Consider the following 57,671-nt stretch of genomic DNA (forward strand, 5'->3'; position numbering starts at 1 on the left):
GAAATCGATGCCTGGCGCAAACGGCAGCGTTGCCTCCCCAAATCCCCGATGGGAAAAGCTTTGGGGTACATGAACGACAATTGGGCGGGCTTAACCGCCTTTCTGGATGACCCCGATCTGCCGCTGGACAACAATCCAGCGGAGCGAGCGCTGCGCCAACTGGTGTTGGGCAGAAAAAACTTCATGTTCAATCGTTCGGTAGAGGGGGCGAGGGTGACGGCGATCTTGTATTCGATCTGCGTATCCTGCACTTTATGCGGTGTCGACCCGAAGAAGTATCTGTCGGAAACGATTATGCGAATCCGCAACGGCCGCGGCTTTCAGCTTCCCTATGCATTTGCCAATGAGCACGAGACCTTCAACCTAATCTAGCGTTGGCTCGTGGTTCTAGCTTAACCGAAGCGAGGGCGCGTTTTTGCCTGCTCGTTGGTAGGCTTACCTGATAATCGGGAAAATTCGACTTGGCGGTCTTGCTCAGTCGGGAAGACAAGGTCGTTTTCCTTGTACAGGTTCATAATTTCCGACGCGCCCATTCGTCTCGTTTGTTCGGTGTATTTCATTTCAAGATCCTTGTAACGTTCTTCCCAATTGACACTTGTCTCTGGTTTCTGAATTTCCATAGCTTGAACCTCCAAGTTCTTCGCCTTTTGGTTGGTCTCGATTGAACTGACTTGGGTGATTTTTGCGTCCTGGTCGGCACCTTCGCGACTCAGTAACCCAACACCGGTAAATTCCACGCCGTGAAGGACCTCGTAAACCGGTTTGCCCTGATATTCTTTACCTTTGAACCGGGCCAGGTGTAAGCAATACGCTTCCTTTTGTCGAAATCGTTTGTGACAGATTGAGCACTCACCTTCGCGGTAAGAACACTCCATTGACACCTGTTTGACGATGCCGACTTTCATCAGCTTGCGAACGCGGCGGGCAAGTGGAAATTCGTCGGTAAACAGTTCGCCGATGATTTCCACGCGTGGCCCGTCAGCGGCGGCGATGAATTCAGCATCGACGATGCCGCCGACAATGTCTTCAATCGCTTGCCCATGTTCGAGGTTCACTTTTTGGTTGATCGCGGTTCGGGCCGCCCTTGTCAGTTCCTCATAGGTGAAATGGTCGCCGTTGCGATTCGTTCCGGCATGGCACAGAACCGAACGGAATTGGGGCAAGGGCGCGCCGTTGTGGGTGAGTTTCGCTGTTGACTGTGGTTCGATGAGTTCAACGTTTCCGTCAATCTCAAACCGCGCGCGGCCAAGTGGTTCGCCGCTATCGGCGCGCGCCGTTGTTTCTTCCGCTGCTTGCGGGTCCTGGTCCAGGGTTGCCACGAATAGATGCTCCTTTGCGTTATTGGCGTCGGTCTTGTGTTTGTTGAATTTGCTATACACGTGCTTTTGGGTCCGAATCTTCAGAGCGCGGCCCGACTGTTCGAGGATGCTTTGAATCTGTCGCTTGGTGGGAATCGCCTTGTTCCGGTAGCTGAGCAACCAGGAGGGGATGTGACCGGCCGCGCCCAAGAACGCCTTAAAAAAGGCCGGTGCGGTCTGTTCGGTCAGCGTCTTGTGGTCGGTCTTGAACCGTTTCAACTTGCCGTCGTCCAGTTCCAAACCGGCCCAATTCGTCATGAGCCCTTCGACGAAGTGATAATGCGTCTCGTAGTTCCAGCGGCCGAACTGCGTCAGGTAAGGCGGATCGAAATAGGCAACGTCGGCCTGAACCTTGGGCAAGGCCGCGAGCACATCACCATGAATCACCTTGTTTTCAAGGCCGTTATCGAACACAAGCCCGTTGACCTTGCCGACGAACTTGCGGAATGCCTTGTCGAACTGTTCGCCGTTGGTGACCAAGCCGCGCGTGTCGGCGGCGGTGCTGGCAAAGGTCCCGTGATCGGTTGCCAGCAAGCACGCGCGCAACAAGGCAAACAAGGCGGTGTCTTTCTTGTAGCCGCGCAACGGGCTGATGTTGGCCCGAATCGTATCAATCCGTTCATGTACGCCGCTATGAAAGTACAGGCCGGAATAGTTGTCGCGCACGAACGAACCCGCCTTGGGGTTGGTCGCAAGCAACGCGTCAACGTCATCATCACTGAGCGTTTCCCGTTGGTTTTCGACAATGGCCCGCGCCATGTGGTAGCCGATCCGCAACCGGTCGTTGGTGATCACCTTCAAGCCTTTCGACTTGAACATGTACGCCACAGCCGCCGATCCGCTGAACGCGTCGAAAACCACTTTTGTTCCGGTTGGTGTTTGAGACCAAAGCCAGTCAATCAGCCGTTGCTTGCTGCCGATGTAATTGGTTCGGTACTTCGGCGGTTCGGGTGCTGGTTCCTCGGCCGCAATTTGCATGAGTTGTGCGTTACCCAAGGCGGCTTCGGTTTCGAGTAGAAACGCAACCTTGTTGGGTGCAAACACGTGGTTAGTCAAAAAAAGAGCCTCCAAAGTGCTTGTTTCAATGGTTTTGTTGAGGGTTTCCCAGGGAATTAAAATGAAGCGAATCAGGACTTGGCGCGGGTGCAAAACGGAGCGACAATAGGTTAGCGCCAATCACGTAACCTATTGAATTAGGACATGTTCTGCGCAAATTACACACTTTAAGAAGGTGCAAATCATGACCGTCTCCCAGCTTTCCGTTCGCAGTCACACCCAAACCCCTTTCACGTCGCGTTCGTCTCTCACCGTCCGCCCAGCGAGCGCGGCGCGGCAGTCTGAGCGCGACCCAATTCAAGCCTTTTCCGATCAACAGAAAGCCGACCGGAAAGCGGCCAAAACGATTTCCGCTTATGCCCGCGACCTTCGCTTGCTGGAACAAGCGATTTTCACGGTTGCGCCCACGTCGGGCTTGCTCACGGTGTCCAATCAAGCGCTAATCGCCGCGCTCACCTCGCCAACGATTCAGAACAAGCCCTGCGGCAAGCCGCGCGCGGCGGGTTCCATTGAACGGCTCAAGGCCGCCTCGCGGTCGTTCTTCAGTTGGGCGGTTGACGAAGGCTTGCGCGCCGACAATCCCGCGCAACGCGTCAAACTTCGCCGCGTGAGTCGCAAGGTTCCTGAATTCTTGTCGCAACGGGCCAAGACGTTGGTGTTGCGTGAGCTTCGTTCGCGAACTGGGTTCGCGGCTTTGCGTGATCGGGTCATGATTGAAACCTTCCTTTGTACGGGTTTGCGTCTACAAGAGTTGATCAACCTGAACGTGGCCGACGTCGACTTAGACAACAAGCGCCTGTTGATCGTCGGCAAGGGCGAGGTACCACAAGCCAAGTTCCTGAAAACCGACTTGCGCACGTTGTTTCGCCGTTACCTTCGTGAGCGCGCCAAGAAAGCACCGGCCGACGTCGACGCCCTGTTCTTTTCCAACCGACTCACCCGAATCTCGGCGGCCCAGGTCGACAACCGCGTTCGGTACTGGGTCGCCAAGGCCGGGATTGAGCAGCACGTTACGCCGCATACGTTGCGGCATACCTTCGCAACGCACCTGTACGAAAAGACCGGTGATTTGCTGGTTGTCAAAGAAGCGCTTGGCCATGCGGACATTTCCACCACGTTGATTTACACGCACTTGAGCAATCAAGCGCTTGCCGACGCGATAGAACAGCTTTGACCGCACGCGCCGAAACACGGCGAAAGAAGACCGGCAGCTTGGCGAAACCCGCTAGGTTGCCGGTCTTTTTCGTTTGGGGTTGGCGCGGTCGGCATGCGTACTGATAACTGGGAATAATATGTCTTATCCCCAGTTTTAGCCCTGCTGACCGCGCCCAAGCCCTTGATATCACTCAGTCATGAAACCAGCGGCCAAGGTCTTATCCCCAATTTTTTTCGTGTTTATACGGCGGCTTGCTGTTCCTGTTGGTTCATTTTCTTCAACACCGTGGTTGCCCATGTTTGAGTGGGCCGGGTTTCTGCGTCCGCGTCTGCGGCCTGGACCTTTGGCAACGCGTCAAGGTGGGAACACAACATGCGGTTGATGCGTTCGGCGTCGGCATAGTGGCCGCGTTCCAAAGCACCGATGAGCTTGACGGTGTTCGCGCCGATCAACAGCGAGCGCAGGCAGTCACTTGAGCGGTTGAGGCTGAAATCTTGCTCAAGCGCGGCAATGATAGACGTGAGCAAGGGTGCGTCATCGGGAGTCAACAGTCGGTCAAACAGCGTTTTAGACTGTTTCTTGGCGGCGGAATGACCCGCGCTGGCCTGGGGTTGGCTTTTCGATTCGCAAGCCTTTTGAAGGGATTCTGCGTTGTTTCCGGTGGGCCGCTGGTAGGTTTGAAAGGTTTCGGCCATGGATTTAATGAATGACTTGGGGGTATTGTCGAACAGATCTTTAAGGGTCGCGGTCGCCGAACCGCAAGTGTTGAAAAGGGTGTCGTTTGCATTAGCCATGTAGGGCACTCCTAAACGTCGTGGGTGATTTGCGTGGGGTCGCATTGAATTGTCAGAATTGTTTTGCCAAAAATTGAATTGCCGATAGGGAGACAAAAATCGCGCTCCTTCGATCTATACAGATGTATAGATTTGTTGTCTGCTTGATAGATCGAATCAGGCGAGCGCGCCCGTGAACCGAACGCGCCGCCCAATTCAGTGGAACCCGTTGTTAGCCCAAAGCGCTATTGGGTAAGATCTGGTGAAACACCTCTTCAAGGTCCGCAAATAGGCGTTTCCACATTTGATCCAAATGGTTGAGGTAGTTGCCTAGGATGCAAACGTCCTCTTTGGTCAATGCTTGCGCGAAGGGGTCCGGTTCATCGAAAAGGCAGTTCGCACGGATAACCACGTCCAAGGCCTCGTCAATGGCCAGGAATGAACGCTTGAAGTCCTCATAAACGGGGATCATGTCTTTTACCAAGATAATCCGACGAGAACGCCAGATTCGCTGGGCCAATTGTTCGCTCATAACCTGTTCCGCACTAAAGGCCAGCGCCACCATCGCGTTATAGGTCGTAATGCCCATTTGGTTGTTGCGCGCCAATGCTTCGTGGAACTCATTAAAGCGTTGGCTGTTTCCCTTAAGTTGCCAAAACAGGGCTTCCAATTCGTGCGGCGCCATGTCTGGTTCGACGCGGAACAGCTTGGGCGGCACGTACGAATGCTTAGATTGGCCGTAGCCTTGGATGACGTTGACAAGCTGCTCTTGGAACAAAGCCAACGATTCAAAGGCCGAACTGTGAGAAAACCCGCGCGCCGCGTCAGGGTCAGCGTGTGACGCCTCGCGGTTTGCGACTCTGTTCAGTAGCTTTTGGTGATGGTCCATTTGAAATATAGCCTCGTCAATAGAGGCCAGAACGCTTGTTAAACCCTTGAGTTCGGGCTTGGGAGGGAGTAGGGACAGGCTGGTCAAAAAAACCTCTCAGCTTTGAAGAATAGGTCGTGTTAACAACGGTTCGTGTGGAAGATTCGGACACTGGTGCCGGTTAGGATCCCGGCTTGAGGTCGCTCATCAACTCGAACCATTCGCGTTGCAGGTAGCGCACAAAATCAACCAAGATTTGCACATCCTCTTCGGTGACCGGTTCCGCGCATGGGTTGGTTTCTTGCTCGGAACCATTCGCATTGAAAAGGGTTTTGGTGGCTTCATCGACAGCCAAAAACAACTGTTTCGCATCTTCATAAAACAGTGTTCCGGCATAGACTTGACCGCTCTTTACCGGTTGAAAGGGATAGGGTTTTGTTTCCTTGATTAGCTCCAATTCAGTGCAGCGAACCAAATCAACCAAGCGGTTATAAGTCGTCATGCTCAGCAATCCATGTGTTGGCTTAAAGGCCTGGAAGCGCGGCCAATTTTGGGCGTGCTGAGCCATTTCCGAAAAGCTCCGCATCAACTCTTCAAGCGGGGTGTCAGGTTCAACTGTTGGCAGGCTGGGTGCTTGGTAGCCGGTTGCCGGGACATCGGCTGGCTGAACCATTTTGGCGAGCTTGGCAAGGCGTTGGTGGGTGCGCTCCAAGTTGCTCATTCCCGAGTTAACGAAATATCGCGCGATGTCGTCGGCGTAGAATTCCTCTTGGTGTTCGTTCGCCCTTTTAAGAAGGTTCCGATTCACGCTGAGGTCTTCAAGTGCCGTGAGGATCGAAGCAAGAACGCCGCTCAAGCCTTTGAATTCAGGGGTCAAGACATAAGAAGTGGTAGGGGTCAAATTATCCTCGCTTTGCTGGAAGTTGGGGGGATTCGTTGTCGGTTTTGATGTGATAACCGGGATGGGGTGTGTCAAATGTTGGCTCCTTTTAACCTCGTGCCTTGAGCACGGGGAGGTAATGCCAGTCGCGGGAAGCGTCGAACAAGCATTCTTGTGATGGTTAAAGTGGTAGTTAAGGTTGTAGTTAAGGTTAGAGTTAAGGTAAAGTTAAGGTGTTCCGGGCCTCCTACGTCACTCGGCGAAGAAAAAGGTTTTTTCATTCGCGGTTCGGATGAGAGCGCAGCTTCTTAGGAAGAATATGGCTCACGGGTTTGGTTCTAGTTGATGCGGCCATACCTGTTTGACAAAGCAATACAGAAATGGAAACGAAGACGTGTCGTTTTTGCCTGCTGGCGGTCGGTAAATCATCAGCAAGAACGGCGTTTAAACGCAAAAGTGGTGCAGGGGTTAGCGGTGTATGACTGTCGTCGGCACAACCTAACCCACGCTAAAGCTTTGCGCACCAGTGCTTTAATCGGAAAGAGTTAGGTGGTTACCTGCTGTTTCCGAAAAAGGCACCCCCCCTTTAGGGGATAGAAAACGCATTGCCTCTCACTTCTATGGGAACAGCCCCGCTTTATTCAGGGGTGTTTTTTCTTTTTTTACTTAACCTCCTAACAAAAAGATAAAGAAAACGAGCAGTACCAAGGCTTTAGGCCAAGTTAGAGAGGGGGTTAGAAGGGGGTTAGCTGTGTTGACTCCTCCACCGTTTTCCCAACCCGTCGACCCAGCACAAAGCTAGGTGCTATTTAACTAACGAAAGCTTCGGTTTACTCGTGTCTCCTGCGGTTTTCTCGGCGGTGTCATCATCTAACACAGCAATGGTGTACCTTAGTTTGTTTCCGCCAGCTTTACGCCGCGTGATTTTGAAACCGGCTTTTTCCACGACGCCTAGTTCATCCGCGAACCGTTGGGCAAACTGGTAGTTGCTGGTGTATGGGAAATTCAACCGATACGTCGAGGCCACCAACGCCAGTGTGCGGAACAGATCTTTGGTTAGTACGTCTTTTAGCTCGTTCGGCTGGTTCGGCCTGAGCAGAAACCGTTCTAAGTGGATCGCTTCCGCGCCTTTCCCCTTTTTGAGGGTGTCGGCTTCGAGGGCCGCACCGAACGACCGGAAGAACGCCGAGAGCGCCAACGCTATCGGGTGACCTTCCGTTGCAATCTCGGTGGTTTTGGTATCGAAGCCACGCAGTGACTCAACGAATTCAGGGGAAAGCTTGGTCAAGGCCGTTTCCTGATTTTCGGGTGTGTCGGCGCAATGGGTCATGAGGTACATCAAACTGAGGTAATCGTTGGCGCGATCCTGAAAGAATTCACCAAGCGAAGACCGAAGCAAGCTCATACACGTGCGGATCTGGCCGCGCTCGATCATCGCGAGAACGCGCGCGGTTTTGTGCATGATCGCCGAAATCAGATAGTCCCGTTGTTTGCGAATCTCAATGGTCATGTCGGTTTCGTTGAACTCTGTTGACATATGCTTTTTTGAGAATTTCACCGTGAACAGCCGCGACAAAATTTCGCCTAGTTGCTCACCAAGCGGTTCGATACCCGTTGTAACGATCAAGCATTTTGCCTGCTCTTGAACGGTGCCCGAGCTTGAATTCACATCACGCTTTTCGCGAATGATTTTGGTGGTTGCCGTCAGCAAGAACTGAATCATTTGCCGGTCGGCGTCTTCAACCTCGACGTTGTCAAGTGCCGTCAACGGGTTCGCGGCCGCGTCTGAATACCGCGCCGCACCGGTGTCAATTTTTTGCTGCGGCTCACCATAAAGTAGTGTCGTCAACAGCTTCACACCGTTGCTTTTCCCGCACTTGTAAGGCCCCTCAAACCGTGTCATCGGTCGGGTTCCTGCAAAGTCCAGCAAAAGAAAGCACTGTAGCCAGGCCGACAAGAAACGGCGGTCACCAGCCGAGCAGGCTAGGTTCTCATCCAAAAGTCGGGCAAGTATCTCGTCGGCTTGGCGAATGTCGACGTCGGGAACGTAGGTGATGGGGTCGATTTTTTCGGATCGCCGCAGGAAGATGCCGTCTTCGTTCGCGCCGTTGGGGATGATCTCAACCCCGGACGGTGTGATTTTGGCAATCTCGCCCGCGTCATTATTGAGGTTGAAAAAGACCGCGTACTCTTCAAGGACGGTGTGCAACCACGTGAACTCTTTGCACTTAACGCCATGTTCAAGCGCCATGTACTGAATTCGTTCGATGATCTCGCGGCCCCGAATGTCAACCCGCGTGAAACCGGTATGCGTGTGGAACGCGGTTTGAAAGGGTTTGTAGACGGCATTATCCTTATGGTTGATTTCGAGCAGTTCGTTTTCAAAGAACAGCGCCGCGCGCGGGCCGGGCAAGCTCACAAACTCACCGCCGTTTTCCTGGAACCATTCAAAGATAATTTCGGCGATTCGTTCGTTGGACGGTCGCCAGTAGGGCGGCCGCTTTGACTCGTATAGAAGAATGGCTTCGCGGCAACTGCCGGGCTTGGCCTTTTCCCATTCCTCTTCAAGCGCTTGGCTCACCTCTTGATAGTCCCGCTCCTCTTTGACGGCCTTTTTTGCTTCTTTCAGTTCCGACCGTAAGGTTTGATAGCTCATCGCCTTTTTGCCGTAATGGTTGCGAATCCGGTCCAAGCACTTTTTGATAAAGAACTCGGGTTGTCGTGCCACTTCGGTCAAGACTTCTTTTCGCTCCTGAAACATCAGTTCATCATCAACGGCAAGGCTCAGTTGATCAATCATGAGTTCGACGCGATGCCGCGCCGCGCCCAAGACTGAGCGGAATTGCGCGGGTGTGTTTCCCGCCGCAAAGTAGGCGTTTAGGTCGATTTTGGACTGACCGATTAACCGGTCAACCTCGGCGAGCCGTTCAGGTGTTGGATTGCTAACCCCGGCCTTGAGGTTCTTGGGGTCGGCGCTCGCGCTCACACCATAAGCTGTTGCCAACAGTTGGCGCGCGGCCTGCTGCGTCTCGCCAAGTGGTAGCGTGATAATCTTTGGTCGAATCCCGGATTCTTCAAGCGTTTTCGCGAGCTTGAGCGCGCCTTTTAGACCGACGCCGCTTAGTTCATTGTCCAAGCAGATGTAAACCATGGGTTTGTGCTTTAGCAGTTCGAGAAGGCGCGGAACGTCGCGGTCCCGAAACTGGACGGTCACCGGCGAAATGGCGGCAAACCCTTGTTGCATGGCTGCAATACAATCGGTTACCCCTTCGGTGATCAGTACTTCTTTGGGCTTGGCGCGCATACAGTCTTCATTATAGATGGCCCCGTTGTTGATAGACGGATCCACGTAAGCCCGGTTAAACGGATCATGAACCGGAAGCTTTTTGTATTTTGGCTGCTTGCCGGCGTCCTTGGCCCAGGGCAAAATCCGACCGATCATGAATGTGATTCGGCCCTCTTTCCAGTAGGGAAAGATGACGCGCCCGTTAAGCGTGGTCAAGGTCCCGTGGGTCTCGTCGAGCCTGAAAAGGCCGGTGCGAACGACGTCCCGCCGCTTGATTCCGTGCGTCTCTTCAAGCTGTTCAATGGTGGTGCGGCCGTACTGGGCAAGGCCGATCTTTAAGGTTTTGATCGTCTCAAGCGTGAGCCCGTAATTCTGGCGAACCCAAGCAAGCGCCTTTTCGTCGCTCAGTAGGGTTTTGTGGAAAAGGTCCGCCATAACCCGAAGCGCATCAAAGGTTCGCTCTCGGCTATGCGAAAATTTTTCGTAGTTCTGAATGGCTCGTTCGGAGGCGCGCGTTTGGCCCAAAGGCGGCAGACCCGCGCGCTCCGCAAGAAAGTCTCGCGCTTGCCGATGCGTGTCGGGCATTTCGCCGCGCTGTTTTACCGTTGTTACCCCAAATTTAAGGAATTCAACCAGCTGCAAAACATCGCCATAGGCATCACAGCCCCAGCAGCGCCAAAGCCCTTTGTCTAAAGAGATTTGGAGGCTGCGCTTAGAAACGCTCTCGTGATTGGGGCAGTCACATTCTAATTGGGTTGCTGTTTGGGCGGTGATTCTGGAGCCCAACAGTTCGCGGGCAATTTCGCCGATAGGAACGGCTGTAATTCGTTGGTAATAGTCGATTTTGGTAATGTCGGGAACTGGTTTTGTTTTGGTGCCTGAGTTGGTTTTGCCGGTAGACAATAGACAGTTTCTCCATTCCTGGAAATCAGAATCGCAAGGGCGAGGTTCTGAGCTGCTAGTGACCTGTTATGTTGAAGCATGCCAAAATAGAAATAGCGGTAGCCGTGGCGAACGTGAGCCGCTAGACTGGCGCCGGTAGGCTGTACCAAGTCGTTTTCCTGAATTGGCAGGCAGTGCCGAAACCCAGGGGTTTGCAGTTTTGTTTCGTCGGCTGGTTGTGCGATTTCCTCTTGGCAATCATCGGGTACTGAAGGGGGGAGGTTAACAAGTTGGAGGCTTGATCTTTTCGAACCGATCACAGCCGTTCAGAGAGAAAAATTCTTCCGTGCGAAGCGCTGGAATAATCGCCCTGTTTTGCTGTTTTTTGCTTTTGAATGTCGCTCAGTTTTCTTGCTATGTCTTGGAATTTTAGAGAAGTCTGTTTTTGATTTTTTTTCTAAGTGTGATTTTTTGTATAAAAAAGAAGTTGAGGGAAGACGCTGGAACTATTGACCTTAACTGTGTGCTGTGTGTTTCTCGAATCTCAAAGGCTGCTATTCTAGCCCGCCTGCAAATGGACCGTCAATAGGATTTTTGAATTTTTTTCAAATTGTCCCACATCTTCCGTTGTTCCGGCCAACGGCACTCGTTGAGCATCGGTCGAATCATGCGTTCTTTGATCGGGTCCGGGCCGCGCTCGACCAGGGGTAAAAACATGATTTCCTCGGCGATGTCAGGTGCCAATAGCAGCATCTTAAATAGGTGGCTCACGCGCATCTCGGAAACCTGGAAGCGGCGCGCAACCTCGGCTTGGTTGCTGTATTCCCCAGACTTTATCTTGTGGTCGAGTAGCACCGCGCAGTTCATTAAACGGCTAATTCTGGGAACGCGGCCTTTCTTCACCTTCTTTTCGAGTTCCCAAAGCCTTAGTTCATCTGGGGCCGTGTGTTCGCCAACGAGTCGCTTTTCACCAGGAACCAAACGTTCGCTTACGGTTGGCGGCAGTGGCTTAGAACCATTCGGCGACAGGAAGTGAGACAGACGAAAGAAAATGCGGAATGAGCCGTGTTTGCTTTTGGTGTTGTTGTAGTCGACGCGGCCGACCAAGGCATGCAGCGTGCGCAACCGGTCAGCGAGCGGCATCACGTCCCACAGCGGGCCAAACGGTTTCAACGTGGCGCGTACTTGCGCAAACGAAGGGTGCGGCGGCAACTGATCGATGACCAAGCGACCGTTTTCAATTTCCGCGTTGACCGTTTCCAGGCGTGCAAGGTCGCGTGCGCTTTCTTCGCCTGGCTTGCCGCAGTCGCGCAACAGCTTGACGCGTTCGGCTTTGAGCTGGTCAAGCTGTTGGGTTAGCGCTTGTTCTACCTTTTGCCGATCCGCTTGGAAACGTTCGACCAATTGCCGTAATTGGGGTTTGTCGATCGCCATGGCGCGCAACTCGGCGATAACTTCCTGCTCGATGCGGCTTTCTGCGATGCGGCTACCCTTACAGCGGCAGCGTCCAAGCTGGTGGTGTTCGCGACATACATAATAGAAGTACTTGCGACCAGCTTTCGCGGTATGGGTGAAGCCCATAGCCCGGCCTGAAAACTCGCAGGTAAGCAACTCGCGCAAGATGCTATCGCGTTGTGTTCGACTTGTTATTTTGTCAACGTGCTTCGTGCAGTTCAGCGTCGCTTGAACGCGCTCGAACAACTCAAGCGAAATGATGCCTTCCTGTTCCCCTTCGAATGTTTCGCCTTGATAGGCGATCTGACCACAATAAATCGGGTTCCGCAGCATCTTGATCAAGTACTTACGATTGACGGGTTGCCCACCGATGGTTTTGCCGGTTTTGGTAGTCCACTGTTTGGTGCGAAAGCCACGGGCTTGAAGTGTTTCGAGCAGCGCCGCAACCGATTTCAATTTAAGGTAACGTTCAAAGATGTCGCGCACGGCTTCCGCTTCCGCTTCGTTGATCACCAGCCCTTTTTTGTGGGGCGAAATGTCATAACCAAGGATCGGCGCGCCGCCGACGTATTTCCCTTTACGTCTGGCCGCGTCGATCTTATCGCGAACGCGTTCAACAATGGTTTCGCGCTCGAACTGGCCGAACGAACCCAAGATATTGAGCAGCAAGCGACCGATCGGCGTTGACGTGTCGAAGCTTTGTGACACGCTGACGAACTCAATGCCCAGTATTTGAAACTCTTCGACCAAGGAAACCAAGTCGCGCACGCTGCGGCTAATTCGGTCCACCTTGTAAACGGCAATCGCTTCGAACTTTCCCGCTTTGGCGTCGCCGAGTAGCTGTTGCAGAGCGGGCCGATCGGTATTCGCACCGGTGAAGCCGCCATCGTTATACTCGGTCGGCTCGACGGTCCAGCCGGATCCACGCTTGGACTTAACGAAATCAGTGCAGGCCTCGCGCTGGAACTGAAGTGTATTGTCTTGCTTGTCAAGTCCTTTAGCGGTTGATTTCCGCGTGTAGATTGCCACACGAAAGGGTTTGAATTCCACAGTTGCATTAGTGTGCTTTCTTGCTTTCGTCATTTCGTAATCCTTCATAAATTTAGACAGGCTGACGCCATGGCCCCTGGCAAAAGGAACCAAGGGCCAAAAGAGGCGATAGCAATCCTATGGTTAGGTAATCGCTGCGAGCGCGCCGCTACTTATTTTTAGGTTTGGGTCCCAGTTTAAAAAAGGCATAGGGTGAATAGCTTTTTCCAGTCGCGGTTTTGACGGCTTTCGAAAAGCTGGGGTAAACGATCCCATCCCACTCAAAGCCGTGAGGCTGGATCTTAATTGAGATCTTACGGCCTTGAAAGTCGCGCTCAAGCACGGTACCAGGTGCGGGAATACGTGGATCGCGTTGTTCGCGCTCGACTTGTGGCGCTGATTTTGTTGCGGGTTCCGGTTCGGTTTGTTTCGACTTGATCGAGCGCGGCGCGTGCATACGGATCTCGGAAAGGTCGGCATGCTTCAAGCCGTGCTCAATGAAGCGTTGTGACATGCCGCGTTCGCCTTTGGCCTGGATGCCCCACGCAACGCGACTTTTCAGCCACAAGCGGCGGTGCGAGTGCGGCCTTTCGTCGAAAACCTCGATATAGGCCGCTTTCAACTCGTTGGTGGTCATGGAATCCAGCAATTGCAATTGAAGTTCGATGGCTTGGTTCAAAGGTGCCCCCTGTTTGCACAAATTAGTGTAAACCGGACACTATCTCCGTTTTTCGATTTTGGCCAGAACTTTTTTGTTTAGGAAGCAAAAGACCGGGAACCCTTGTGTGACAGCGAAAAGATTGGCGCAAATCGCCGAAACCAGGTGCTTGATAAAAAAGTTCGACTGAGAAACCGATTACGACGGTTCAAGCTTTCGAACTTTGAGTTCGACAGAAAATACCCGATACAGTCTTTTTCGAACTTTTGGCCAAAAATGCCGATTCTGGTTTACAATTTGACTCGTAAACCAAATGGAAAAAGTTAGAACCTGAAAAGGATGAGCTTTTTTAATCGAACTTTTGGCCCGGCGTTCCTAAACCAAAAACAAAGATAAAACGGAAAAAATGGAGAAAAACCTGATATCAGGCGTTTGGCTGCCATTTTTGAAGGGTTGAATTTTGCTATTTCTTCTCCGGTTTTGGCGGCTGGACCGTGCGGCAAGAGCGCGCAATCAAAGTCAAAAACCATTAAAAACAAACAAGTTACACAACGCAAGCCCATAAACAACAAAAGCACCCATCTCGTAAACCACGAGGGGTGCTTGGTTCGAAAACCTGAAGGCGTAGTACGCCAGGAAGGATTCGAACCCTCGACCGACGGCTTAGAAGGCCGTTGCTCTATCCAACTGAGCTACTGGCGCTTAAAGTGGTCGGGGAGACAGGATTTGAACCTGCGACCCTCTGTTCCCAAAACAGATGCGCTACCAGGCTGCGCTACTCCCCGACACGAGTGGGAATATTAGCCTTTTCATTTTGGGTTGTCAAACGCAAAATTTGCTTTTTTTTGATTTCTCTCGGTTTTCTGTTTTTGAGCCTTGTTGTCGCTGTATGGGGCCTGCTCAAGCCCTTTGTTTGCTTGGGTTTGTAAGCGTGTGTTGTGCGGCTGGGCCGGCGTCCTCGACAGGGTGCCGATAAGCTTTTTGTCTGGGCTTGGTCTGGATTTTGGCCGCGGCGCCCGCCTTGTCCCGCTTTGTGGCGGGTTCCCAGGGCCTTGGCGGATGGGTTCGCTGCCCGCGGCGGTGGGTTTGTCTGTCGTCGTGGTTCGCGCATAACCTTGTACTGGGCCCCACGTATCATCCTGTGTTAGGTTTGGGGTTCACGGTGCTTCCGGCTTCGTAACCCAATACGAAACGACCATTTGCACGAGGGGTTGAGGATGAAGCGCATCTCCATTTTGCTGTTCTTAATCGGTGCCGCCATTTTGTTGGGGCTCGGTATTGCCAAAGTTACCGACTTCTCGCTGGCCCTCTCGGTCGGTATCTCCTCGGTCGGCTGCGTGCTTATTTTTCTCATGCTGGACGTGCGCCCCGAACAATCGTCCAAGGACACGATCTACCGCCTCACCCGCGGCAGCTGGTATCGCAAAAAGAAGTAGGAGCCGCTCATGACGGTTGAACAACAGATAAACGACAAATTGGTGCAGCACTTTCAGCCACAACACCTCGAGGTCATCAACGAAAGTTTTAAGCACAATGTGCCGCCCAACGCCGAAACCCATTTTCGCGTGGTGATGGTCGCCGAGCAATTTGACGCGCTGAAACCGGTCGCCCGTCATCGCCAGGTCAATCAATTACTGGCCGCTGAATTGGCCGGCGGTGTCCATGCGCTTTCGCTCAAGCTCTACAGCCCGCAACAATGGGTTGCCGCCGGCGGCGAAGCCTTGCCTTCACCGCCTTGTGCGAGCAAAAAAGGGTTTTAGCGGATTTAACCCACTTATTTACACGGTCATCGCGGTGGTGGCCGCCACGCCTTGTTCGCGCACCATGGTGCACACGGCTTCGACCCATTTGGGATGGTCGTTCAGGGACGGCACCATCTTCAGGGATTCGCCGCCGGCCTCGACGAAACTCTCGAGGCCGCGCATTTCGATCTCTTCCAGGGTCTCCAGGCAGTCGGCGGTAAAGGACGGGATCAGCACGCCCAGTTTTTTTACGCCTTTGGCGGGGAGTTCTTCCAAAACAATGTCGGTGTATGGCCGGATCCAGGGGGTGCGGCCCAGGCGGCTCTGGAAGGTCACGTAATAACGATCCTCGCTCAGGTTCAAGCGTTTGGCGATCTCGCGCGAGACGTGGAAACACTGGGCGCGGTAACAGTAGCGGTTGGCGGTCACGAAGCGGTCGCAACAGCTGTCGCTTTTTAAGCAGTGACCCGCGTTGCCGACCTCGCTTTTGGTGATATGACGCTCGGGAATGCCGTGGTAACTCATTAAAATGGCGTCGTATTGGTCCAAATCACCCAAGCTCTCGCGCGCGATCTCGGCCTGGCAGTCCAGGAAGGCGGGGTGGTCGTAAAACGGCGGCACGACGGCCAGGGACGGCGTGTTCCAGTCGGCACCGGCGATGCGGTAGAGCTCTTCCAAGCAGCTTCCGGTCGAGGAACTCGCGTATTGCGGGTATAGCGGCAGCGCGATGATGCGCTCGACGCCCGCGGCACGGAACTCGGCCATGGCGGCCTCCATCGACGGGTTCTGGTAACGCATGCCCAGCCGCACCATGTAATCGTCGCCCAAAAGGTCGGCGACGGCTTTGGTTAGGTTCTGGCTGAAAATGAGCAGCGGGGAACCTTCGTCGGTCCAAATCTCGCGGTAGGCCTCGGCCGATTGTTTGGGGCGAAAGGGGAGAATGGCCAGGTTGAGCAGCATCCAGCGGGCGATGGGGTTGATGTCGATCACGCGGGGATCGGACAAGAACTGGCGCAAGTAGCGCCGTACCTTGGGGACACTGGTATCGTCGGGCGTGCCGAGATTGATGAGGAATACGCCGGTTTTTTGCGTCATGGCTTACCTTTCCGGGAGATGTGGGGCCGGGTGGACCGGCGTGGGAACACCCCGCATCATAGCGTCAAAGCGGCGACGTGGGAACCGTCGCGTGGCGGCAAGCCTGGCAAGCGGGCTGAAACTCAGTGGAATATAGAGTTAACCCGTTTTAAGGGGTTGTCGGCTTCAAGGAAAGGGAAGGCCAGGTATCCTGGAACTTCGCCCGGCTCGCGGACGGGGAAACCCTCGTTCACGTGCATGCCGACCACGGTAATGTTGTCCTTGCCGCCCGCGGATTTGGCCTCGGTGACCAGGGTTTTGACGAAATCCTCGAGGCTGCCGTTACAAGAGGCGCGCACGCGTTCCTGGAGTTTTTCCGGGGTGAACTCGGAATACAAGCCGTCGCTGCACAGCACGATGATATCGCCTTTGCAGAGCGGGAGGTAGGAAACGTCGACCTTGAGGTTGTCCTGGGTGCCGAGCGCCTGCAGGATGACGTTGCGTTGCGGGTGGCGCAAGGCCTGAACCTCGGTAATGGTGCCCAGTTCGACGAGGTGCCCGACGAAGCTTTGGTCGCGGGTGATTTTGAGCAGGTTGCCGTCGCGGAAACAGTAGGCGCGGGAATCGCCGATTTGGCAGAGGTAGAGCACGGCGTCCTTGAGGAAGGCGGAGGTGAGGGTGGCGCCCATGGGTTTGCGGATATCCAGCTCACGCGCCTTGGCGAAAATGGCGCGGTTGGCCCAGTGGACGGAGGCCTCGATGATTTGGGCGATTTCCTCCGGGGCGGCCTCGTTGAGGTCGGCGCGGTGGTCGTCGATGTAATCGCGGATGGCGTGGAGGGTGGTTTCGCTGGCGACCTCGCCGGCGGCGGCCCCGCCCATCCCGTCGGAAACGGCGATGAACACACCGGTCTCGTTTTCGTACGTAAAGGTGCCGGACGGATTCAGCTCGGGACGAGCCTGGTTCGTCGTTTGAATCAAAAAACAGTCTTCGTTTCCGGAGCGAACACAACCTACATCGGTCAGGCCGTTAACCTGGACCACTCTGACTTGATTCATAGCGCGTACTCACGAAATTTTGGCCCAATTATACGGGAAGAACAGACCGGAGGGCAAGGTGGAGACGGCCGCGCCCGGCGTGACCGGGTTGCTTAAGCCGTTGGTCGTGCGGTGCGCTTCAATGTGAGCGTGGGACGGGAGTCACTGTCCCCCATCACTTTGAAACGCGGTCCGGCGGGCGCGGGCCTCTGGTTCTTAGTGACGGCGGCGGCGTCGGCGTTGTGAAAAAAGATGGATCAGGGGTGACTTTTTTCAGATGCTTTACGCTTCTTCGCTCTGGTAATGGGCCAGGTTGGCGAGCAAGTCCTCGCGCAAATCCTCGATCAGCACGGTGGGTTCGAGCACCTTGACGAAACGCCCGTAGCTCAATATCCAGGCTTTCAGTTCAAAGCTGACGGCGATATGGAGGGTCACGTGCAAGCTGCCGTCCCGTTTGAATTGGTTCTTTTGGCTGTGGTGCCAGCGGCGGCTCGCCACGTTTTGGGCGACCAGCTTATCGAACCGCAAGGTGATTTTTTCGGGTTCCTTCTCGGAGATTAACCCGAAGGAGGACTGGAAGCGTTCTTCCGGGCGGTAATCCTCGGGGTACCAGAAGCGTTCGTCCAGCAAGGTGACCTTGGCGATGCGCTCGACGGCGAAGGTCAGGTCGCGTTTGCGTTCGGGGCGGTCTGGGTCTGGGTCCAGGTCACGGCGGCCGACGAGGTAGAGCGCGCGTTTGTACATCAACATGGTGAGCGGCGACAGTTGGTGCGTTTTCTTGGGGCCGCGCGGTGATTGGTAGACGATTTCAATTTTTTTCTGGTGAACCAGAGCTTGGACCAGCTTTTCCAAGGCGGCGTTGTGGCTGCTGTAGTCCTTGGGTGCCTCGGTGAAATGAAAAAACTTTTTCTTAAAATCCTTCATCACCATCGAGACCTGGTGGCCCTGTGTCTTGTGAACGGCGGCGAGGATTTTGTCGAACACGTCCTGGGCGCCCTCGTGGATGAAGGTTCCGTCCAGGAAGGTCATGAAATCAAGGGCCATGTACAGGCTCATCAGCTCGTAGGCGGAGCCCTCCATGGTCACGTCGCGGCGGCGGAAGCGCAGCCGGGAGCTGTCCCCTTGGCGAACGACCTCGACGAGCGGGACGCCGTCGTGGTCGAGGAAGTTGGTGCGAATCTCTTTGAGGTACCGCGAAAGGGTGCGCTCGTGGATGCCGAGCCGTTCGGTTAAATCCTTGAGGCTGAGGCCGATGGGGTGTTCGTGTAGCCAGTGAATGATTTGGGCGACGCGCATGGCCGCGCCGTAGGTCGGTTTCCCGCTGGGTGGGGTCTCACTCATATGTCCAGGGTCCGCAAGGGCTCGTTCTGTTCGGCAAGGGTAAACGGGATCTTTTCCAGGCCGAGTCGGCGCAGGGCGCGTTTCATTTGCAGGGTCAACAGGCGGCGGTCGTTGTTGCTGTCGCTGAGGTGGGCCAGGACCAGGTGTTTGACATCGTCGTGGAGGATGTCGGGCAACATGTTGAGCATGCTCTCGTTGCTGAGGTGGCCGAGCCGGCCGGCGATGCGTTGCTTGAGCGACCAGGGGTAGGGGCCCTCTTTGAGCATTTCAAGGTCGTGGTTGGCCTCGATGAGCAAGGTGTCGCAGCCTTTGAGGCTTTCGGTGACGAGGCCGCTGGCGTACCCAAAATCGGTGATGTGGCCGAGGGTGCGCTCGCCGCATTCGATGCGGAACCCAATTGGGTCGACGGCGTCGTGGGGCAGCGAAATGGGGTGGACACACATGGTACCGAGCTGGACGGAGCGACCGGGAAAGAGCTCGTACCAATCGGCGAACTTCTTTTCGCGGAGCGCGACGTTAAAGGTGCCCTGGGTGCTGAAAATGGGGATGCCGAATTTGCGGCTCAGGGTGTGGACGGACTTAACGTGGTCGGAGTGTTCGTGGGTGACCAGGATCGCGGTGAGGTGGCTGGGATCGAAGCCGCGCGCCTCAAGCCGTTTACACGTCTCTTTACCGGAAAAACCGGCGTCAATCAGCAGGTGGGTGTCCTGGCTGGAAACGAGGCTGCAGTTGCCGGAACTGCCGCTGCCGAGGACGGTTAATCGAAAATCGAGGGAGACTTGCTGGGTGGCGGTTTCGCTGGGTGGAACCGCCTCGAGAACGTCGGACATGGGCTAACCTTAACCATTCGCGGGAAAATATTGGGTCCTCCGGCCGAGGGGCTACCATATCCTGTGGCGCGAACCTTTCGGCGGGACACAACTTTTTTTGGCATCCTATCACGATTCGGGGTGGGTGCGCGGGGTTTCTTGGGGCGGGGCCTCGGGACGCGGCGGACGCGGCGCCGGGTGGTCGGCCCCGGCCGGCTCGGTTTTCGGATGAGTGGCGGGCCGAGCCGTGTTAGGTTTTGTTCCTGAACTTCGTTTAAATGATTCCCTGGGAGGCTGGAGCCATGAAACCAATGAGACACCGTTACCGACGCAATCGCCGCAACGACGGGATTCGTCGTTTGGTGCGCGAGACAGAGCTTTCGGTGAACGACCTGATTTATCCGATGTTTGTGGTGGAAGGGAGCGGCATCAAAAAAGAGATCAGTACCATGCCCGGCAACTACCATCTTTCCATTGATTGTCTGGTCGAGGAAGGCCGTCGTTTGGTGGACCTGGGCATTCCGGCGGTGAACTTGTTCGGGTACTGCGAGGACAAAGACCTCAAGGGCACGGGCGCGTACAACCCGGACGGTTTGGTGCAGCGGGCCTTGCGCGCGCTCAAAGCGGATTGCCCGGCGCTGTACCTGCAAACGGATGTGGCCTTGGACCCCTACACCACGACGGGTCACGACGGGTTGGTGGTCGACGGGGAGATCGTCAACGACGAAACGGTTGATGTGCTGTGTAAACAGGCGGTTTCCCACGCGGAGGCGGGCGGCGACATGATTACCCCTTCCGACATGATGGACGGCCGTATCGGCGCGATTCGCGACGCCTTGGACGCGGCGGGCTACCAGGACACGGCGATCATGTCTTACGCGGCCAAATACGCGTCTTGTTTCTACGGTCCCTTCCGCGGCGCGCTCGACAGCGCCCCTCGCGAGGGCGACAAAAAAACCTACCAAATGGATCCGGCCAACCGACGCGAGGCGGTCAAGGAAGTGACCAAGGATGTGGAAGAAGGCGCGGATGTGGTGATGGTCAAACCGGCGCTGGCTTATTTGGACGTGATCGCGGAGGTGCGGCGCGCGGTGGATGTGCCGGTCGCGGCGTACCACGTAAGCGGCGAGTACGGCATGATTATGGCCGCGGCGGAAAAGGGCTGGCTCGATTTGGATCGCGCCATGGTGGAGGCGACCTTGGCGATCAAACGTGCGGGCGCCGACATGATCCTGACCTATTTCGCACCGAAATTGGCGGAAGCATTGGCCTAGGGTTTGTCATTGAGACGGGGCGGGGCAACGATCCGGCGCGTTGAAGGTACGCGCACACCGCGATGTGTGGACCACTTGGCCACATGGCGGTGCGGTGCGGGGTGTTGACCCGGCGCGTGCTGAAGGCACGCGCACACCGCGATGTGTGGACCACTTGGCCACAGGGCGGTGCGGTGCGGGGTGTTGACCCGGCGCGTGCTGAAGGCACGCGCACACCGCGATGTGTGGACCACCATTGATTTGAACGTTCGCCGAAGGCGGACTTCAACCCGCTGCCCTGAAAGGGCTCACTATGGCAGCCCAGGGTCGGGCCCTTTGAAAAAGGGGCCTACCCTGGGTCTCCGCGGTTCCCGAAAAGCAGGCGCTGAAAGTGCCGGCCCCCGTGTGTTTTTCGGGATTCGATCCTGGTGACATGGCTTAACATGCTCATTTGGAACCGTGTCGGCATTATGGCAAATGGGAAGGGGTGCCGGCGCCAGTCCCTTCAGGACTGGGGGGTCGGTATATCGTGGCGTCCTAGGGTGGCAGGCGCTCCGCGCCTTTACCCTAGGCTGTCATAGATAACCCCTTTGGGGTAGCTGGATGTGGCTCGGCTTCGCCTCACGTTTAAATGAAGAATGGTCCCCGCATGAGGGTGTGGGTATGCCTTCAGCACAGGCCGGATCAATCCCATCCCCGCATGAGGGTGTGGGTGTGCCTTCAGCACACGCCGGATCAATCCCATCCCCGCATGAGGGTGTGGGTGTGCCTTCAGCACACGCCGGATCAATCCCATCCCCGCATGAGGGTGTGGGTGTGCCTTCAGCACACAGCGGATCAATGCCTGTCCCCGCATGGCGGTGTGCGGGTGTGCAACCACCGGGCCGGGGCCCTAGTAATCCTCTTCGTAGTCGTTGAGGTCGTAGACGCATTCGGGCGGTACCGCGTCGGCCAACGCCTCCGAGTGGGTCGTGATGAAAAACTGGTTGTTCAGACCCAGCTTGGGTAGGTATTCCAGCATGGCGATTTGCAGCTCGGGGTGCAGGTGCTGCTCGAACTCGTCAATCAGGATCACCGAGTTGTGGATGTTCATGAAGGCAAAGTCGAAAATGAAGGGGAACACGGCACGCTCGCCCGACGACATTTCGGCGATTTCGTATTGGTTCTTGCCGTCGTAGAGGAAGAACCAGGGCACTTCCGAGCCGCTCTCGCGGGGGACGGCACCCTCGAAGCTGTGGTTGGGGAACAACGTCTTAAACGCCCGTTCCAAGTCGCTGTACAGGTCGCGTTGGCCGGGGCGCAATTGGTAACGGCCCTCGGTGACGCGCTGGTGGAAATACATCCAGTCGGCGAGGCGACGGCGCAGCATGTTCTCGTCGAAGTTGCCCTTGCGGTCGTCGTGCTCGTCGACGCTGAGCCCCGTCGAGCCGCGGAATTCGTTGTACCAAAACACGGAACCGACATTTTTAAAAAGGTCAAAACCCTCGGGCGCTTGGCGGACCAGCTTGCGCGCGTACTCGCGGCCGCGGAACTGGAAGTACTGACCGCGGCTGGGTGCGCTGACTTTCCCTTCAACCAAGGTCAGGGTGACGTCCTGTTCCTGGGAGGGCAGCAGCGCCTCGGGGTTCTCGGCGAAGTCGGGCACGCGGGAAAAATAATCACAAGCGGCGGCTAATTCGGCGGCCGAGAAGTTGATGCCCAGCAAAACCTCGTAGGGGAATTGCCAGGAGCGTGCCGCCAGTTCCAGGTAGAAACCGGGCCAATCGAGGTCGGAGGCGCGACGCAGGCGACCGGTGGCGACCCCAAGCGTGGAAGAGATCGCTTGGAGAATGGTCGATTTGCCGGTGGCGTTTCCACCGTAGAGGATGACCAAATCATTGACTTCCCCGGTCTCCTCGTTAACGAACGACAATTCGTGGTCGTGAAACTTTTTAAAATATTTCAGGGATAGAGATGCAACTTTCAAGCTAAGCCCCTTTTCGCCCGACGATTGCAATCTTCAGCCTTTTCGACGCGCAAACCAAACCTTCTAACATCTTGGGATGATTGAGGTCAAGATGTGACTGACGAAAGTGATGCATGGAAGCTGTCTGAAGATATAGGAGGGTGGAGGGCATAGGTTATCCGGCGATAGTTTTATGGTGAGCGAGATTAAATGCTCATAAGCTTGTAGGTATTGTGTATCTATGGTTGGGACGGAAACGTGGTTCGGTTGAGCGACCGCGTGGACGGCCGGTTCACGCCGGCGAAACACCGTCACCCGGGGGTGGCGGGCGCCGTGGAGCGCGTGCAACTGGTTCTCTTATCGGTCGATTTCAGCAAAGTTTACGCATTCATGTCCGAATTTTTAACGATAACGGCACCTTTTTTAATGAGCATTCCGTGAAAGTGGGGAAATCTTGCGCCGCGACAAAAGTCGCGTTGCCGCGCGACACCCTGGTGTTGCGAAACAAACCCTGGTGCTTCCCGTGTTTCGCCCGTGCGATGGCGTATTCGGAGGATCCCCCCTGGGGCCCGAAAAACGGTCAAGCGCCGGGTGAACCGGGACACGCCCGCGGGGCGTGGTCCTGGAACCTCGTGACATCGGCCCGGGAGTGGGTGTGGGGATCCATGCTCGAATCTTTATACAATAAGCATTCGGCGGCACGAACACGACGCCGCGCAAAGCGTCTCGTTCAGATCGTCACGTGAACAGATCCGCTCCAACTCATAGGTTTTAGCGATGAGGTTCGGTTCCGCTATAGCATAACGGAAAAATCAAAAATTAACGAATCTTAAAGTGTCGATTTTTGGAGTTGGCTGCGCTTTTTCAGCGGAGCGGCGGCGGGCGCCGGGGTGACACGGGTGTCGTGATTTTGGCGGTAAACGCACAAAACGCACAGGCGGTCCGGCGTAATTGCCGGAAGCGCTGTGCGATTTGTTGCCGGCCCGTGCCGCTTCGGTGAGAAATGCGGGTTAATCCGGCGAGATGCTGATGCGATACGCGTCCTCGCGCACGGCTTCGGTTTCGAAGCGGATGGGCAAGAAATGGCGGATCACGTCCATGTTGGTGTGGGTGTGCAGGGAGGGGGTGACGGTGTAGAACGAACCCGCGCCCGCGAGGGCGGCCGGGATCAAGAGTTGGTCGGCCAAATGCTCGCCGACCGGTACGCCCGCGGCCAAAAACGCTTTGATTTCCTTAAAAATCTCGGCGGCCAGGAAGCGGGAACGCACGTTGATGCGGCCGATTGCGGAAAAGGTTTCGTGGACCTGGTTCCCTTGAATCGCCACCTCAAAGCTGTTGCCGGGGGCCAAGCTGTCGCGAACCTCATGGACGAAACAGTGGGTTTTGGGGATTTCCAGCAATTGCTGCATCTTGCCCATTTGCTGGGTGCCGATCTTGGCCGGGAGCTGGGCGACCCAGGCCCGCGCGGTGCGTTCCACGGTTTCGTGGCCGTCCTTCAAATGCAGCGGTTGCCATTGTTGGATCGGTTGGGTTTCCAGCACAATGCGACCCCCGCCGGCGGGCACGTAGCCGCGTCGTTCCAAGCGGACCGAAATCTCGGCGCCCATGCGTTGCAACATGGGAACAAAGGTGCGCTGGATAAACTCAACGGTGGGTGCCTTGGGATTGTGGGTACCGCCCTCGATGACGGCGACACAAGGGCCGTCGGCCGCCAACAGCGGATACAGAATCGTTTGAAGCACCAGCGTGGTGCTGCCCGCGGTCCCGATGGGGAAATGGTAGCGCCCGGCTTTAACCCGGCCTGGCTGGAAGCGGAACCCATGGGAACCGAGCTGGACGTTGTCGATCTCGGCCCCGCATAGGGTGGCGGCGGCCCGTACCGCGGTCATGTGCTGTCGCATTAAGCCCGGCTTCTTGCGTTTGGCGCGCACGTTGTTGATCTGGATGGGTTTTTGGGTCAGTACGGACAGTGCTACGGCGCTGCGAACAACTTGGCCGCCGCCCTCACCGAGTGATCCGTCAATTACGATCATGGCTTTTTCCTTACACGGTATAGGGCCTGCGCCGGGCAAACCCCAGCCCGCCGGATCGCGAAGGCCCGGCGAGCGATTGCGTCGGACTTAACCGGCCCGACAGAATGAACGTTGGAGGCGGCGGCCTCGCCGTAAGGGGCATCGGTTGAATCAGCCTTTCACGCACACGATCTGTTTGAGTGTGTGGACGACTTCAACCAAATCCGACTGCGCCTTCATGACGGCGTCGATGGGTTTGTACGCGGCCGGGGTTTCGTCGATCACGCCCGCGTCCTTGCGGCATTCAACGCCGGCGGTCGCCTCCTGGTGCTCGTCCAGGCTGATGCGTTTCTTGGCTTGCGTACGCGACATCACGCGCCCCGCGCCGTGGCTGCAGCTGTGGAAGCTCTCGGGATTTCCGCGACCACGAACAATGAAGGAACGCGCGCCCATGCTGCCCGGGATGATGCCGAGTTCGTCTTGGCGTGCGCTGACCGCGCCTTTACGCGTCACCCATACCTTGTTGCCGAAATGGATTTCCTGGGAAACATAGTTGTGGTGACAATTGACGGCTTGTTTCTCGGTTTTAAAACGGGTCGGAATCCCTTTGACCTCGCGCAGCGCCTTGATGACGTTTTCCATCATCAGTGCGCGGTTCTGGCGGGCAAAGTCTTGGGCCCAGTCGACGGCCTCGACGTAATCGTCGAAATGCTCGGTCCCCTCGCGCAGGTAGGAGAGGTTGACGTCCGGGAGATTGGCGTGCCAACCGCGCATGTCTTTTTTGGCGAGTTCGATGAAGTAGGAGCCGATGCGGTTACCTACCCCGCGCGAACCGCTGTGGAGCATGATCCAGACGCGATTCGCTTCGTCCAAACAAAGCTCAATAAAGTGGTTGCCGGTACCCAAGGTGCCGAGATGGGTCACGTGGTTGGACTTCTCGATAGCGGGGTGTTTGCGAACAATTTCCCCGAAGCGGGTATTCAAAGAAGCCCAGTTCTTGGCGACTCGGGTGGGGACGTCCTGCCAGGAACCTTTGTCCTTGCGGCTCCCGCTGGTGCGCCCGTGGGGGACCGCTTTTTCGATGGCCGTTCGCAGGGGTTTTAAGTTGTCGGGTAGCTGGTCGGCGGTCATGTCGGTACGCACCGCCATCATGCCGCAGCCGATGTCGACGCCGACCGCGGCCGGGATGATGGCCTTGGTGGTGGGGATCACGCTGCCGACGGTGGCGCCGATGCCTTTGTGAACATCCGGCATCAACGCGATCCACTTGTAGATGATGGGCAGTTGCGCGGCCAGGCGGACTTGCTCCTGGGCGCCTTTGTCGAAGGGAACACCGTTAACCCAGGCTTTGATGGGGACGGCGCCTTCGTTTTCGATCAATTGAAAGGGAAGCTGTGTCATGAAAGATGCCTCGTAGAAAAAGTGGATCCGTTGTCGGATCGTGACGGGCGCTAGGTGTTGCAGGTCGGGTGCCAAACTTTTGAGATGCGCGTTGTTTTGTGTAAACAGCTGGATTATATGTGATTATATTTTTGCGTGGCTTTGGCGGGTTTCTTTTTAAAAATGCGGCTTATCTTTTTGCATAGGTTGTTAGTGAGATGTATAATTTTGGCCAATGCGCGGGAGGTGCTCATGAAACGGGTGGTGATCGGTTTGTACGGAACCACGTTGGATGGTGGTTTGGGTCGGCGGCGTTGGCAACGTTGGCGCCCGACAGTGTCGCTGTTCCAGCATGAGGACATGATGATTGATCGGCTTGAGTTGTTGGTTTCTGAAGACCACCGCAACGCGGCCGAGGTGTTGGTGGGCGACATTGGTACGGTTGCCCCCGAAACCAAGGTCAACCTGCACACGATGACCTTTCGCGATCCATGGGATTTTGAGGAAGTGTTCTCGAACCTGATGCAGTTCGCGCAACAGTACCCTTTCAACCAGGACCAAGAAGAATACCTGATTCACATCACCACGGGGACGCACGTTGCTCAGATCTGTTTGTTCCTGCTGACGGAAGCCCGTTACTTTCCGGCCAACCTGATCCAAAGTTCGCCGATGCGCAAGGAAAAGGGTCCCGGCTATTACAAAATCATTGACCTTGACCTGTCCAAATACGATTCGATTGCCTCGCGTTTCGCGAAGGAGCAGGAGGAAGGCGCGGCCTTCCTGAAGTCCGGGATCGAGACCCGCAATGCGCGGTTCAACCAAATGATCGACCAAATCGAAAAGGTTGCGATTCGCTCCAAGTCACCGATCCTGCTGATGGGCCCGACGGGCGCGGGTAAATCGCACCTCGCCAAGCGGATTTTCCAACTGAAAAAGATGCGGCGCCAAATCACGGGCCACTTTGTTGAGGTGAACTGCGCCACCTTGCGCGGCGATGCGGCGATGTCGACCTTGTTCGGTCACGTGCGCGGCGCCTTTACGGGTGCAATCACGGATCGGCCGGGTTTGCTGCGTGGGGCGCACAATGGGGTGATCTTTCTCGACGAGGTGGGTGAGTTGGGCCCGGATGAGCAGGCAATGCTCCTGCGTGCGCTGGAGGACAAAACCTTTATGCCGGTTGGCTCGGACCGCGAGGTACACAGCGACTTCCAATTAATCGCGGGCACGAACCGCAATCTATGGGAGAAGGTGCACAGTGGCGATTTTCGCGAGGATCTGTTGGCGCGCATGAACCTGTGGACCTACAAGCTGCCGTCGTTGGCGGAGCGCCCGGAGGATTTGGAACCCAACCTTCGCTACGAATTGGAGCGTTTTGCCCGGGAGCACGGTCGCATTACGACTTTTAACAAGGAAGCCTACCAGCGGTTTTTGACGTTTGCGACGGGGCCGAAGGGGAAATGGTCGGCCAACTTCCGCGATTTGAACGCGGCGGTGACGCGCATGGCGACCTTGTCCGGTGGGAACCGCATCAACGAGGAGATCGTGGGCGAGGAGATCGGTCGCTTGCGCGGTCAGTGGGAACGCCCGGAAAAGGCGGATAAAACCTTGGTGCGTTATTTCGACAAGGAGGCGTTGGCAGATATCGACCTTTTCGACCGCGCCCAATTGGCCAAGGTACTGGAGATATGCGAAACGGCGCGTTCTTTGGCGGAGGCGGGGCGGATCCTGTTCGCGGCCAGCCGCGCCAAAAAAGCCAGTTCCAACGACAGTGACCGCCTGCGCAAATACTTGATGAAGTTCGGTTTAAAAGCAAGCGACATCGTGGGCCAAGGCAACAGGGAAGCGCCGGCGGATTAGGTGTTTAGGTCTGGGGCCGGCGCCTTCAGCGGCCTACACGACGGGAACACCAAGGGACCCTGGGTAAACGGTTATTCCATAACCATTTACCCAGGGCTGAAATCTCATAACGCCTTCAGCGTAACCAGATGAGGTGCGCCTTCGGCCCACCGTTCAAATAAATGGTGGGCCCCACATGGCGGTGTGCGTGCCCGCGTTGGGGCACGCGGAATCGGCACCCTTCCGCCCTTGGCCTTGATCCCGCGCGCGCCAACGGGGGCCGCACCACCCTTCCGGGGTCGGCCTTGATCCCGCGCGCGCCAACGGGGGCCGCACCACCCTTCCGGGGTCGGCCTTGATCCCGCGCGCCCCAACGCGGGCCGCACCACCCTTCCGGGGTCGGCCTTGATCCCGCGCGCCCCAACGCGGGCCGCACCACCCTTCCGGGGTCGGCCTTGATCCCGCGCGCGCCAACGGGGCCGCGCCGCCCCATCCAAGGTTGGCCTTGATCCCGCGCGCCCCAACGGGGCCGCACCGCCCCATCCAAGGGCCATGCTTTGAATAAATGCCGGGTGAAACCCGGCCACCCTGGACGCATCCTGAAGGGATGCCATATGTTAGCCCCGGGTACGACCATTGAAAATGGTCGCACCCTGGGTCTCGGGGGTTCACGAACGGGAAGGCTCTGAAGGAGCCGACACCACCAACGCAACGGGAAAAAAACGGATCACCGGAACCACCCCGCAACCGCACCCCGAACCCTCACCCCGCAACCGCACCCCGAACCCTCACCCCGCAACCGCACCCCGAACCCGCACCCCGCAACCGCACCCCGAACCCTCACCCCGCAACCGCACCCCGAACCCTCACCCCGCAACCGCACCCCGAACCCGCACCCCGAACCCGGAATTCGCAACCCCAACCCAAAACCACGCTAACCAAAAGAAGCCGCGGCCGCCTCGGCCCATTCGCCCCGCGCTTCCAACTCCTCGGGAAACAATCCGCCCGCCCTGGCCAGCAACAGTTGTTTGCCGCGCGTTTCGCAGAAGGTCGGGCCGTCTTGGGTGAGCCACCCCGGCTTGGCTGCCAACAGGTTGCGGGCAAAAAGGAAATCGTCGCAATAGATTTGAAAGGCTTCGTTGAATCCGTCTTCTTCCGGGTAATAACGCGCCTGTTGCGGTTTGGCCTGGAGTTGGTCGGCAAGGGAAGCCGGGATGCAGGTGAACGGCGGCGGTTGGCTGTCGAGGTCCACCACAATGCACAGCAGCACCAAGCTGGGGAAATCGGCTGGATTAACCGAACGGTAATTCATATCAAACAACAACATACCGCGCCGGTTGTGGAAGCGGCCTTTGACGTGGAGGGTATCGGCGGCGAGTAATACGTCGGTGAACAGGTCGAACTGCTGAAGGCTTTCCAGCGCCGGTTCGCTGAAACGGCGTTGCGGCACCAGGCCCACCTCGCCGCAGGCCTTGGCAAAAGCTTTGCGCCTTTTTTGATCAAGCACCAAAAACAACAGGCCCGCGCCCAAGAAAAAAACGGTGAACAGGATGTGGAAGGGCCAGTTGACGTTATCGTAAAAGTTCATAGCGGCGGTGAGATTTCCTTGTGTAGGGGTTGATTGCACGACTGCGATCCGGGTCTATTGACAAATAGCAGAGATTTGGGAAGATGACACCTCCAAAGGCAACCAAAGGTTGCGTTTCGCGCGTTTCCACGCCTGCCTTGCCGGCCGGCGACCCCGGGCTGTCGCGACAAGGACCGGCACGGGACAGCGTGCCCGGTGCTTTAAGGGTGTCCAGGTTGCGCATAACCGCACAACCTGTTTGAGGCGAAAAAGCGCGGTGGGTTCAGGCGAAGCATGGCGCCGGCTTGATCGGTTTCCTCGATCACCTTTTTGCTTTTGTCGGTTAAGAACCGGCCTAGATTTCCGATAGCCTTTGTTTGTTAAGGAATTTCCTAGATACGCGATAAGTCATTTAAACTCCACTTCAGGCGAACTTATGCAGCCAAAAGCCATTCAGAACATCTTTAATAGTTTGAAAGCCTGCTACGATGCCAGCGAGCAGAATCCGGTAACCAGCCCGATGGTCGTGGGGCTTTACGAGCGGTTTTTGCAAAACTACAAAGCGATGCTTGAGGATGAAATTTTTCGCATCGATTTCGAGCCGACGGCGGTTCGGGTCAACGGTATGGCGATTCCCAACGTGGTTTGGATGAGTGAATCGGTGCAATGGTTGCAAGAGGCCTGCGGCTCGCGGCACGTGGAAAGCCTTGTGTTTGAAGAAGGCGCCACCAAAAAAGATTTGCAGAAATTTATCGCGATGCTGTTCCATCCCGCCAAACGTTTTTCTGATCGAGATACCGCTTCAAAGATGTTGTTCCGGCAACACGTCCAGACAATCGCGATCAACCCCGAAAACCTGGACGCCACCTTCTCCGATCTGGACGGGCTCAGCATCCCGCGCCAAGACGGCGGTTACGGCTTTAACCAGGCCCCGGAAATTGACCCCAACATTGTGCCGACCCATTCCTTCACCCAGGCCGATGAGTACGATGAGGCGCCGGACCTGCCGCGTGCACCCACCGGGGCGCCCGCCGGCTTCGAGAGTTTTCAGCGCAGCCATTACGACGCGGGCTCAAGCGCACCGCCCGCGGGTTTTGAAAGTTTTCAGCGGGGTGGCTACGACACGCCGCCACCCGACCGGCCGGAGGGCTTTGAGAGCTTCCAGCGCGGACGGTACGATACCGGGCCGGTCGAGCTTCCGCCGGATTTTGAATCGTTTGAGCGCGGCGGTCGTGGGGCGATGCAACCCAAAAGCAAGGGTCACGGGGTGCATCTGTTTATTTCGCGCGAGGATCGCGAAACCTTGATGCAGACCATGTTCCGTTTCATTGACCAGGACCGGCTCAAGAAGGTGGCCGAGTCACTAACGATGATGCGCCGCGACATGGGTTCGCCCGAATACGAGGTGCGCCGCTTGGCGTTTTCCAGTTACCACGTGGTGGTGTTGGCGCTCATTGAACGCGATCAACTGCGGCCGCTCTCCTCGATTCTGAAAAGCCTCGACAAAGATTTGCACGAATGCAAAGAAATCGAGCTGTACCATGTGCATTTGCAATCTCTGATCGAGATCTTGAAGTGGATGCGCAAGAAAAAGCAATACGTGCGCTTGTTTTTTGCGCTTGACTTGCTGGCGCGCGAAAAGATGCGCAAATCCACCGAGATTCAGGCCATCGTCAAAAAGCAGCTGCGCAAGATTCTCGATCTTTCGTTGATGGAAGATCTGATGCGCCTCGAATTTCCCGAGATCAAACCCTACTTCAAGTCGTTGTTTGTGCAGCACGGTTTGGCGGTGGTCGATTCGTGCATGCAGGCCTTGTTTCACTCGGAAGATCGTTCGGTTCGCAAAAAGTTATTGGAAATTCTGATGCGGCTTGGGCCGATGATTTACCCGCTGCTGCTCAAGGAACTGGATAATGCGATTCGGCGCGATTCGCCTTGGTACATCAAACGCAACCTGTTGACCATTATGGCCAAGGACCCGCCCGTCGAACTTTTGCCCTTTTTGGATCAGCTTTTGGAAGAGCGCAATACCCGAATTCTGGATCTGGTGTACCGCTGCTTGTTTTTGATTAATGATCGCAGCGCGGTGGAAAAAGGCAAGATGTTGCTGAAGCGCGCCAGTGGCGGTTTGCGTACCAAGCTGTTTCAATACGTGCGCTTGAGTAAAGAACCGGCCTACGCGCGGTTCATCGCGGGTTTGTACGAGGGCGAAGAGAACCTAAAAGAGAAAATCGACATCATTAATATTCTGGCCACCTTGGACAGTGCCGATTCGATTGCCTTCTTCGATAAAATCCTCAAAAAAACACGTTTGTTTGAATCGAAAGAAGAAGCCAAGTTGCGTGGTGAAGCGGCCAAAGCCCTTGCGGCCAGCGAACACGCGGCGGCGCGCACGGCGCTCACCAAATACGCGCGCGACAAAAACGAGGTCGTGCGCATGATGGTCGAAAAAATTACCAACAACGCCTCGTAACCCGGCTTGAGGCGGCCCCCACCCACCTTGGCGGGGACACCGCGGCCTTCCCTCTCTTGTCATCCTCGTCCCGCTCTGTTCTAATGCGCCTGTGCTTATTTTTTGCCGAGGTGCTTGCGATGAGTCATGAAACCATTTTGTACGGCATGATCGATGCCGGTGAGCTGGAGCGCGATACCCTAAATCCCCACTATGCACTGAACCAGGCGGCCCTGGATGCGCTCGGTGACGAGGACGACGATCCCGTTCTGCTGCGCGGCATGTTCTCGATTGCACCGCCACGCGCGCGTTTCTCGTCGCAGGTCATCCATTTCGGTGCCTCTTACGAGGGCTTGGAAAAACGCTGGGATCGCTGGTTGGAAAAATTTGAGGCGTTGCTGCGAACCATGTATTGGTTCAACGCGGTGGTTCATTTGGATTCGGAGCTGTTTGAAGGCGATTACCGCTATGAATGGATGTTGACCGACAAGGCGTTTGACGATTGTTTGATTGGCGATACCTTAAAACCGATTTACGAGTGGGAATTCACCGGCGGGCCACGCCTGTTTGATGTCTGAATTTTTGGCGCGCATCACGCGAAAGCCGACGCCATGCCGTCGGCTTGCGCCTGAGGTGGGTCCAAAAAAACGAAAGCCGACCATGTGAATGGTCGGCTGACGGGTGGTTGAGGTCTGGAGGAAAACGGGTTGGCCGGGTTGTTGATGGGAGAGAACCGCCCTAACAAGTGTGACCACTCCGGTGGCAACATACTTTTTGCAAACGCAATTCGCCGGCGTCGCCGTGTTGCACCTCGTAACGATCCAAGGTTTTGGGTTCGACCTTAAAGTAGTTGGCCAGGGTTTCTTTAATGAAAGAGTCTTTCATACGCGCGGTAAGGTTGAGTTGGTTGCGCTGGAGCTCGTAGCTTTTTCCATTGAGTTCAATGTACAACATGGGTTTCCTCTGTATCTTTTATTTAAACTGCTTGGGGAAGGCATTCTTCGGTAGGTGTGTCGCTCCGTGAAAAATCCTTCGTTTCATTTTCGGGAGCGCCGGTTTCTTGTTCGTTGTGGATTTGGATGTGGACGTGAATCTCCAGGCCGTTGCTGTTGGGACTGGAGGTGATTTCGACAGAGAGCGAGTCAAAGGTTAAGTGCATGGCGGGCCTCGTCAAAACATCGCGTGGGGTGCGACGGGTGGGGGTGCGGGTTCCTGTTGGTGGATGGGGGCTTTGTTGTTGCAGCCTCTGGGGTTAAGTGTACGACCGTGGGTAAGGGGTTGTCGGTGTGCCCGCGCAAGTGCGGGAAAGATAGCGCGTGGGAAAGATCACGGAGTCTGAGTTTTTTGCAAGGTGGCAAGTAGGCGCGCGGCGATTTTAGCGGTATTCCAGGCGTCGTCGTCGCCTCGATGGTGCCGGCCTTCAAGCGGAATTTTGAGCATTTGTAAGGCGGCCTTCATGCCGACCTCGCGGGGGAGCTGCAAATGAAGCGCGACCATCGTCTTGATATTGAGGTGGGTGGGGGACAGGGGGAGCGGTATTTCGGTCTGGCTGCACTGGCGCTCGAATTGGAGTCGGTCGTAGTTGCCGTAGCTGGCCCAAGGTTTGGTTTTGGCGCCGAACCTTTTTCGCAATCGGCTACAGGCTTCCGCGAAGGGAATGCCGTCTTTGGCGACCATGTCGGGGGTGATGCTGGTTAGCTCGGTGCAGAACGGGCTGATCTCCGATTGTTCGGGACGGACCAGAATCGAGGTTTTTTCGTGGGGTTGGAGGGTTTCGAGATCGAGTCGGCATAGGCCGATTTCGATGATTTCGGGTGTTTGGCCGGCGGGACGGCGATCTTCCCAGCACGTCGCCTCCAGATCGATAACCAACATTTCTTTGAGTGAGAGAACCATGATGATTTTCCTCTATCGGAGACGGCTGTCTTCGCTGGGACGATCCCTCTTTAAGCGATTACCGTGCCAAAAGACAGTAGCCAAACCGGTGCAACGTCTAAGAAGCATAGCCTTATAAAATACAGCATTTTACGTCCTGGTGTCGGGTTCGGGGGTTGCATAGCCATGATGGGTTGATTGTCTCGCTGTCGTCATCAAGTGGTCTCGAGCGGGTGACAATCGCGAAGCTGCGCCCTTTCAGCCGAATCGCGGTGGTGCAGCTTCGCGGGGTTTTCGTTTAAGCCCGTATCAGTCACGGGGAGGTGCCGGGGCAATCTTTGTGACTGATGCGGGCTAGAGACGATGCCGCGGGTACAGGAGTCGAACCTGTTCCGGTCATGCCGGGCCGCGACGCCTGATTGCCAGGCGCCTTCCACCGCCTCCTTCATCAAACCCGATACGCCTTGGTGCTTTTATTACCGAGCTTGATGAAAGATGGGGTGGATGCGCGCTTTTCCGTTCGGCCAACGCGCGGCATTTCGTGGGGATGCTGACTTTTTCCACGGCAGGATCGGTGGAATCGGTTGGATCGGCGGGGAAGCCGGGAAACCGATCACCGTAAGACACCTGCTGTCGTGTTCGGTGCCCCTTCTGGTAAAAGTCGTGACCGAGGAGGCTCCGTGGCGCCGCCGAGGCCGCCATGGGTTCCCTTGGGTCGGGGTTCTTGTTTGGGAGCGTGCAGGAATCGAACCTGCTCCGGCGATGCCGGGCCGCCGGTCCATGCCACGGGTGGAAGGACCGCGCGCTTTGCCATTCGGCCAACGCTCCGGGGAGGTGCCGCACGGGGTTGCCGCGCGGGATGGGGTGATGCTCGGCGGCATCGCCCCGCCGGTGCCGTCTCACGGCGGTACCGGTACCCAAAGTGTGCTTGGTGTGCTGTTTGGGTGAAGGGAACGGAAGGTACAGGAATCGAACCTGTTCCGGCTATGCCGGGCCTCTGGTTAGCAACCAGGCGCCTTACCGATCGGCCAACCTTCCAGGCCTGCATTGCTTACAAGGCTTTCTGCTTCTCGCGACGAATCCTTGTAAGCAATGCGGGCTTTGTTTTGTGAATGGTGAATAAAGAGGAGCGCCTGTTCCAAAAAACAAAGGCCGGATGTCAAAAACCGCTCGAGCGAAGCGCGAGCGGCTGTTCTCCGTTTGGATCAGGGTAGGTGGTAAAAGAGAATAGGTGGAAACGACGCCGTGTTTTCGGGTCGCGCACTCCTTGCGACCTGTCCGATGTGTCGTAACACGGGTTGGACAGGCACGCGAGAGGGACGCGACCGCGATCACGGGAACCGCGGGGGTTTACCGCATGAAGCGGGTTACCCCCGCACAGAGGGTCCTGGCCGCTTGCGCGACAAGGCAATCAAACGCTCGTGGAATGAGGTCCACAGCAAACATCCAAAAATGGTAACGCCGGCATATATCTTATAAACGCTCATGCTTGACCGGAGGGGTCCGCCACTCCCGTCAAGGGCGTTCACGCGCTCACCGCACTATTGATGGGTGATTACCGCGAACAATCAGCATTTCACGCTGGAGAGAAGTCCAAGCCGCGGGTGGCGGAGATGCCGCCGCTGCAAACCTGTCTTCAGTGCGTGTGACTGTTGCTCAATTCGGAACAACGTAGAAACCGAAGTTTCCAAACGATGTCACCGGTTCGGTAATTCAGCCTGCCGTTTCCTGGGTTCGAGGTTGTCTAGCACCAACCACCGGGCATTCTTCGCCCTATGGTCGGTGTGCTGGTACTACCTCGGGAGCCTGCATATTGGGGAAACGACAGGCGAAAATCCACGGTCTGTTCATTGTTGGCGTGGATGATTTGAAAACTCTTTTTTACTGCCATGTGTTCCCCCTTGTGGAACCCCAAACATTGGTTTCATGTGATGGTCGCACACAAAAGAAAAGTTAGAAGCGAGCTTCTAGGGTTGGTGGGTTGTTCACCGTGCGACGGGGCCTACTTTATCCAAGTCGCGTGCCAAGGTCAAAGGTAAAGCGGCGAAATACAGAAATAAAATTTCGAGAAAAGCTGGTTTCGGCTACGTAATATCCGTGTAAGCGGCCTGAAAAGCGGGGTTTATGCGTTTTTGGCTGATGTGCCGCTCCTGTTTGTTTTTTTTATCCTTGCGTCGGCCGGGCCGCAATACAGCGGACGCGATGTTCGCGAAAAAGCGAGATTTGCGATCTTATTTTCTAGCGAATCTAGCGCTTTGGATTGCTTAGAGTGAGAAGCTCGCGTGCCAAATGGTAGCCCCGTCTTCGTTGCTTTCAATGCCTTCGAAGAAACCGTGGCTCAATGTGGGCAGGTCCTTTTGTTCGATATGCTCAACCGCCAGGAATTTGGGGCGAAATACCTGGAATTTCTCGGCGCGTCGGTAGGGGACCGCCATAAACAGCGCCGCGGCTGCTTCGCCGTAGGTGCGGACCTCGCAAAAAATTGCATCGCCTTGGTCGTCGTCAAAGTTGTAATCGCCCTCGTAGATAAATACCGCGTGGGCCAAACCCTCCGCGCCGGCCGCCAACTTCTTGCGGCCGCGTTCCAGCGCTTGGTTGGGATCCTCGTCGTCTAAATCCTCGCGGCCCATTTTGCCGGAGCCGTCCGCGTAGGCCAGGGTCGGGCTGATGTTGCGTTGGTTGTACAGGTTGAAAATCGCGCTTGAAGTCAGGTAACCGGCAAATCGGATCGCATCAATCATGGGGCTGCTCCTAAATCGGTGACTCGAAACGATTCATGTCGTCTCGAACACACTGAATCCGTTGAAGAAGATGTTTTGGTTGAGGTTGCGGCGGCGTTGGCTTTCCAGCCACATCACCTGCTCAAAAAGGCTGTACCAAAAGGCGGCCGGTTTGCTCGCCGCCAGCTTGGTCAGCGGTTCTTGGAATTCGGCAAAAAAGGGTTGGGGCGCAATGCCTTTGGCGCACCAGGCTAATTCGCGAAGGAGGGCGGCGAGGTGATCTTTAAAGCGTGAAAAAGCCTCTTTGTCTCTGGACAACTCGCTCAGCGCGTCCACGGCCTGGCCCTCTTTGACCATGTGCTGCAAATACTTGAGGCCTTTGCCGATATCGGCTTGAAAGGCTTCCCAGGCGGCGGGTTCGGTTTCCAGGCGCCGGAAACTAATGCCGGCCAGCTTGTCGGCCATGGTTTCCTCTACCCCAAAGCGGTCTCGCAAGATTTGGGCTTTGTCGGGATGGGTCAAACTTTGGAAGGCGACTTTCTGGCACCGGGACTGGATGGTGGGGATCAAAGCTTTAAGGTCGGCGGTAACCAAAATGAAATAAACGTATTCGGGGGGTTCCTCAAGGGATTTCAAAAAGGCGTTGGCCGCCTCCTCGCGAATACGCTCCATACCGTCCATCACGATCATGCGTACCGAGGCTTCAAAGGGGCGGAAGTGCAAGTTTTCCGAGATGTGGCGGATTTGGTCGACCTTGATGTCGTTGCCGTCCGGCTCAATCAAGGCATAGTCCGGGTGGTTGCCGCTCGCAAATTTGCGGCAGTGGTTGCAGGTACCGCAGCCGGTGCGATGCGCACACAGCATGGCCTTGGCGACCTCGGCGGCGAGCAGGCGTTTGCCGATGCCGGCCGGGCCGTGAAAACACAAGCCGTGGTGGAGTTGGTCCTTTTTGACCATACCCGCGAGCATCGTTTTGATGCGCGTGTGTCCGTAAACCTGCTCAAACAAAACGTCCTCCGTTTCAACGCATCAGAAGAAGTTGGCGAAACGATGGGTGACGATGCCGCGAATGTCGGCCGCGATTTCGTCAACGGGGCGGGCCGCGTCAACCACGACAAAACGGTGCGGTTGTTCTGCCGCCATCCCCAAAAACGCCTGGCGAACGGCCTGGTGGAAGGGTTCGGCCTCGGCTTCGAAACGCCCCTCGGTCACTTGGCTCTGGTGCTCGCGGTTGCGTTGCTGCGCGCGACTGAGCCCGGTTTGCACATCCAAGTCCAAAAGAAGGGTGAGATCCGGCTGCAAGGCGCCGGTTGCCAGCTCGAAAAGCCGGTTCAAATCTTGGCTGGAAACCTTGCGGGCCGCGCCTTGGTAGGCGAGTGTGCTGTCGTGGTAGCGATCACAGACAACCCAGGTGCCGGTGCTCAACGCGGGTTGGATCACCTCGTCGTGGTGTTGGGCACGGTCCGCCAAATACAACAAGGCCTCGCAGATCGGCGACATGCCCACGTGATCCGCGTGGAGCAGGATTTTGCGGATCTCCGCGCCGATGGCCGTGGCCCCGGGCTCCTTGGTCCGAATGGTGGGGATGCGGTGTTCGGTGAGAAAGCGCGAGAGCCAGTCGGATTGCGTGCTTTTGCCACAACCTTCGATCCCTTCAAAGCTAATAAAGACACCGCGTTCGCCGGTTTCGGAAAGGGGTTGGAATTGGTGGTGGGTCGTCGTCTGCTCATTCATAAGATGTGCATCTTACCACGGACGGCCGTCGCCGGACCGGGCTTTTCTTTAACCTAAGAAGCGCGATAAGCGCGAGGGACTTTAGCGAAAGATCTGGAGCGAAATGGTAGGGAAAAGCGGACCGGGGTCGCGCACGACGCGCACTCAGTGGGTGCGGTGAGCACGTCCTTCGCGGGGCCGACCTGCGCGTATTGCGCGACTGAGAAATGCGGATGGCCGCCCCGCGGAAGGCAAATCCTCGTAATCGCGTCGGTTGCCCCGCGGCAGAACGGCTTGTGAGAAATGCGGGTTAGGGTTTTGGGGAGGCTTGGGTTGCGTGGCCTGCTCCGTGGTGGACGCTGTTGAATGCTTCCACTATGATGGGCACACCTCAGCCTGCTTTTTTGCCGGGAAGCGTCCTGTGGTGCTGAAACGACCGCGGGGATGCCGACCAGGGCACCCGTGCAAGAGAAGGTCTCAGCGGCGTCATCCGCAAGACAGCCCATTCGCCTGAATGATGAAGGGACCCGAAACATGTCGCTTGATCGCGCACACGTCATGTCCGAACAACAATGTAGCCTGGTGCTTACCGGGACGCCGTCGCAGCCCCAGTGGACCATGACCCGCCGCGCCGGCGACGCCTGTTACCGGGTGCAAGGCCGCCGCCGCCTGCAGGACGCCGTTTCGCGGGGCGTCGCGGCTGGGTTGGTCCATCAAGCCGAACGCTGGCTCAGTCGGTTGCTGGTCCAATTACGCGCCTTATCCTCGCCCGCCACCGAAGTTCACGCCCGCGTGCTGCTCCGTCGTCGTCAGGTCGCCGGCGTCACCGATTACCGCCAACAGTTCCAGGGTTTTTGGGGGCGGCTCAAACACGGTGGGAGCTGGGACACCGCCTTTGGCAGCAGCCGGCAGGGACAAGCCGTGTTTCGCCGCGGCCCTTGGGAAGATTGGCCGCGCGTGTTGCCGGCGGTCAAAGCTTTAGAGCCCGCCCTGCCGCTTATTTTTTCACCCTACTGCGGGACCATGTTACACGAGGCCTTGGGCCACACCTTGGAGGCCGAGTACCTCGCGGGCAGTCCCTTGGCGGATGTCATCGGTTCCCTGGTTTCCCACCACGATTTGACCGCGATGGATCGCCCCGATCTCGGCGAGATGGCCGGGAGCATGAGCCACGACGATACCGGTCGCCCGGCGACCGCCACCACCTTGGTTCACCGCGGCATTTTGGTGGGTAACCTCGCCGCTGAAAACGGGGTCCAGCGCCGCGCCAGCTACCGCGATTTCCCGCTCATCCGCGCCTCCAATTTTGTTGTCAAGGCCGGCACCGGCGACCCGCTCGACTGGCTGCAGGGCATCCCCCGCGCTTATTACGTGTGTTGGGTGCAGAGCGGCAACTGGCTGCCCGACAGCGACCGCGTCAAACTCCTGTTCGGCCCGACCTTTTATATGGAGTACGGGCAACCGCGTGGTTACATCAACTGGACCTCCATGACCTTTTCCGTCAAAGATTTGTTGGCGCGTATCGTCGGGGTCGGCAGCGATTTCACCGTGGACCCGGTGGTTCACTGGTGTGTCAAGCGCAATCAATCGGTTCCGATGAGCCTGGCGACGCCTTCCTTGCTCTTGCGGGGGTATCGATGAGCCGCTGGGTTATGGATCACCGTGAGCGCGGCTGGGCCTGGCATCGCGACGCGGATTGCGAGGGCATGCGCACCTGGCGCGAGGTTCATCGGTACCTCCATTCGGAGGACAGCGATCCGCTGTGGGAAACGGTCGCGGCGACCCGCGCCCACCGACCCCCCCCACGTACCTTGAAACGGTTCATTCGTCAGACCCGAACCTGGTTCGCCGGTTTCCCCGGCTGCGACGACGTGCAGTTGGGGTTAACCCTGGATTCCGGCCGCGTTTCCGGCACGCCGTCCACGGGACAAGCACGCGCTTGGCAGAACCAACACCGCTGGCGGCTGGCCGTCTCCTTGAGGGCGACGCTGGTCGGCACCCTTTCGCTGGACCTGGTGTTCGCCCAGAACCATTTGCCCCTGCGTGATTTGCTGGATTGGTTTTCGCTTCTGCAACAAACCAATGGCTTTGAAACCATTAGCTTGCAGCGTTTTCGGACCCGTTATCCCGGTGCCGCGATCCAGATGGACCCCTGGCAATGGGCTCCGCCGCTGGCGGCTTCCCTCGACCACTTACGGCTTCACCCGCATCCGCGCGCCCGTTGGCACGAACCCGGCGAGGACGGCCCGGAATCGGCATCCTTCCGCTTGGCCGACGGACAGGCCCAGGTTTGTCTGTATCCAAACCCGGTTTTTTCCGTTCCTACCCGCGAAAGATGGCGTTTTATCGCTTATGATGGTCATGAGCACGTTTTGTTTATTACCGGTCGTTGGCAAGGGGTTCGCCGTCATTTGGCCGTTGCCCTTACGCAACCCTTGCACCGTTACTTTCCTTTGTTTGCCTTTGCCCGCGACCATCAAGTGTTGGTTCTGAACGGCGCCGTTTATCGTCTGCCGGGCGTTTTGTGGCCCGGTCCTTAAGCGCGCTGAACCGCCGTCGTGCCAACTATTGGGGGATCTATGCATTTTGAAACGTTTCGCCAAGTCGCGAAAGCCGAACTTCATGTCCATCTCGAGGGTTCATTTTCCGTGAACCGCGCCCTTGCGCTTGCCGGCGAAAAACCGGACCATCCATGGAACGGCCTTGCCCCGCAAGCCTTGGAGCGCCGGTTGGTGCCGGGCAATTTCGAGCAATTCATCGAGCAATTTATGCTCGGCTACCGCTTGCTCAAGACCAAGGAGCATTTCCAAAAGGTGACCGAAGACCTGTGCGCCGAATTCGAAAGGCAGGGCGTCATTTATGCCGAGGTTCTTTATTCGCCCGGTGTTTATGTCCAAAAACTGCACCGCGACCTGGTCGATATCCACGAGGGAATTGAGGCCGGCTTGCGACAGTTTCCCAAGCTTCGCGTCAGTTTCATTCTCGACACGGTCCTCAATTTGGGTTACCCCTTCATGAACAAAACCCTTGAGTTGGTGCTGGCCGATCAGCGCGCTTGGCTTTCCGGTTTCTCCGTCGGTGGCGGGCGTCCCGATTTGGCCATGGACGAATTCCTACCGCTGTTTGAACAAGCCCAGAAAGCGGGGCTCCAACTGGTGGCTCACGTGGGCGAGGTCGACGGCACCGACAACATTCGCACCCTGCTGGAGAACACCGACCTGCATCGCATTGCCCACGGTTGTGCCGCCGCCGATGATTTGGCACTGTGCCGTGAATTACGAGATCGTCAGGTCGCCGTGGATGTGTGTTTGTCTTCCAATCTATTCACGGGCGTGATGCCGGATCTGAGTCTGCACCCGCTGATGACCTTCCTCGAGCTGGGGGTTCCGGTGACACTGAATACGGACGATCCCTTCTATTTCAAAACGAACCTCTATGAGGAATATTGTTTGGCCGAAAAGCTCGGGGTCTCTTGGGATAAATTGCTCGAGGTGATGGCCTACGGTTTGGAGTTCCGCTAGCCCGCATTCCTTGTAACCGTTCGTGGTGAATGAGGTGCGCGGCTTGCCCGTGTCAACCGCGTCCACCGCGGATTTGGGTTGAGGAGACGTCGCGATAGGGGTGGTCGCCGAGGCGTACGATGTCACAGCCGTTATCCTCAAGCCAGCGGCAGGCATTGCGGATTTGATCCGCGGGCACGCGGCGCGGCACCGCGATGATCTTGCTGACGGCTTGAACCACCTTGACGGCGTCCATCCAATTGGGCATGTCGGCCATGGTGTCTTCGCCCATGAGCAGCGCCTTGTCGTCACGGTTGACGTAGGGCAACCAGCGCGCGGTGGGATTGGCTTGCTCGCGACCGCAAAAGCCGGGGTAAACGTGGGCGCCTAGGTCGTGGACGCGACGGTACAGGTCGCGGTATAGGGACCAATAACAGCGTTCGGCGGGGCCTGACTTAAAAGGATTGGTGTCGGGTACAACCAAAACGTCGGCCGGCATCGGACACATGGCGACACAGTTGTGGTGGCCTTTGTGCCAGGGGTTAAAGGTGCCGCCGTAGAAAATGGGTTGGGCCGGCAGGTATTCGGGCACGCCGAAGGCACGCACGTTGCGCAGCGCCGGCACCCCTTCCGGCATGATTTGCCAAAAGCGACCCAGCGCCTCACACAAAATGGCGCCGTGATCAAAAACCAAGCTCGGTAGTTGGGCAAGGGGTACCCAAAAGGTTTCGCTCGCTGGATCCGAGCCGCGAACCGTGGGTTCGGCATCGACCCAAAACAGGTAGGGTTGGCTCATGGTCCAGCCGCGCGGGTCCCGTCCCTTGCGGGCGCGTAAGGAGAGCGGCACGGCGTCGACGCCCGATAGGGTGAGGCCGGTTTCGCGCTCAAGTTCGCGCAGCGCGGCGTGTAGGGGCAACTCAAAAGGTTCGACAAAACCACCAGGCAACGCCAATTCACCGGCGTAGGGGAGGTAGGCGCGGCGCGCCACCAAAAGTTTCATGCCCAACCCACTGCGCGCAAGTACCACCACTTCCACGGAGACGGTTGGTTTGGATCGATTGGTCATCGGTCTCTTTTCCTCATTGGCGAACGGGCGGGGTTTTGCTGCCTGAGGGGCCACGAACAAACCACCAACGGCCGGCGTGAAGCCTGGCCGGCCATGGGGTTGTGGCGGTTGGTGCAGCGAAACGGAACCGCGGTGATGGACTTCCCGGCGGGCAAACGCAACCAAATTCGGCGCTTGCCACGGTGAATCTGAACCGCGTGATTCTTGCTGACGAATTCCCGTCAAATCCCATGGTCCAGATAGAAAAGGCCGGCGAACCAAGGCCGCCGGCCATTGAAAATTAGCCTCTTACCTTAGCATGAATCGCCAAAATGTGGGCGACACAGCAGGTAAGCTTTTTCGCATAAGGGACATGCAGGAATTCATTAGGGCCGTGGGCGTTGCTGTTGGGACCAAGCACCCCGGTTACCACGAACTGGGCCTTGGGGAACTTCTCACCGAGCATGCCCATGAAGGGGATGGAACCGCCCTCGCCCATGTGCAGCGCGGGTTTGCCGTAAAAGGTTTGGGAAACCTCGTCCAAAGCCTCGCCCAGCCAATCCGCCAGGGGCGGCGCGTTCCAGCCTGTCGCCGATTCCTCGAAGTGACAGGTGACCTTGGCGTTGTAGGGCGGGTTCTCGGAAAGAATGCGTTCCACTGCTTTTTGTGCTTCCTCCCCGTTCAGCGTGGGCGGCAGCCGCAGTGACAGTTTCCACGTGGTGTAGGGCCGCAAGACATTGCCGCCCGCTTGGGTTGACGGCATGCCGTCCAAGCCGGTGTACGACAGCGCCGCGCGCCAGGTGCGGTTGAGGATGCAGGTGACCGTGTCGTCGCTCATGGGTTGCATGCCGTCGACAAAAGGAAACTTGGTATAAACTTCCTCGCCGAGCTCGGCGGCGACTTGGCGGGCCTGGTCCATCCGTTGCGCCGGGATTTCCGCCTGAAGTTCTTCCGGCAGGACTTTGCCCGTTTCGGCATCCTCGAGCCGTGCGAAGAGCTGCCGCAAAACGCGGAACGAGGACGCGACCACGCCGGAGGCGTCGCCGGAGTGAACCCCTTCATTGAGGACATCGACACGGACCGTTCCGCCGACCAAACCACGCAGCGAGGTGGTGCTCCACAGTTGGTCGTAGTTGCCGGCGCCGGAATCGAGACAGACAACCAAGTCGACTTCTCCGATTTCCTTGGCGAAGTGGTCGACGTAGGCGGGCAAATCAGGCGAGCCGGACTCTTCCGAAAACTCGATCATCACCACCGCGCGCGGCAGCTTGACACCTTGGCGACGGGCGGCCATTAATGCGGCCATGGAAGCGAAGAGCGCGTAACCGTCGTCGGCCCCGCCGCGACCGTAGAGCTTGCCCTCCTCCATGACGGGGATCCAGGGGCCGAGCCCCTCGCGCCAGCCGGTCATTTCCGGCTGCTTGTCGAGGTGGCCGTAAAGCAAAATGGTGTTGTCGGTATCGCCGGGAATATCAAGCAGCAGCAACGGGGTGCGCCCCGGTAGGCGGCCCTCGTGGAGGATCATGCCCTCAATGGGGTGGTCCTCGATCCATTTCTTCGCCAGTTGATAGGCTTCTTCCATGTGGCCGTTGGCTTCCCAGTCGGGGTCAAAGGCCGGGGACTTGTTGGGGATTTTGATGTACTCGATCAGGGTGGGGACAATGTCGCTATCCCAGAACGCATTAATAAATGATTCGGTTTCTTTTGAATCTACCATGCACCTTCCTTCCTTGTTCAACGAGGATCGCTCTATTTTAACTGAAATTGATGAAATCGATCAGCACGGCTTCTGCCTTTGCGCGAGACCCGGCCCGCGGCCCCCGCGACAACCGCCGGCACCTGGGGTATGGGAACCTAGCCGGGGCGGGGCGAAGCAGCCCGATTCCCCGACCTGCCTGTCGAGGACGCCCGTCAACAGTGGGCCGCCATGGCCTGTCCAGCTTCTGTGACATGGGGCGCAACCGCCGCCGACCCGCGGTAGCCGTGCGTCAAGCGTCCTTTCCCTCCCGTTCGCCGGCGGTATCAAGCAACCCAAAAAGAAGGGCTTGCAGCAAAAGACGGACTGACGCATAATGAACTTCTCCTCTACAACCGAGACATAAATAAGTGGATCAGCAGAATAATTGCTGACAATTTGACTGCTCACTCGCTTTCTATGGCCCGCGGAATACGCCCATATCGTACCGATTCCGCGTCTATGCGTCTCCGAATGCGCAAAAATAGTCCTGCTTCAACAATTCTCAATTCGTCCTTTTGTCTTTCTGGGCAAAATGTAAGCTAGATCACGCGGTCAGAAAAAAACCGACGGTGACATCTTTGCTTGATCCTCGTATAATAACCTGCATATCTGAATTTAATCCTTTGGCTATGCGGTACTAATTTCCCTTCTATCCTTTTATTTCAGCGAGTTGCATGGACCCGGTAAGCCCCATCATTCACCGGTGCCCTTTTCTTGTTGTTTTCGGAGTCGCCCCACTCCTTCCTATGCTTCTCAATCGTTCTTGCACAACGACCAGGATGGTTCATCACCCCCAGGACCTGATCACGGAGGTTCCAGCGTGAGTACGCTAACCCTTTTGTTTGTTCTCTCTTTTTACGACGGCTCCGGCTCTCTACCACTCGTTTATAAAACCCTCGACGGCATGCACACCGCCATTCGAGGCAGCGGCAAATGGGCCGGAAAAACCCTTCCCCAGGCCGAACTCATCAGCATGTGCGATCACTTGAACCAGCCCCTTTTTCCCGACGTTGAAACCTGGCTGGCTTCTACCACCAACATCGCCATCATGCGCGAAGAAGACATTAAAAAGTTCGCACAAGAAGCAGGTATCCAAGTCGCCGACGGCAAACACGCCGTTAAAGGTTGGATCAAAGAATCCATCGCGTGGAAGTCGCCCCCGACCGTGGTCGACAAGGCTACCGCCAACGGCGCCGCCCAAGTAGCCCAAATCAAGGATTACGAAACCTTTATCCTCAACACCTACAGTCGACCGATCATTCAAATCAAAGCCAAAGACGATCAGTGGCAGATCTATGCGACGACGTGGCCCGCCGCGACCGAAGACTACAATGCCGCCATCAAAATGGCTTCCAAACTCACCAACGACATCAACTACGCCGCCGCCGGCTTCAAAAAACGCACCTCTGAGAAAATCGCTCAGGCCGAGGTTCTTGAACTGCCCATGTTCAAAAATCAATACAACGGTGCTTTTGACGAGTTGAAGAGTTTGTTCGTGTTTACCGAAAGTTCGCAGACCTTCATTGTCAGCAACGCCGCCCGCCTCGGTTCGGTTGCATTGACTCCCGAGGGTTATATGGTCAACGATCAATTAATGATCGCCGGTTCCTTCGACTTCCTCACCTTCGAACCCAAGTTCTTCGAAGATGAGGATCCGTTCCGGATGCCCGGTGGTCGTGGTTCCGCCGAGAAAATCGAAACCGACTACCTGCAAAAAGACCCGATTTTGGTGTGGATCTGCCGCCAGGGCTATCAGTTCCCTATCTTCGTGTCTTTGTTTGGTATCACCGGCAGCGGCAGCTAAACCAGCGCATCACCCACGATCAAATTACCAAAAAGCGCCGCAATCTGTTTGCGGCGCTTTTTGGGTATGCATGCTCATCTTCTCGGTGACGCCCGGTTATATTTACCTAACCCTTCTACCTAACCTGGCCGTCGTTAACTTACTTTTATGACGTCTTGTTTAATTTGACCTACCTTTTGCTCCTTTTACGCTTTATCTTCCACTTGCAAGCGCTTGTGTGACGGCCTGACCTGCCGACAAGAAAGAGCGCGCAGGGTTGTCAATCTCGGACAGAGGAACATCTCCTTGAGACACAGCACGGTTAGGTTTTGGGTTGGTTGGGTGAAAGGATGGGCGGGCGGCCTTTTGACGGCCGGTCTTGCGATGATTTGTTTGGGCGCGGAACGCACACCGCGTTTCTACAGCCTCAACAGCAAAGACGGTCTCTCGGACAACACCGTCTTTCATATCTACCAAGATCGGAAAGGCTTTTTGTGGTTTTGCACGCAAAACGGCCTCAACCGTTACGATGGTTACCGCTTCGAACATTTTTTAAGTGACCCACGCAGGCCCAACAGTTTGTCCAGCAGCAACATCAGCATGGTGCGTGGCGACTTACGCGGTGGGTTGTGGTTGGCAACTTGGGGTGGTGGGCTTAATTACTTCGACCCAAGAAGCGGCAGCTTTACCCATTTCCAACATGACCCAAACCGGCCGGGTACCCTTCCCGACGATTTTGTGCAATGCCTGCACAACACCCGCGGCAATGATTTATGGATCGGGACCCGGCGTGCAGGTTTGGTTCGCTTCGATAAGAATCTCAAGCAGTTTTTCCCGATTCCCGTTTTCGCCGAGGATGCGGACCAACAGCGGATCTGGCACATTGTCCCCAACCGGCGCGGTCAACTCTGGCTGGCCACGGATCGGGGCGTGCGCATTCTGGATGCGGCGCATTACACCGTTTTGCCGCCGCCGCGGTTGCCCTGCGCACCCTTTGACCTGGGAAACAGCCAGGTCCGAACGCTGTTTCTCGACCAAAGCCACCATTGGTGGATCGGGACCAGTCAGGGCTTGTTGCGTTACAACCCCGCCACCAAGGCCTGTGATTATTACCCGCTCAAACCCGGCGGGGAACGGCCCGAGGTCGCCGACCAAATTAACACCGTGCTTGAAGATCGCGGCGCCAACATCTGGGTCGGGACGCAACTGGGCGGCCTGTACCGCTTTCACGAGGAAGAAAACCGCTTTACCAATTACCGCCAAAACCCACGCCTGCTGTTTACCATCAGTGGCAACGACGTGCGCCATTTGTTTGAGGATTTGTCCGGCAACTTATGGGTCGCCACGCGCCGGGGCGGGGTGGCCAAACTCAATCTCAAACCGTCGAAATTCCGCAAACTCATTCACCGGGAAGGGCAGGCCGACAGCTTGAAACCCGGCTTGGTGAATGCCATCGACAGCGATGACGGCGGCCATATTTGGTTCGGTATGGAAACGGGTGGTTTGACCCGATACAACCGCGACAGCCAAAGCTTCGAACACCTGGTCAGAGATGAAAACAACCCCACGACCCTGAGCCACAACGAGGTGTTGTCCCTGGCTCACGATCACAATGGCTTCTTGTGGGTCGGTACCAAAAGCGGGTTGAACCGCATGGGTGAGTTCGGGGTGTTTGAGACCTTTGCGGTCCGGCCGGACCAGTCCTCGGCGGGCCCCGTCCACGAAGAAATCAACGTGCTCACCGCCCACCGCGAGCAGATGTGGATCGGCACCCCGCGCGGCCTGTCGGTCTATGAAAAGGGTGTGTTCCGGCACGCCGAGGGCCCCTTGCAACAGGCCGACATCAACCAAATTGCCTTTGACGATGTGGGCCGTGCCTGGCTGGCAACAGGTACCCAGGGCGTGATCCAAATGGACCCGGACCGATTTGCCGCGACCCGTTTTTTCCAGAGCAACCCCAATGAAGTCAACACCCTTCCTTCCAATGAAGTGCTTTGTCTGCTGCCCAAGGCGTCCCACCTTTGGTTGGGTATTTACGGCGGTGGCTTAAGCAAATTAAACCTTGCCGACGGTGCGGTGCAGCGGTTCGAGACCCGTTCGGGGCTGGCGGGTTACACCGTTTGGGGCATTTTGGAGGACTACAAGGGGAATCTTTGGCTCAGTACCTCGCGCGGCCTGAGCCATTTCCGTCTGAACGACGAAACCTTCCTCAACTACGATACCTTTGACGGGCTTCAGAGCGAGGTGTTCTCACGCGGTGCCTACCATCAAACCGCTTGGGGGGAAATGGTTTTCGGCGGGGTCGACGGGGCCAACCTCTTTTTTCCCGACCGGATCGAAGCCTACCAATTTGAACCGCCGATGATGATCACCGCCGTGGACGCCATGGGGAGTCCGATCAACCCCCATCACCAACCCAACGGTCGGCTTGAAATGGTCATGGACCGCTATGACAACGTCATGACCATTTACTTTTCAGCATTTGATTACACCCAGCCGGAACGCAATCGCTACCGCTACCGGCTCACGCGCCAAGAAACCGAGGCCGTGATCGATCAAACCGAGAATTGGCAGACCGGCGATCCCCGTGCCTCGGCGACCTTTCAAGATGTATCACCGGGCCGCTACCGTTTCGAACTGTTCGGCGCCGGCCACGAGGGGACTTGGGTCAACGAAGCACTGCGCTTCGATTTCGAGGTTCGGCCGCCGTTCCACCAAAGTTGGTGGCTCAAATCGGTGCTGATCCTGCTCGGCATCGCCGTACCGGCCTCGGCGATCCACTATTTCCGCTTGCGCGAACGTCAGCGCGCCAAGGTCGAGCTGCTCACCCAATCCGAACGGCTGGCGGTGGACGCCAACCAAACCAAAAGTGCCTTTCTGGCCCACATGAGCCACGAGCTGCGCACCCCGCTGAACCACATCATCGGGTACAGTGAACTCATCGAAGAGGACATCGCGGAACTCACCCCGGAGGAGCTGGATCTGAACCAAATGGGTGCGGACCTGGCCAAAATCCGCGCGGCGGCGCTGTACCAGCTTACCTTGGTTAACAACATCCTTGAGTTGACCCGCATCGAGTCGGGCCGCTCCGAGTTGTATTGCGAATGGTTCCAGGTGGAAAAAATCATCGAAAACACCACGTCTCAGATGCAAGCTTTGCTGGAGAAAACCGGCAACCAACTGATTGTGGATACCGGGTCGCAACCCTTGGGCGCGATTCACGGCGATCAAGCCAAGGTCCAGAGCATGTTGCTGAACCTGTTGACCAACGCCAATAAATTCACCGACCAAGGCACGATTTGGTTCCGCGTACGCCAAAAAAACCACCACATGGCGTTCGAGGTGGAGGATACCGGCATCGGTATGAGCGAAGAACAAACCCAAAAGCTGTTCCGTGCCTTCGCGCAAATGGTCGACCACAATCAGTACGGCGGTACGGGATTGGGTTTGCATATCTGTAACCACTTTTGCCGCCTGATGAACGGCACCATCGAGGTCGAAAGCAAAAAAGGGCGGGGTTCCACCTTTACCATCACCATCCCCCTCGTTTGTGGCGTCCCGGATAGCCCCAAACCCGAGCCGGAGGCGGCTTACGCGCTTTAGCGGTGGTTGCGATGGGGCGAAGCGTGGTTTGGGGTATTTTCCCTCAATGGAGAAGCCGGGTCCGGTTGGGCAACAGCCATCGTGCGGGTCGCCCCCTTTGTCACGGTAATCATTGTTTGGGCTATCGGTGGGTCGGAACTTAACAGATTTTGCCGGACGACCGAGACAATAATTAGCCCGCATTTCTCACAAGGATTCGTCGCGAGAAGCTGAAAGCCTTGTGAGAACGAAGATTACGACCGAGAGGCGGCGCAGGGGTCCGACCTTTCGCGGGGCCGACCATTCGCGGGGCCGACCATTCGCGGGGCCGACCATTCGCGGGGCCGACCATTCGGCGTAGCAGCTTAGGCGAAGGCGACTCGACCAAGTAAGGCGGATGGCCGTCCCCTCGTAATCGCATGGCTTTCGGCTTCGTAGCAGAATTTCTGGTGAGAAATGCGGGCTAGGCTTATAAACCCACGGAAAAACGATTTTGGTAGCAAGAGGGCGAAAATGGCGGAGCGACGCAAGGGTCCATGTTTTCGAGTGGTTCTTCACGGCCATGGTCGCTTAAGCCGTTTTCGATTTCCGTTAACCTTTACCGCCGCGGCGAAAACCGCGCTTTTCTGGAGTTGAACCCGTGACATGTATCAAAAATCTTGTGTACGGCGCCGGCTCCGTTCTGTCGCAACTTATGTCAAATTGGTCAAAAAGCTTATTGCCACGGATAAGTACTGGTTTTAGAATGACTCAAGTTGTTAAACCCAGAGATAATTGGGAATCTGTTTGCCTGATGAAATCCAAAAACAGCGGGGAAGTTGGCGGCAGGCGGCTGTTTTTTGCGTCTGCATCCCAACAACAACCGGTTTTTGGAAAGGAATGAGTGACGTGTACTTCCGCAACCTGGGGACCCGCATTTGTATCGGCGCGACACTGCTTTGGTTGTGGGCGGGTGCCTGTGCCGCACAAACCACGGGCACCTTGATCGGCACAACGCGGTTGGCAGACGGCAGCCCGCTGCCGGGCGTTCAGGTGCGGGCCGAATCACCCAATTTGCAAGGCGTGCGCAACACAACCTCAAGACGGGGCGGCGTGTACCGCTTTGCCTTCTTACCCGCGGGTAACTACACCATCACGGCCGCCGCCGAGGGCATGAAAACCAGCCAACACGAGATCGTCATCGGCTTAAGCCAAGTATTTCAACTTGAGTTGGTGATGGAGCCGGCCCCCAGCCAAGAAACCATCGAGGTTCGCGCCGATGTCGCCGCGACCGTGACCACCACCCAGGTCACCGCCAATTACACCAACGATTTCATCGACAAATTACCCCAGGCGCGCGGCTTGGACGGCATTGCGTTATTGGCCCCCGGCACCACCAACTTCGCCCCCGATGAGCGACTTACCATTAGCGGCGGGCCTTCCTTTGACAACCTCTACCTGGTGAACGGATCGGTTGCCAATTTTGACAATGTTTCCGGCCGTGCCACCAACCTACTGATTGAAGATGCGCTACAGGAACTCACCGTGCTGAGTGGTTCCGTCTCCGCTGAGTTTGGCTACTTCTCCGGCGGGGTCGTCAATGCGGTGACCCGCTCGGGCGGCAATGATTTTGAAGGAACCCTGCGGTTCCAGTTTTTTAACGACGACTGGCGGGCCCGTACCCCGTTCCAGAAAGAAACCGGTTTTGAACGCGAGGACGATTTAAGCGACCTCGCCAGCGCGGTTGTGGGTGGACCGATTCTCAAGGATCGCCTTTGGTTTTTTGTTGCGGCGCGCAACGAGCGCAATAACGAGGATATCGAGCTCCCCGGCCCCATGGGGTTGGATCCGCTGCTCCGCCAAATGTTGGGGATTCCGCCCGCTTCCGACCCGCCCGGCACCCGTTCTCAAGACGCCGACCTCACGGATGAACGGTACGAGGTCAAGCTGACCGCCGCCTTTAGCGAACGCCACAACGCCACGCTTTCCTACATGAAACGGGAGGATGAGCAGGAGAATGGGTTCGATGCGCCCTTTCGACCCATTCACGAAAGTGCCTTGCTTGACTCTTTGCGCACCGAAGAATCGTTGCTTAGCCTGAACTACCGTTTCCAGGTTTCAGATGCACTGGCATTTGAAGCCGTCTTTTCTGATAAACAAAGCGAAATCGCCGGAGCGTACAGCGAATTTCCCATCAGTGATCCCAGCCGGCGCGCGGCGGTCACGCCGTTCATCGATCAGTTGGGTGGTTTTGGTCTGGTGAACGCGCCCTTTTTGGTCGGCGACCGACCGGATGAACGCGACAACCGCGCCTTCCGTTTTAAGGCCGGCTACTTGTGGTTGCCGCAAACCACGGGCATTCACAACCTTTCTTTTGGGTATCAGCACTTTGCCGATTCGCGCACCAGTGATAACACCGAAACCGCCACCGGCTGGCTGTTCATTGGGATTAGCGACTGGGATGCAGACGGCAACCCCATCCCGGTGGTCGCGCCCGCCTACCCCTTGCCCTTCCTCCGCCCTGCAACCCTGCAGTACTCGTTTGTAGAAACGCCGGCACTGGGGACGGACTTCGAAATTCAGTCCTGGTATGTTAACGACGAATGGGTGCTCAACGATTATTGGCAATTGAATCTGGGCCTGCGTTACGACGCCAACCGCGCCAAAGACAACGATGGTACCACCGTTAGCAAAGACGATGCATTGAGTCCCCGTGTTTCGGCGCGATACCAATGGCAACAAGGCGAAAACAAGCACCAGGTGGAGGCGAGTTACGCCAATTATGTGGCGCGTTTGTCGGATGTCGCCAACAGTGGTGCGGCCGGCGGCCAACTTTCGAGCTTCCGTTATACCTACACGGGGCCGACGACCACCTCGCTGGATGAGGTTTATGCCTGGATCGACGAACACATCGGTCCCGATCCTACCAACCCAATCTCCGTGCAACCCACTTCTGTTTCAAGGGTTAACGCCGCGGGGTTGCGTGTGGCCGACGATTTGAAGTCGCCCAGCTCGCGGGAATGGCGCTTGGGTTATACCCTTTCGCGTGATGCCCGCCGTTACGTCAAGATCGATTACCTGAACAGGACCTTCGAGGATTATTACGCCACCTTCATTAACCTTGACTTGGGACGAACGGCAAACGGTGAAAGCGACATTACCTTGATCGATAACGATCCCGGTTTTTACCAGCGTGATTACGACGCGATTCAGCTTCAGATGAGTTGGCCGTTGGCCGAGCAGGTTCAATCGGGGGCTTCTTACACCTGGAGCCAACTGATTGGGAACCAGGAGCAGGAAACCACCAGCGGTGCCGTCCCCCCGGACGGGCTCACCACCTACCCGGAATATGTGGTTCCTGAATTCCAGCCGATTGCTTCAATGAGCGGTGACCTGCGCCACAACCTCAAGTTTTGGCTGAGTTACAACCGTCCCGTCGCGGGTGGTTTGCTCAACCTTAGCCTGCTGCAACAGGTTCAATCGGCGCGTCCTTACGGGAGTTCCGCGCAAGTGACGCTTGGTGATCGGTCTTTTGGTTTCCCCGAGAATCCGGGTTATCAAAATGTTGATTTCATCCGCCGCAATTATTTCCTGGAGCCGATTGGGACCCATGAGACGGACGCTTTGCTGCAAACCGATCTCGCTGTCAACTACGACTTACCCCTGGGCAAAGTCGACCTGTTTGTGCGGATTGATATCTTTAACATCTTCAATCAAGACGCCTTGGTCAATCCGAACGGCATAAACCGTACCGTCAATATTACCAATGCCTTCAACGTGTTTAACGAAACGCCCGTTGAGGGCGTTCATTGGGTTCGGAGTCCGAATTTCGGTCAGGCGAATTCCTCCGCCGGTTACCAAAGCCCGCGCGAGTTTCGTTTCGACCTCGGCCTCCGTTTTTAGCCCGCACTTCTCATCTGGGATCCTGCCGCCGAGTAGAAGCCGGAGCGCCTGATGCGGCTTCAATCTAAGTGCGGACCATCCCACGTAGATCGGGTATGATCTAGCGTTGTCAAACCCTGAAATAAAAGGAACCTTCGCTATGACCGCAGCAGCCGGCCTGTTTGATGATTTTGCCAAGAAACGTTATTTCGGATCCTTGGATGGTTTTCGTGCGCTGAGCATTATCGCCGTAATTTGGCACCATACCGGCGGCGACATCGTCGACGGCACCATTCCCATGTTGCGGGTTGGTTTCCTCGGCGTTGACATGTTTTTTGTGATCAGCGGCTTTTTAATTGTGACCTTGCTGCTGCGCGAGCGGGACCGCACCGGTGATATCTCGCTAAAGGGTTTTTACATTCGGCGGACGCTGCGGATTTTCCCTATTTACTACGCCATCATGGCCGGTTTGGCCGCCTTGTTTTTGTTCGTGCGGCCGGGTTCCGACATGGCCAACGCCTTTTGGCGCGAGCTCCCCTTTTATTTGACCTACACCTCGAACTGGACCCACGTGGCCGTGTTCGCGGTGGCCTGGTCCTTGGCATGTGAGGAACAATTTTATTTGGTGTATCCACCCATTGAAAAGTTCCTGCGCAAGCTGGCGATCCCCGCCATTGTGTTGTTCATTTTTGTGAACCAGTTGGTGAATTTCGGCGTGTTTGATGCGTTTTTCGAATCCTTGCTGGGGACGGCCGAGTTGGAAGTGCTGCAGGCGACCTTCACCCCGATCTGTTTCGGGGTTCTTGTGGCCCATATCTGCCATTACCGCGAAAGCTTCGCCAAGCTGGCGCCCATGGTGCAGCACCGCGCGATGCCCCTGGTTTATTGCGGGTTGTTGTTGGTTCTGCTCAACATACCCTTTGAGGACATTTCCGGGTTCCCGCGTTTGATCGCCCAAATGCTGATGACCTTGCTCCTGCTGAGCTGTGTGATTCGCGAGGACCACCTGCTCGATGGTTCCATGAAGATGTTTGTGTTTAAGCGCATTGGTTTGGTGAGTTACGGGATGTACCTGTACCACATGTTCGTGCGCGAGGCGATGAGCCGCGGCTTGCCGGAATCGCTGTTTAACCAATCGGTGCTGCGCTTCACGATGTGTTTGGTGGTCACCTGGGTGATTGCCGAGGTGAGTTTTAAATTCGTCGAGGCACCGATCTTGGCCTACAAAGACCGCCTCAAAGAGCGGGCGGAGGCCAAGGCAGCGGCCGGCGCCTAGCCCGCATTGCTCACAAGGAATTCTGCTACGGGGTAACCGATGCGATTCCGAGGGGGCGGCCTTCCGTGTTACTCGGTCGAGCCGCCTTCGCCGTAGCAGCGCTACGTCGAGGCTGTCTCACCGTTGTTTTGCAACGGTGCAACCAAGTAACCTAATTAATCGTAGTTGTTTAATCGTCGGGTCAGTGCTTCTGGTGAGCAGTGCGGGCTAATCGGCGAGGTCGCTTGCTTCGTTGAGCGCCGGGGTTTTGCCGCCGAGCTCGACCTCGCTGGGGACAAAGTGGGCGATGCGTTCCGCGCCGCGGCCGTCGACCACCTTTTGGGCCTGGCCGCGTTGCTTGTTCAGGGCCGCCGTGTCGCGCAGGCGCGCGCTGATTGTCGCCGCCATCTCCGCCTCTTTTTTGGTGCTGAACCAGCCCAATGTCGGGGCCACGCCCAGTTGTTCCAGCATGTAGCAGCGGTTCAGTTTTTGGGTGTCGCCCGCCACCGTCATCATCGCCATCCCGCGCTGGGCCAAGTCCAAGTAGGTCGTGGCGGGATCGACCAGGTAGAAGTTTTCGGGAGAGAACGGGAACTCGGCCGCCTGTTTCAGCGTGAGGTAGTGCAGCGGCAGGTGGGGGTGGCCCACCGCAAAGGCCGCGCATTTGCGGCGCACGTCCGGGTTGCGGTAGCCGACCACGGTGACCGGGAGCGCCGCCGGCAAGTGGCGGCGCACGGCCAACAATTTATCGAGCAGCGGTTCGTCGTCGCCGATCACCAACATTAAATGGCGGGGGACCCCGTTTTCCCCGGGCGGTGGCTCGTTCGGGTCTCTGATGTAGAATCGCGGGCCCAGCAGCAATTTCGATTCGGCGCTGCACTGGAACGCGGTGCTCGGCATCTCCACGTGGGGATTCACCAACAGTTTGCCGTAGCAGTTGGCGCGGGGATCGGCGCCGAGAACCACGGTGAAGGGGAACTGACGCTGCACCCCGAAGGTATACGCCGCGTCGGCCTTGGGCATGGCGACCACGCAGATGTGGTGGTTGTGGGTGCGGCGCAGGAAACTGAGGCGCGGTAATTCTTGGTCCGGTTGCTGGGGGACACGGTACAGGGTCGCCGCTTCGCCCAACACCGCCTTGGCACGGTCAAAGGTGCCGCGGTGGACCGCGAAGGCGACGCGGTAACCGCGTGCCGCGAACACGTGGGCCAGGGCGACGCACTGCCGCAAGGGTTCCCAATTGGGAGCCGTGTCGGATTCGTGGGGAATATGGCAGCGGAATAACATGGTATGGGCCTGGGTGCTTTGCCTTAACCATATCACAATTAAAGGCTTTTCGCGCTTTGGGACCGTATCACCGCGCCGCTTTAACCGGAAAGGGGGTGACGTCGCCCCTTGAGAATGCTAAAACCTGAGGCATCGAAGATTCAATTTACCGGCCCGCGAGGCGAGACGGTTCTGCTAGGACCGCGCCGGGGCTACCACGGGGAGTGACCCAGATGGCACAACAGAAACAAGCGGTTTATCCACATCCGGTCGCGGTGATCGGCGCCAACGGCGCGCTCGGCTCCGACCTCATGCGCGTTTTGAAGCAACCGGTGGCGGCTTATCACAAAGATTTTGACATCGTTGATTTGGAAGCGACCCGTGATTGGTTGGCCCAAAGCGGTGTTAAAGCGGTGGTTAACACCGCCGCCTTCCACCGCGTGCCCGACTGCGAAACCGAGTATGCCGCCGCCTTTGAGGTGAACGTGATCGGCGTGCGCAACTTGGCCCAAGCCTGTGCTGAACACAAGATTCACCTGTGCCACATCAGTACCGATTACGTGTTCGACGGCACCAAGGGGCAGCCCTACCGCGAGGACGATCTCCCGGCCCCGCTCAGCATTTACGCGATTTCCAAGCTGGCGGGCGAACAGGCCCTGGCCGCTTACGGCGAGGATTGGTCGGTGGTGCGGAGCTGCGGGCTTTACGGCAAGGTGCCGACCCGTGCCAAAGGCGGCAACTTTATTAATGCCATGATTCGTCTGGGTACCGAACGGGACAAAGTCACCGTCGTTAACGACGAAATCGTGTGCCCCACCTATACCTACGATCTCGCCGTGGGGATCGACCGTTTGCTGGCGGCCGCGGGGAAAGGCATTTTCCACATCAACCAATCCGGCCAAACGACCTGGTTCGATTTCGCCAAGGTCATTTTTGAACGCAAGCAGTTGCCCGCCGCGCTGGAACCGATTTCGGCGGCGGCCTTCCAAAGCGTGGTCAAGCGACCCGCTTATTCGATTCTGGACAACGGCAAGTTCGAGGCGCTTACCAAACACAGCATGCCGGGTTGGCAGGACGCCCTGGAGCGGCACTTGGCTGAGATTTAAGCCGGAGCCGCCCATGTCATCCAAATCCAAGAAACGCGACAAAAAGAAGAAAAAACCGGCGCAGCCGCCCCGCAAGATCTACCCGGAAAAAGCCGAGGCCCAGTACCGCGAGGCGGCGGTCGCCTACCAGCGCGGCGACATGGCCCAGGCCGAGGGGTTTGTCAAAAAAGCCTTGGCGCTGGACCCCGGCAACCCCGGTTCGCTCAACCTGAAGGCGCTGTTCCATTGTGCCCGCGGCGAAATCAGCCAAGGTTTGAATGTCATCAAACGCGCCCTGGCGATCAAACCCAGTTCGCACTTCTACCACAACACCCGCGGTAACTTGTTGGTTGCGCGGGAAGATTGGGACGAGGCGTTGCAAGCCTACCGGGCGGCGCT

At 56.8% G+C, this 57,671-nt stretch carries 42 protein-coding genes and 4 tRNA genes (1 of these 46 running past the window's edge); 18 read left to right on the plus strand and 28 right to left on the minus strand.

Going from position 1 to position 57,671, the window contains the following annotated elements:
- A partial coding sequence (locus J3U88_RS10740; RefSeq protein WP_207858754.1) for an IS66 family transposase occupies nucleotides 1-372 on the plus strand: 372 nt, incomplete at its 5' end.
- 20 nt (nucleotides 373-392) lie between these two features.
- On the opposite strand, the gene J3U88_RS10745 is transcribed toward J3U88_RS10740, so the two are convergent.
- On the minus strand, nucleotides 393-2,336 hold the full coding sequence (locus tag J3U88_RS10745; RefSeq protein ID WP_243435893.1) for a DNA adenine methylase: 1,944 nt from the start codon (nucleotides 2,334-2,336) through the stop codon (nucleotides 393-395).
- A gap of 262 nt (nucleotides 2,337-2,598) precedes the next feature.
- On the opposite strand from J3U88_RS10745, the gene J3U88_RS10750 reads away from it, so the two are divergent.
- Nucleotides 2,599-3,588, plus strand: a complete 990-nt coding sequence (locus tag J3U88_RS10750; RefSeq protein ID WP_207858756.1) for a tyrosine-type recombinase/integrase — start codon at nucleotides 2,599-2,601, stop codon at nucleotides 3,586-3,588.
- A gap of 221 nt (nucleotides 3,589-3,809) precedes the next feature.
- On the opposite strand, the gene J3U88_RS10755 is transcribed toward J3U88_RS10750, so the two are convergent.
- The 8 genes from J3U88_RS10755 to J3U88_RS10790 form a co-directional block, all read right to left on the minus strand.
- Nucleotides 3,810-4,364, minus strand: a complete 555-nt coding sequence (locus J3U88_RS10755; RefSeq protein WP_207858757.1) for a hypothetical protein — start codon at nucleotides 4,362-4,364, stop codon at nucleotides 3,810-3,812.
- Nucleotides 4,365-4,575: 211 nt separating this feature from the next.
- Nucleotides 4,576-5,232, minus strand: coding sequence for a hypothetical protein (locus tag J3U88_RS10760; RefSeq protein WP_207858758.1), 657 nt, complete (start codon nucleotides 5,230-5,232; stop codon nucleotides 4,576-4,578).
- Nucleotides 5,233-5,392: 160 nt separating this feature from the next.
- The gene (locus tag J3U88_RS10765; protein WP_207858759.1) at nucleotides 5,393-6,112 is read right to left on the minus strand and encodes a hypothetical protein; all 720 of its coding nucleotides are present in this window, start codon (nucleotides 6,110-6,112) and stop codon (nucleotides 5,393-5,395) included.
- Between the two features lie 784 nt (nucleotides 6,113-6,896).
- Complete coding sequence (locus J3U88_RS10770; protein ID WP_207858760.1) at nucleotides 6,897-10,280, minus strand: hypothetical protein; 3,384 nt, start codon at nucleotides 10,278-10,280, stop codon at nucleotides 6,897-6,899.
- 561 nt (nucleotides 10,281-10,841) lie between these two features.
- A complete protein-coding gene (locus J3U88_RS10775) occupies nucleotides 10,842-12,797 on the minus strand; it encodes a recombinase family protein (protein ID WP_207858761.1) in 1,956 nt (651 codons plus the stop codon).
- A 115-nt stretch (nucleotides 12,798-12,912) separates the two neighbouring features.
- Nucleotides 12,913-13,422 carry a DUF2924 domain-containing protein gene (locus J3U88_RS10780; protein WP_207858762.1) on the minus strand — a complete coding sequence of 170 codons (510 nt, stop codon included), beginning with the start codon at nucleotides 13,420-13,422 and terminating at the stop codon, nucleotides 12,913-12,915.
- 607 nt (nucleotides 13,423-14,029) lie between these two features.
- Nucleotides 14,030-14,103, minus strand: a tRNA-Arg gene (locus J3U88_RS10785).
- A gap of 6 nt (nucleotides 14,104-14,109) precedes the next feature.
- Nucleotides 14,110-14,186 (minus strand) — tRNA-Pro (locus J3U88_RS10790).
- A gap of 432 nt (nucleotides 14,187-14,618) precedes the next feature.
- Here J3U88_RS10790 and J3U88_RS10795 point away from each other — a divergent pair.
- Nucleotides 14,619-14,837 carry a hypothetical protein gene (locus J3U88_RS10795; protein ID WP_207858763.1) on the plus strand — a complete coding sequence of 73 codons (219 nt, stop codon included), beginning with the start codon at nucleotides 14,619-14,621 and terminating at the stop codon, nucleotides 14,835-14,837.
- Nucleotides 14,838-14,846: 9 nt separating this feature from the next.
- Nucleotides 14,847-15,161 (plus strand): BolA family protein, encoded by a 315-nt coding sequence (locus tag J3U88_RS10800; RefSeq protein ID WP_207858764.1) that lies wholly within the window; start codon nucleotides 14,847-14,849, stop codon nucleotides 15,159-15,161.
- An 18-nt stretch (nucleotides 15,162-15,179) separates the two neighbouring features.
- On the opposite strand, the gene hemH is transcribed toward J3U88_RS10800, so the two are convergent.
- The 4 genes from hemH to J3U88_RS10820 form a co-directional block, all read right to left on the minus strand.
- The gene (gene hemH, locus J3U88_RS10805) at nucleotides 15,180-16,238 is read right to left on the minus strand and encodes a ferrochelatase (protein ID WP_207858765.1); all 1,059 of its coding nucleotides are present in this window, start codon (nucleotides 16,236-16,238) and stop codon (nucleotides 15,180-15,182) included.
- A 122-nt stretch (nucleotides 16,239-16,360) separates the two neighbouring features.
- Complete coding sequence (locus J3U88_RS10810) at nucleotides 16,361-17,275, minus strand: PP2C family protein-serine/threonine phosphatase (RefSeq protein WP_207858766.1); 915 nt, start codon at nucleotides 17,273-17,275, stop codon at nucleotides 16,361-16,363.
- A gap of 261 nt (nucleotides 17,276-17,536) precedes the next feature.
- A complete protein-coding gene (locus J3U88_RS10815; protein ID WP_207858767.1) occupies nucleotides 17,537-18,595 on the minus strand; it encodes a helix-turn-helix transcriptional regulator in 1,059 nt (352 codons plus the stop codon).
- Nucleotides 18,592-19,425: an MBL fold metallo-hydrolase gene (locus J3U88_RS10820; RefSeq protein ID WP_207858768.1), complete on the minus strand. Its 834-nt coding sequence runs from the start codon at nucleotides 19,423-19,425 to the stop codon at nucleotides 18,592-18,594. Before J3U88_RS10820 ends, J3U88_RS10815 begins: the two co-directional genes overlap by 4 nt.
- A gap of 281 nt (nucleotides 19,426-19,706) precedes the next feature.
- Between J3U88_RS10820 and hemB the strand changes: the two genes are divergently transcribed.
- On the plus strand, nucleotides 19,707-20,678 hold the full coding sequence (gene hemB / locus J3U88_RS10825) for a porphobilinogen synthase (RefSeq protein WP_207858769.1): 972 nt from the start codon (nucleotides 19,707-19,709) through the stop codon (nucleotides 20,676-20,678).
- 871 nt (nucleotides 20,679-21,549) lie between these two features.
- On the opposite strand, the gene J3U88_RS10830 is transcribed toward hemB, so the two are convergent.
- The 3 genes from J3U88_RS10830 to J3U88_RS10840 all read right to left on the minus strand — a co-directional run bounded on the left by J3U88_RS10830 (nucleotide 21,550) and on the right by J3U88_RS10840 (nucleotide 26,015).
- Nucleotides 21,550-22,623 carry an AAA family ATPase gene (locus tag J3U88_RS10830; RefSeq protein ID WP_207858770.1) on the minus strand — a complete coding sequence of 358 codons (1,074 nt, stop codon included), beginning with the start codon at nucleotides 22,621-22,623 and terminating at the stop codon, nucleotides 21,550-21,552.
- A gap of 989 nt (nucleotides 22,624-23,612) precedes the next feature.
- Nucleotides 23,613-24,635: an RNA 3'-terminal phosphate cyclase gene (rtcA, locus tag J3U88_RS10835; protein ID WP_207858771.1), complete on the minus strand. Its 1,023-nt coding sequence runs from the start codon at nucleotides 24,633-24,635 to the stop codon at nucleotides 23,613-23,615.
- 150 nt (nucleotides 24,636-24,785) lie between these two features.
- On the minus strand, nucleotides 24,786-26,015 hold the full coding sequence (locus tag J3U88_RS10840) for an RtcB family protein (RefSeq protein WP_207858772.1): 1,230 nt from the start codon (nucleotides 26,013-26,015) through the stop codon (nucleotides 24,786-24,788).
- A 231-nt stretch (nucleotides 26,016-26,246) separates the two neighbouring features.
- On the opposite strand from J3U88_RS10840, the gene rtcR reads away from it, so the two are divergent.
- Complete coding sequence (rtcR, locus tag J3U88_RS10845) at nucleotides 26,247-27,851, plus strand: RNA repair transcriptional activator RtcR (protein ID WP_207858773.1); 1,605 nt, start codon at nucleotides 26,247-26,249, stop codon at nucleotides 27,849-27,851.
- Nucleotides 27,852-28,764: 913 nt separating this feature from the next.
- Here rtcR and J3U88_RS10850 read toward each other — a convergent pair.
- Nucleotides 28,765-29,418 (minus strand): hypothetical protein, encoded by a 654-nt coding sequence (locus tag J3U88_RS10850; RefSeq protein WP_207858774.1) that lies wholly within the window; start codon nucleotides 29,416-29,418, stop codon nucleotides 28,765-28,767.
- A gap of 415 nt (nucleotides 29,419-29,833) precedes the next feature.
- On the opposite strand from J3U88_RS10850, the gene J3U88_RS10855 reads away from it, so the two are divergent.
- Both J3U88_RS10855 and J3U88_RS10860 read left to right on the plus strand, forming a co-directional pair.
- On the plus strand, nucleotides 29,834-31,870 hold the full coding sequence (locus J3U88_RS10855; RefSeq protein ID WP_207858775.1) for a hypothetical protein: 2,037 nt from the start codon (nucleotides 29,834-29,836) through the stop codon (nucleotides 31,868-31,870).
- Nucleotides 31,871-31,989: 119 nt separating this feature from the next.
- Nucleotides 31,990-32,427 carry a hypothetical protein gene (locus tag J3U88_RS10860; protein WP_207858776.1) on the plus strand — a complete coding sequence of 146 codons (438 nt, stop codon included), beginning with the start codon at nucleotides 31,990-31,992 and terminating at the stop codon, nucleotides 32,425-32,427.
- A gap of 160 nt (nucleotides 32,428-32,587) precedes the next feature.
- Here the strand turns inward: J3U88_RS10860 and J3U88_RS10865 are convergent, their stop codons facing one another.
- From J3U88_RS10865 to J3U88_RS10880, 4 genes are all read right to left on the minus strand, one after another.
- Nucleotides 32,588-32,803, minus strand: coding sequence for a hypothetical protein (locus J3U88_RS10865; protein ID WP_207858777.1), 216 nt, complete (start codon nucleotides 32,801-32,803; stop codon nucleotides 32,588-32,590).
- A gap of 22 nt (nucleotides 32,804-32,825) precedes the next feature.
- Nucleotides 32,826-33,008 carry a hypothetical protein gene (locus J3U88_RS10870; protein ID WP_207858778.1) on the minus strand — a complete coding sequence of 61 codons (183 nt, stop codon included), beginning with the start codon at nucleotides 33,006-33,008 and terminating at the stop codon, nucleotides 32,826-32,828.
- 167 nt (nucleotides 33,009-33,175) lie between these two features.
- Nucleotides 33,176-33,745 carry a 3'-5' exonuclease gene (locus J3U88_RS10875; RefSeq protein ID WP_207858779.1) on the minus strand — a complete coding sequence of 190 codons (570 nt, stop codon included), beginning with the start codon at nucleotides 33,743-33,745 and terminating at the stop codon, nucleotides 33,176-33,178.
- 709 nt (nucleotides 33,746-34,454) lie between these two features.
- Nucleotides 34,455-34,552, minus strand: a tRNA-OTHER gene (locus J3U88_RS10880).
- On the opposite strand from J3U88_RS10880, the gene J3U88_RS10885 reads away from it, so the two are divergent.
- The gene (locus J3U88_RS10885; protein WP_207858780.1) at nucleotides 34,532-34,672 is read left to right on the plus strand and encodes a hypothetical protein; all 141 of its coding nucleotides are present in this window, start codon (nucleotides 34,532-34,534) and stop codon (nucleotides 34,670-34,672) included. The two genes, J3U88_RS10880 and J3U88_RS10885, sit on opposite strands and share 21 nt — an antisense overlap.
- Nucleotides 34,673-34,678: 6 nt before the next feature.
- Here J3U88_RS10885 and J3U88_RS10890 read toward each other — a convergent pair.
- The 4 genes from J3U88_RS10890 to tmk form a co-directional block, all read right to left on the minus strand.
- Nucleotides 34,679-34,762 (minus strand) — tRNA-Ser (locus J3U88_RS10890).
- Nucleotides 34,763-35,988: 1,226 nt separating this feature from the next.
- On the minus strand, nucleotides 35,989-36,465 hold the full coding sequence (locus J3U88_RS10895; RefSeq protein ID WP_207858781.1) for a hypothetical protein: 477 nt from the start codon (nucleotides 36,463-36,465) through the stop codon (nucleotides 35,989-35,991).
- A 33-nt stretch (nucleotides 36,466-36,498) separates the two neighbouring features.
- Entirely contained in the window at nucleotides 36,499-37,452 is a 954-nt protein-coding gene (gene holB, locus J3U88_RS10900) for a DNA polymerase III subunit delta' (protein WP_207858782.1), read from the minus strand.
- 21 nt (nucleotides 37,453-37,473) lie between these two features.
- Nucleotides 37,474-38,178: a dTMP kinase gene (gene tmk / locus J3U88_RS10905; RefSeq protein WP_207858783.1), complete on the minus strand. Its 705-nt coding sequence runs from the start codon at nucleotides 38,176-38,178 to the stop codon at nucleotides 37,474-37,476.
- Between the two features lie 513 nt (nucleotides 38,179-38,691).
- Here tmk and J3U88_RS10910 point away from each other — a divergent pair.
- Genes J3U88_RS10910 through J3U88_RS10920 form a run of 3 tightly spaced genes read left to right on the plus strand, consistent with a single transcriptional unit; the run spans nucleotide 38,692 to nucleotide 41,678 of the window.
- The gene (locus J3U88_RS10910; RefSeq protein ID WP_207858784.1) at nucleotides 38,692-39,798 is read left to right on the plus strand and encodes a metallopeptidase TldD-related protein; all 1,107 of its coding nucleotides are present in this window, start codon (nucleotides 38,692-38,694) and stop codon (nucleotides 39,796-39,798) included.
- Entirely contained in the window at nucleotides 39,795-40,697 is a 903-nt protein-coding gene (locus J3U88_RS10915) for a hypothetical protein (RefSeq protein ID WP_207858785.1), read from the plus strand. The genes J3U88_RS10910 and J3U88_RS10915 overlap by 4 nt, the downstream gene beginning before the upstream one ends.
- Nucleotides 40,698-40,736: 39 nt before the next feature.
- The gene (locus tag J3U88_RS10920) at nucleotides 40,737-41,678 is read left to right on the plus strand and encodes an adenosine deaminase family protein (protein WP_207858786.1); all 942 of its coding nucleotides are present in this window, start codon (nucleotides 40,737-40,739) and stop codon (nucleotides 41,676-41,678) included.
- 52 nt (nucleotides 41,679-41,730) lie between these two features.
- Here J3U88_RS10920 and J3U88_RS10925 read toward each other — a convergent pair whose 3' ends face one another.
- Both J3U88_RS10925 and J3U88_RS10930 read right to left on the minus strand, forming a co-directional pair.
- On the minus strand, nucleotides 41,731-42,723 hold the full coding sequence (locus J3U88_RS10925) for an NUDIX domain-containing protein (RefSeq protein ID WP_207858787.1): 993 nt from the start codon (nucleotides 42,721-42,723) through the stop codon (nucleotides 41,731-41,733).
- Nucleotides 42,724-43,003: 280 nt separating this feature from the next.
- Nucleotides 43,004-44,419: a M20 family metallopeptidase gene (locus J3U88_RS10930; RefSeq protein ID WP_207858788.1), complete on the minus strand. Its 1,416-nt coding sequence runs from the start codon at nucleotides 44,417-44,419 to the stop codon at nucleotides 43,004-43,006.
- Nucleotides 44,420-45,260: 841 nt separating this feature from the next.
- Between J3U88_RS10930 and J3U88_RS10935 the strand changes: the two genes are divergently transcribed.
- From J3U88_RS10935 to J3U88_RS10950, 4 genes are all read left to right on the plus strand, one after another.
- Entirely contained in the window at nucleotides 45,261-46,244 is a 984-nt protein-coding gene (locus J3U88_RS10935) for a hypothetical protein (protein ID WP_207858789.1), read from the plus strand.
- A gap of 345 nt (nucleotides 46,245-46,589) precedes the next feature.
- Nucleotides 46,590-49,826, plus strand: coding sequence for a ligand-binding sensor domain-containing protein (locus J3U88_RS10940; protein ID WP_207858790.1), 3,237 nt, complete (start codon nucleotides 46,590-46,592; stop codon nucleotides 49,824-49,826).
- Between the two features lie 858 nt (nucleotides 49,827-50,684).
- Complete coding sequence (locus J3U88_RS10945; protein WP_207858791.1) at nucleotides 50,685-53,687, plus strand: TonB-dependent receptor; 3,003 nt, start codon at nucleotides 50,685-50,687, stop codon at nucleotides 53,685-53,687.
- A 139-nt stretch (nucleotides 53,688-53,826) separates the two neighbouring features.
- A complete protein-coding gene (locus J3U88_RS10950) occupies nucleotides 53,827-54,942 on the plus strand; it encodes an acyltransferase family protein (protein WP_207858792.1) in 1,116 nt (371 codons plus the stop codon).
- A gap of 207 nt (nucleotides 54,943-55,149) precedes the next feature.
- Here J3U88_RS10950 and J3U88_RS10955 read toward each other — a convergent pair whose 3' ends face one another.
- Nucleotides 55,150-56,208: a hypothetical protein gene (locus J3U88_RS10955; protein ID WP_207858793.1), complete on the minus strand. Its 1,059-nt coding sequence runs from the start codon at nucleotides 56,206-56,208 to the stop codon at nucleotides 55,150-55,152.
- Between the two features lie 212 nt (nucleotides 56,209-56,420).
- Between J3U88_RS10955 and rfbD the strand changes: the two genes are divergently transcribed.
- Nucleotides 56,421-57,293 carry a dTDP-4-dehydrorhamnose reductase gene (gene rfbD / locus J3U88_RS10960; RefSeq protein ID WP_207858794.1) on the plus strand — a complete coding sequence of 291 codons (873 nt, stop codon included), beginning with the start codon at nucleotides 56,421-56,423 and terminating at the stop codon, nucleotides 57,291-57,293.
- Between the two features lie 13 nt (nucleotides 57,294-57,306).
- A protein-coding gene (locus tag J3U88_RS10965) for a tetratricopeptide repeat protein (RefSeq protein ID WP_207858795.1) crosses the window boundary here: on the plus strand, nucleotides 57,307-57,671 show its beginning. Its footprint extends 1,900 nt past the window's final position; only the first 365 of its 2,265 coding nucleotides appear in the window; its start codon is at nucleotides 57,307-57,309; its stop codon lies beyond the right edge, outside the window.

This window comes from Acanthopleuribacter pedis (assembly GCF_017377855.1).
GTDB lineage: Bacteria > Acidobacteriota > Holophagae > Acanthopleuribacterales > Acanthopleuribacteraceae > Acanthopleuribacter > Acanthopleuribacter pedis.

Excerpts from the sequence above, each read along its gene's own strand:
- J3U88_RS10745 (WP_243435893.1), bottom strand. The coding sequence starts at position 2,336 with ATGCAAATTGCGGCCGAGGAACCAGCACCCGAACCGCCGAAGTACCGA.
- J3U88_RS10750 (WP_207858756.1), top strand. The coding sequence starts at position 2,599 with ATGACCGTCTCCCAGCTTTCCGTTCGCAGTCACACCCAAACCCCTTTC.
- J3U88_RS10755 (WP_207858757.1), bottom strand. The coding sequence starts at position 4,364 with ATGGCTAATGCAAACGACACCCTTTTCAACACTTGCGGTTCGGCGACC.
- J3U88_RS10760 (WP_207858758.1), bottom strand. The coding sequence starts at position 5,232 with ATGGACCATCACCAAAAGCTACTGAACAGAGTCGCAAACCGCGAGGCG.
- J3U88_RS10775 (WP_207858761.1), bottom strand. The coding sequence starts at position 12,797 with ATGACGAAAGCAAGAAAGCACACTAATGCAACTGTGGAATTCAAACCC.
- J3U88_RS10795 (WP_207858763.1), top strand. The coding sequence starts at position 14,619 with ATGAAGCGCATCTCCATTTTGCTGTTCTTAATCGGTGCCGCCATTTTG.
- J3U88_RS10800 (WP_207858764.1), top strand. The coding sequence starts at position 14,847 with ATGACGGTTGAACAACAGATAAACGACAAATTGGTGCAGCACTTTCAG.
- hemH (WP_207858765.1), bottom strand. The coding sequence starts at position 16,238 with ATGACGCAAAAAACCGGCGTATTCCTCATCAATCTCGGCACGCCCGAC.
- J3U88_RS10810 (WP_207858766.1), bottom strand. The coding sequence starts at position 17,275 with ATGAATCAAGTCAGAGTGGTCCAGGTTAACGGCCTGACCGATGTAGGT.
- J3U88_RS10815 (WP_207858767.1), bottom strand. The coding sequence starts at position 18,595 with ATGAGTGAGACCCCACCCAGCGGGAAACCGACCTACGGCGCGGCCATG.
- J3U88_RS10820 (WP_207858768.1), bottom strand. The coding sequence starts at position 19,425 with ATGTCCGACGTTCTCGAGGCGGTTCCACCCAGCGAAACCGCCACCCAG.
- hemB (WP_207858769.1), top strand. The coding sequence starts at position 19,707 with ATGAAACCAATGAGACACCGTTACCGACGCAATCGCCGCAACGACGGG.
- rtcA (WP_207858771.1), bottom strand. The coding sequence starts at position 24,635 with ATGATCGTAATTGACGGATCACTCGGTGAGGGCGGCGGCCAAGTTGTT.
- J3U88_RS10840 (WP_207858772.1), bottom strand. The coding sequence starts at position 26,015 with ATGACACAGCTTCCCTTTCAATTGATCGAAAACGAAGGCGCCGTCCCC.
- rtcR (WP_207858773.1), top strand. The coding sequence starts at position 26,247 with ATGAAACGGGTGGTGATCGGTTTGTACGGAACCACGTTGGATGGTGGT.
- J3U88_RS10850 (WP_207858774.1), bottom strand. The coding sequence starts at position 29,418 with ATGAACTTTTACGATAACGTCAACTGGCCCTTCCACATCCTGTTCACC.
- J3U88_RS10855 (WP_207858775.1), top strand. The coding sequence starts at position 29,834 with ATGCAGCCAAAAGCCATTCAGAACATCTTTAATAGTTTGAAAGCCTGC.
- J3U88_RS10860 (WP_207858776.1), top strand. The coding sequence starts at position 31,990 with ATGAGTCATGAAACCATTTTGTACGGCATGATCGATGCCGGTGAGCTG.
- J3U88_RS10865 (WP_207858777.1), bottom strand. The coding sequence starts at position 32,803 with ATGTTGTACATTGAACTCAATGGAAAAAGCTACGAGCTCCAGCGCAAC.
- J3U88_RS10870 (WP_207858778.1), bottom strand. The coding sequence starts at position 33,008 with ATGCACTTAACCTTTGACTCGCTCTCTGTCGAAATCACCTCCAGTCCC.
- J3U88_RS10875 (WP_207858779.1), bottom strand. The coding sequence starts at position 33,745 with ATGGTTCTCTCACTCAAAGAAATGTTGGTTATCGATCTGGAGGCGACG.
- J3U88_RS10895 (WP_207858781.1), bottom strand. The coding sequence starts at position 36,465 with ATGATTGATGCGATCCGATTTGCCGGTTACCTGACTTCAAGCGCGATT.
- tmk (WP_207858783.1), bottom strand. The coding sequence starts at position 38,178 with ATGAATGAGCAGACGACGACCCACCACCAATTCCAACCCCTTTCCGAA.
- J3U88_RS10910 (WP_207858784.1), top strand. The coding sequence starts at position 38,692 with ATGTCGCTTGATCGCGCACACGTCATGTCCGAACAACAATGTAGCCTG.
- J3U88_RS10915 (WP_207858785.1), top strand. The coding sequence starts at position 39,795 with ATGAGCCGCTGGGTTATGGATCACCGTGAGCGCGGCTGGGCCTGGCAT.
- J3U88_RS10920 (WP_207858786.1), top strand. The coding sequence starts at position 40,737 with ATGCATTTTGAAACGTTTCGCCAAGTCGCGAAAGCCGAACTTCATGTC.
- J3U88_RS10925 (WP_207858787.1), bottom strand. The coding sequence starts at position 42,723 with ATGACCAATCGATCCAAACCAACCGTCTCCGTGGAAGTGGTGGTACTT.
- J3U88_RS10930 (WP_207858788.1), bottom strand. The coding sequence starts at position 44,419 with ATGGTAGATTCAAAAGAAACCGAATCATTTATTAATGCGTTCTGGGAT.
- J3U88_RS10945 (WP_207858791.1), top strand. The coding sequence starts at position 50,685 with ATGAGTGACGTGTACTTCCGCAACCTGGGGACCCGCATTTGTATCGGC.
- J3U88_RS10950 (WP_207858792.1), top strand. The coding sequence starts at position 53,827 with ATGACCGCAGCAGCCGGCCTGTTTGATGATTTTGCCAAGAAACGTTAT.
- J3U88_RS10955 (WP_207858793.1), bottom strand. The coding sequence starts at position 56,208 with ATGTTATTCCGCTGCCATATTCCCCACGAATCCGACACGGCTCCCAAT.
- rfbD (WP_207858794.1), top strand. The coding sequence starts at position 56,421 with ATGGCACAACAGAAACAAGCGGTTTATCCACATCCGGTCGCGGTGATC.